This is a genomic window from Paenibacillus sp. y28 (genome assembly GCF_037137075.1).
Lineage (GTDB): Bacteria > Bacillota > Bacilli > Paenibacillales > NBRC-103111 > JBBBNV01.
Genome location: NZ_JBBBNV010000030.1, coordinates 1 through 50240 on the forward strand (window position 1 = coordinate 1; position 50240 = coordinate 50240).

Sequence of the window (50240 nt, forward strand, 5' to 3'; positions counted from 1 at the left end):
AGATAGGTTCGGGGTGGAAGCGCGGTAACGTGTGGAGCTGACGAATACTAATCGGTCGAGGGCTTATCCAAGATACATCAGCTAACCAAACATGGATGGATGGAACGTTTCGTATCTAGTTTTCAGGGAGGAATCCCTTGAAACTTCATTAATATCCGCAATTGTGACACATGGAGAGATACCCAAGTGGCTCAAGGGGACCCTCTGCTAAGGGGTTAGACTGCGTAAGTGGTGCGAGGGTTCGAATCCCTCTCTCTCCGCCACAAGCACAATTGCAATTACCATGGCGGCATAGCTCAGCTGGCTAGAGCGTACGGTTCATACCCGTGAGGTCGGGGGTTCGATCCCCTCTGCCGCTACCATGATGGAGGCTTAGCTCAGCCGGGAGAGCATCTGCCTTACAAGCAGAGGGTCGGGGGTTCGATCCCCTCAGCCTCCACCATTTAATAAAAGAAAGAACTCATTCAATATGGAACTGTGGTGTAGAGGCCTAACATGCCTGCCTGTCACGCAGGAGACCGCGGGTTCGAATCCCGTCAGTTCCGCCATCTTTCTTTTTTTTTTGTTCTTTTCCTGGCTCGGTAGCTCAGTCGGTAGAGCAGAGGACTGAAAATCCTCGTGTCGGCGGTTCGATTCCGTCCCGAGCCATGTTATATGGAGGCTTAGCGAAGTGGCCAAACGCAGCAGACTGTAAATCTGTTCTCTGACGAGTTCGGTGGTTCGAATCCATCAGCCTCCACCATTGTTTATGAGCCATTAGCTCAGTTGGTAGAGCACCTGACTTTTAATCAGGGTGTCGTAGGTTCGAGTCCTACATGGCTCATCAACGAAAAGCAGCACCAGCGGAATATTCCGCTGGTGCTGCTTTTTTTTGGTACGCCCGGCAATTGGGTACGCCCAGCATGGGCGTCATCTCTAGGGTGAAAGTCCCGAACGGGGGCTGGCGAACGCCTACCGTTAGCCAAGAGGAAGGGTGTCCATCGCGAGATGGAATCTGAAGGAAGCTGGAGGCAAATGCACGAGCCAAGGTACACGAACGGAGAGTTGAGGCAAGACTCACTGGAGGAGTCGCCACAACCTGACGAAATCCGTGTTCGTCGAGAGGGAGCTTTGTAGACTCCAGTGGCTGCGTGCAGAAAGATGACGTTCATCTGAGGCTGGCAGAATGTGCGTATCGAATTTTTTTAGAAGAGGATTTACTGCTTTTAGAATGGCTGCCCCGTGAAGAGGGAATCCTATTCCATGACAATCAGGGATTCAATTCCCTTGAGAATGTAAGAAAGGGGGAAGAGCTTTGCTGTATGCTGCGGCACTGGTGTCGGCGTTCGGATTTGTCTATGTTTTGGTTCCCATTATTACGAGGCTGGCGGTTTCCTTGAGCTTTGTGGATCAGCCTAATGCCCGGAAAATTCATTCGCGTCCGATTCCGCTCATGGGGGGACTAGCTATTTTTATCGGCTGCGCGGTGACGGTTTTACTCTTTCATGGAACTTCGCGGGTTGGTATGGTGTTAGTACTGGGTGGCTCGCTGTTAGTCATGACGGGACTTTTGGATGATTGGTTTAAAACGAAAAAAAGGGAGTTTCCTGTTTGGCCGCGGATATTGATATATACACTCGCTTCCATGATTCCCGCGGCTTTTGGAATTCGAGTTGAGGGGATTACGGATTGGTCCGGTGGGGGGATGCTGTTGTTTCCCGTCTGGTTCAGCTGGCTCGCTACAATGCTCTGGGTGTTCGCATTAACGAATATGGTTAATTTTATTGATGGCCTGGACGGTTTGGCTACCGGAATTGCAACGATATCTTCTTTTACTTTGCTGGCTACTGCTCTAATTAAAGGCCAACCGGACAGTGCCGTGCTGGCTGCGATTTTGGCCGGGGCTTGTGCGGCTTTTCTGTTGTATAATTTTTATCCGGCCAAAGTGTTTATGGGGGATGCCGGAGCGATTTTTATCGGATACAGCCTTGCGGTTCTTGCGGTGGACGGGGCGTTTAAAAGCGCGACGCTCGTTTCATTATTTGTACCGGTGCTTGCCTTGGGCGTACCGATTATGGATACAGTTGTTGTATTTACACGGCGGGCTCTTAAAAGACAGGGGCTTCATCGGGCGGATAAGCTTCATACGCATCATAGCCTGATGCAGTGGGGGCTGACGCAAACACAAACGGTGTCGTTTTTATATTTGATTGGCGCCTTCTTCTCCTTGTTGTCTCTTGTTATTTTGTTAGCATTTACCTAAAAGGGAGGGCTAGGAGATTTGGCTGTGCTGCCATCAGAATCCTAGTATAGGAATGTTTTTTGCAATGATTGTGGCCTCCTGCCATGGTAAGCTTAAGCTTGTCGAGCAAACTTTTGCTAACTCTGACAACTTAGACTATCTCAGGAGGGAACAAGAGTGAAACGAATGATTGGACGCACATTTCTCATGTCGGCAGTACTTGCCGCTGCATTGACTGGTACTATTGCAGGCTCGGCCTATGCCGCTAATGATGATATGGATGCGGCATCACTGGCCCGTAAACTGGTAGGACAAGAATACACCGGATATGGGACATCGCCAAGCAACGGTTTCGATGCAGCCGGGCTGACATACTACATATTTGATCAGCTGGGGTATACGATTCCCAAAAGCCTGGATGATCAATACGGAGTAAACAAACCGCTGGTCAGCACAATTTCGGATATCAAAGCAGGAGATGTGCTGTTCTTCGGAAGCAAGAGCAACCCGACCTACTCCGGCATCGCGGCAGGAAACGGTGAGATGGTTCTCGCCTCCAAATCCAGCAATGAGGTAATTAAGACCAAAATTAACGATTACAAGGATAGCTTTATTGGCGGCCGACGTATTTTGTCCAGCAACGATCAGCTCCGCGTTCAGCTTGTGCTTGAGGCCCGCAAATATTTGGGAACCCCTTACGATTTCGGCGCTAAATATGGACAAACGAAGACATTTGACTGTTCTTCTTTTATGAAGACGATTTTTGCAGCCTATGACATTAAGCTCCCCCGTGTGTCCAGAGATCAGGCGAAGGAAGGAAGCTATGTCAGCAAAAGCAATCTTAAGGTTGGCGACCTGGTGTTCTTTACAACGCCGGATTCGGGGAGCAGGATTGGACATGTAGGGCTGTATGTTGGCGATGGCCAAATGATTCATACGTATGGCGAGGGCGGCGTTAAATATACAAGCATCAGCAAGGAATGGTGGAAGGATCATTATGTGACCGCCCGCCGTGTCATTAAGTAGGTGTCATTAAGTAGCATGATTAAGTAGGTCAACGGTTTAAGGTCGCTCGGAAGGAATGCGGCTGGGCCGCGGGAAAGCATTGTTGGTGCAGCGGCGGTATCCGCTGCTTCAGAACGTATCGTGCTGCGATCGGCTCTGGATCAGGAATATTTACTCGGGAAGAGCCAAAACGTCCCTCCGCATGGAAGACAGTGATAGAGTGAACCGGAAGCCAGGTTGACAGAAAGCTGGGATTCACGTTATTATTCCCAGCCTAGAAATTGTCCTACAGCAATAACTAACAGCATGTATTATTAATGATGTGTATGAGATACCAAGACCCGGTCACCCATCGACCGGGTTTTTACTTTTGTCGAAAATAAAGTATCATGGAAGGATACCAATGGGTAGAGCGGAGGCGGACAGAATGAACTGGGACAGGATGAAATCTCAATTGGAAAACGCGCTGCACAAACAGGTGAGACCGCTTACTATGCCGCAATCCGATTGGAAACGGCTTAGCGAAGCGGAGGGAACGGAGCAGGAAACGGCATTTACAGTGCTTCGTGAGGATGAAAGATTGTTCTTGTTGAATATAGAAGGAATCTATATCCATTGCTTAGCCTCTGCCGCGGCCGGATGGACGGAGAGCGAGATTGGCTTAATGAAGCTGCTTCTTCAATCGTGGCGGGGAGAGGAGCCCAAGGTTGGCCTACCCGCCTCCGAGGATGAGCGCAAGGCGGTTTATATTCGCAATTGGATTGAGCAGCAGCTTGCGCAGGGAATGACAAGCGGAGAGATGCCGGAAACACTTTCTAATCAGATGTCCTTATACATTTCCAAAATCCCGCTTCTATTATATGGGGATTTCTCGGATCAGCGAAAGGTCTCGTATCAGGAGCTGAAGAAGCTGCTGGCCTCTTTTTTCGATTCGGATATCGTTCTCATCCCGTTAAAGGAAAAGGAATGGCTCTTATTATGCTCTGAGCAGATGATCCGCGACAGCTTCAGCAGCGATCGTACGACCGAGGAAGAGACGATGGAGGAAGTGCTGGAATCGATCGCTTCCGGATTGTATGAGATGATGGGCAGCGAAGGGATTGGAGAATGCCACCTTGCGGTCGGATATCCGATTGTGCCGGCACAATCTTTGTTGTCTATGGTAATTCAGCTGAGAGAGACGGTTCTACTGGGCCGTAAATTTCATTTGGGAAGCCACGTGCACCTGCCATGGATGCTGCATTTGGAACGTATATTAATTCCGCTTGCCGAAGCGGACAAGACCCGGTTTGTAGAAAGTGTGTTTAAAGGCGTGGATCACGTGCTCGATACGGAAACAATTACAACGCTTGAATATTTCTTCGAGCTGGATTGTAATGTGAGTGAAACGGCAAAGCGCCTATATATTCACCGCAACACGCTGTTGTACAGGCTTGACAAGTTCAAGCAGGAGACGGGACTGGATGTCCGCACGTTTCGTCATGCGGTTTTAGTGAATATTGCCCTGCTATTGTACAAAGTCACGAAAAGGCAGTAATTTTTTTGTACGGATTGTGCATAGTCACCAAACCCGGTATTGGGTTAATATAAGACTATAAATTAAAGCTCTTTGAGGGGGAACTACTCATGGCAAGTGTACGTTTGAACCACGTAGTCAAGAAATATCCGGGCGCATCTGAAGCGACTGTTAAAGATTTTCATCTGGACATCAAGGATAAAGAATTTCTTGTTCTGGTCGGCGCATCCGGCTGTGGTAAATCAACTACACTGCGGATGATTGCAGGTCTTGAAGAAATCACGGAAGGTGAACTGTACATCGGCGACCGTCTTGTGAACGATGTAGCACCGAAAGATCGCGATATTGCCATGGTATTCCAATCCTACGCATTGTACCCGCACATGAACGTATATCAAAACATGGCGTTTGGTTTGAAACTGCGTAAATTTAAAAAAGCTGACATCGAAAAACGTGTTCGCGAAGCTGCGAAAATTCTTGATATTGAGCATTTGCTCGACCGTAAACCGAAAGCACTGTCCGGTGGTCAGCGTCAACGTGTTGCCTTGGGCCGCGCTATCGTCCGTGAACCGCAAGTGTTCCTGATGGACGAACCGCTCTCCAACTTGGATGCTAAATTGCGTGTACACATGCGTGCTGAAATCAGCAAGCTGCACAAACGTTTGGGTACAACAATTATTTACGTAACGCATGACCAAACCGAAGCTATTACCATGGGCGACCGTATCGTCGTTATGGAAAAAGGAATCATTCAACAAGCCGCAACGCCAGAGGAAATCTATAACTTCCCGAAAAATATGTTCGTCGCAGGCTTTATCGGTTCCCCGGCTATGAACTTCATTCATGGTCAACTGTCGGAGCAAAACGGTAACGTTCGTTTCAAAGCAAGCGGCGTAGATGTTGCTGTTGCTGCAGGTAAAGCGACTTTGCTTCGCGAAAAGGGCTATATTGGCAAAGAAATCGTACTCGGTATTCGTCCGGAAGATATTCATGATGAGCCGGTATTCCTGGAAGGCTCCCCGGATACTATCGTATCGGCAAACATTGAGGTTGCTGAAAACCTTGGCCATGAAATGTTCCTCTACATCAACGGTCTTGGCACGGGTACAGTGATTGCTCGTGTTGACAGCCGTGCAGGCTTCAAGGAAGGCCAAACTGCGAAACTTGCATTTGACTTGAACAAGGTTCAATTCTTCGATAAAACAACGGAAGAAAACATTTTGTTAAGCTAGTATTTTCTTGAATACCCCAAGGCCAGCTGATAAAGCTGGCCTTTTTTTCTGACCGCATGCATGTGCCCGCTGCAATCGAATGTGTCGTATTGCGCGGTATTTTCGGATACTGGAACAGGTTACTTTTGTTGGGGCCGTCCGGTTATGAAGTATAGGAAGGATAGACGATAGGATTGACGGTTGATTTGTGAAAGTAATTGCTTTAGGATGAGTAAAGAACAGTCATTTATTGGACTACATAAGAACTGGGTAGCGCTGCAATCATGAGAGGTTCTTATTTAGCTGCCAGACAGTTTGTTTTCCTTTAAGGGTGACGAAGAAGAGTCTCCTGGCGAGGCATATGGGGAATATGAGGGCAAAGGAGCAGGAAAATGCCGAGAAAACCAAGAGTCGCGGATTTGGTAGCATATTTTAAACTGGAAGTGGTATGTGGAGAAGAAGGGTTAAATCGCAACATTACGGTTGCCGATTTGTACCGCCCTGGACTGGAGATGGCCGGTTACTTCGCTTATCACCCGCGTGAGCGGATACATATTTTGGGCCGAACGGAGCTTACGTTCTTTGAAACCTTGTCGGCTGAGGATAAGCGGGCCCGAATGAGCGTATTATGTGATCCTGCTACGCCTTGCATTGTCGTGTCTCGCGGGCTGACGGTACCAAATGAGTTAATTGAAGAAGCTAACCGGGATGGAGTGCCGGTATTGCGTACTCAACTGGCTACCACGATTCTGCAAAGCCGCTTGACTGGTTTTCTCGAAGACAAGCTAGCGCCTACGACGACCATTCACGGTGTTCTGGTTGAGATTTACGGTGTCGGCATTCTGATTACCGGCGGCAGCGGCATCGGGAAAAGCGAGACCGCTCTGGAGCTTGTGAAGCGGGGGCACCGTCTGATTGCCGATGATGCTGTGGAAATTCGGCAGACGGCGGATAATCAGCTGTATGGAAATGCGCCGGAGCTGATTAAGCATTTGCTCGAAATTCGCGGCGTGGGCATTATTAATGTCATGACGCTGTTCGGTGCGGGAGCTGTGCGGAGCTCGAAACGAATTACGGTTGTTGTGAAGCTGGAAACCTGGCAGCAGGATCGGGAGTACGATCGGCTTGGCTTGGATGAAGAGCTGACCCGGATTATCGACACTGATTTGCCGCTTGTCACGATACCTGTTCGACCGGGGCGAAATCTCGCAGTCATTATTGAAGTCGCGGCGATGAACTACCGCTTGAAGCGGATGGGCTATAATGCGGCGCTTCAATTTACGAACAAGCTGACGGAGTCGCTCTCAGGAGATTTGGACGATTACGAATAAATATGCGGCGCATTCGCTGTGAATAACGATCTGAAAGGAGTCTGCTAGGCATGCAAACTGCGCTCGATCCGATTGCGTTTACGCTCGGACCGCTTACAGTACATTGGTATGGAATTATATTGGGGACAGCGGCGCTGGTGGGCCTGTTCCTGGCTGTACGTGAGGGAGGCCGTTTTGGAATTAGCCCCGACTTTTTTATGGATTTGGTTCTGATTGGTGTTCCTTCCGCGATTATAGGCGCGCGGCTTTATTATGTTGCTTTCAAATGGGAAGATTACCAGGATAACTTGCTGGAGATTTTTAAAATATGGCACGGTGGTATCGCGATATATGGCGCTTTGATTGGCGCGATTATCGCCGCGGTCATTTATACCCGTATTAAAGGGTACAGCTTCTGGCGTATTGCGGATATTTGCGCACCGGGCCTTATCGTAGGCCAGATGATTGGCCGCTGGGGCAACTTTATGAATCAGGAAGCGTATGGCGGACCGGTGGAAGAGTCTTTTTTGCGTAATTCATTGCATCTGCCTGATTTTATTGTGAATCAAATGTTTATTCAAGGAGAGTACCATCATCCTGCTTTCCTGTATGAGTCGGTATGGAATTTAGCCGGACTGCTGCTGTTGTTTTGGCTGCGCCGCCGTCCGTTCTTGCGGGCAGGAGAGCTGTTCTTCAGCTATTTCATCTGGTATTCAATCGGGCGCTTCTTTATTGAAGGGCTTCGCACCGACAGTCTTGCTTTTATCGCGCCGGAGTGGCTTTCTACACTGATGCATGGGCTGTGGTCGCCGATGCTGCTGGTGTTCGAGGCGGGAGAGCTTGACCCTGGGTATGGAAACGTCCGTATCTCGCAGCTGCTGGCGCTGCTGATTGTCATCGGTGTATTGTGCTGGCTGGTGTATCGCAGGGAGAAGGGCTGGGCCGATGCTCGCTACAGCGATCCTGTCCTCTCCTCGAAGAAGCCCGCTCAAGAACAATCCGGTTCCGACGATCACAACAGCAAGCCGAATGCGATGAATTTGTCCGAGAAAACAGAATAAACGAATCCAAAAGGCTTGCCTGTCAAGCTGCAGCCGGTGTAAGGGAAATCTCCCTCAAGCCGGCTGCCGCTGTTCAGACAAGCCTGTTCTAAACTGAATTTGATAAAGGGGCTTGCAGCATGATAAAGACAGTATTGTTTGATTTGGACGGTACGATTGTCGATACGAATGAGCTTATTATCGAAACCTTCCTTTATACGCTGGAGGGTTTAACGGATAAGCCGTTAACCCGTGATTTTATCGCGGTGAATATGGGGAAGCCGCTTCGGGAGCAGCTGCATTTTTTTACCGGGCTGGAGGATGTGGATCACTTAATTGATAAATACCGGGGGTATAACGTCAATCGGCATGATGAACTGGTCAGAGAGTTTCCTGGCGTGAGCGAGGTCATCGGAAGGCTTCATGCCAATGGGATTCGACTGGGCGTAGTAACCAGCAAGGTTCGACGCACGACAGATATGGGTTTGAAGCTGTGCGGACTTGAGAAGTATATGGATGTCATTGTGACGGTAGAGGATGTGGAGCGTCCGAAGCCGGCTGCAGAACCGGTGCTGAAGGCGATTCAGGCTTTAGGCGCGGATAAGGAGAGCACTTTAATGGTGGGGGATAGTCATTATGATATTTTGTCCGCCCAGGGAGCGGGTGTGCTGTCTGCAGGCGTAGCCTGGTCCCTAAAGGGCGAGGAGTTCCTGAACAGCTTCGCTCCGAATTATATGCTTCAGGAGATGCAGGATTTGTTGTCTATCGCAGGCATAAAGGACAGAGTATAATGTAGCGGATTTCCAGGGAAAAGAAGGTCATGTATCCTTGGGGATGGGAAGAGTCAGGACAGGGGGGGATCCGGCCTGGCTCCAATATACAAAGAGGATGCAATTAAAATGAAACGGGCTTGTATCATGTGATAGCGGGGGGATGGAACTTGCGGCAAACGAAGCGGTACCCGGTGGAAGGACCAAATGCGCTGTGGCAAATATACCGTACAGTAAGCAAGTGGCGGTCAGTGAGCAATTTCATATGTATACAAATCGCCCGCTATTGCCCTTCGCTTCCCATGAAAAATTGGATCTACCGCCGTCTGCTCGGGATGAAGATTGGGGAGAACACGGCTTTTGCCCTGATGGTCATGGTAGATGTCTTCTTCCCTGAGAAAATTTCTGTGGGCAGCAACACGATTATCGGCTACAACACGACGATTCTAGCGCATGAATATTTGATAAAAGAGTACCGCCTAGGTGATGTGCGCATCGGATCAAATGTTATGATTGGGGCCAATACGACCATTTTGCCTGGAGTAACTATCGGTGATGGAGCAATTGTCGGTGCAGGATCCGTGGTGCATCGTGATGTGGAAGCGGGCAGCTTTGTTGCAGGAAATCCGCTTCAGGTCATTCGACAATCGGAAGGCTAACGCTTCTTGTTGTTCCGGCGGTGGCGCCATTCCAGGCAGCAGGCAGCGATAAATACAATCATAGCAGCTGCATAAACATAAGGATTATTGTGCAGGGAAAGCAGCATGGCTCCTCCGGGATTCGAAAATGATAAATATAAGGCAGTAACAGGCGATGACAATAATGTAACACAGGGATTACGAAATGTAAATCGGGAATTACGAATGTGAAGGCGATTATTATCGTTTAATGAAAAGTGGTGACGTTAGTTGTCGGAATTAGGAAAGCTGCTTCGTGCGCTGCGCGGTAAAGAATCGCTGCGGGATGTCAGCAGCCGGGCAGGCATTAGCCATACATATTTGGGGATTGTTGAAAAAGGCGTCGATCCGCGCTCCGGCAACGCTGTTAAGCCAACTCCTGAAACTTTGCGGATTTTGGCGCAGGCCTATGATTATTCCTACGAAAAGCTGATGAACGCCGCGGGTTATTGGAAGTCCCCGGAGATCGGCGAGAGCGGGGTGTCGTATGGTTCCGAGCACGGCCTGGGGGATGCGGTAGAGCTGACGCGTGTATTCCAATCGTCTTCCGTTACACTGAAGGGCAGACCGCTTACAGAAGCAGAGCGCAAAAAGGCGCTGGACATGCTGCTTCTGCTGCTTGAACCGGCTGATGAGCCGGCAAAGAAACCGAAGGCTTGAGCGGATAACGGATTATCGGGGGAAGCTGCGGGATTCGCACCGACCGCTGTCATACAAGCGGAACACGGTGCCGGGAGCTGCACGCGGATCTGATCGGGAGTTATATGCGGTGCCTGTTTTTCCAAAAGCGGTTGCAGCAAACGTAAGGATGATAAGTATACACTGGCGGCGGGCTGGACTCCGGTCTCAGCTGCGGTTAACAAGCGTCATTCAGTCCATGGAAATGTAGAGCTGGCAAGACATTCTGGATCATAAAGGGCACGAAAACCGAGGGTTGAAAACCGTGTAAAAACGGGCTGAAATGATTGACGCAGAGCCGGTTCCGTGATACACTTACGACTAAATTCTTTATTTTGTTAATATGGTAGCACGGTAGCACACTAAAGTGAAATTAAGGGTATAAATCGTTCCGTTTGACGGACAGATGTGAAGATAGAGGTGGATCGGATGTCGAAACCAAGAGTATTTGAAAAGCCGACCGGAGTCAAGGATTACTTGCCTGAGGCGGTAGCCAAGTTGAGAAGCATTGAATTTCAAGTGCTGGACTGTATGCAGCGCTGGGGATACCGGCAAATCGTCACGCCTACGCTTGAATATTACGATACGGTAGGTGTGGCTAGCGCAACCTCCGATAAGAAGCTGTTCAAGCTTCTTGATCGTAAAGGCACGACCATTGTGCTGCGCTCTGACATGACTGCTCCTATCGCGAGGGTAGTCGCTTCTTTATTGAAGGAAGAGCAGTTCCCGATCCGTCTTTCCTACCATTCCAATGTATTTCGTGCCATCGAGGAAGAAGCCGGCCGGGAAGCCGAGTTTTATCAAACCGGAGTGGAGCTGGTCGGAGAAGCCAGCGCGGAGGCGGATGCTGAGGTTATCGCCTTGGCGATCGCCAGCCTCCAGGCGGCCGGTGTGAAGCAGTTTAAAATTGCGCTCGGCCATGTCGGTTTCCTGAACGGCTTATTCGAGGAAACACTTCTCGGGCAAGAAGAAGCGCAGAAGGCTCTCAAGGATTGCTTGCTGCGGCGCGATCATGTCGGTTACCGCGAGCTGTTGAACGGACTCGGTCTTTCTGCCGAGGTTCGCCAGGAGCTGGAGGGCGTTCTGCGCCTGCGCGGGGGTCAGGAAATATGCCGCCAAGCGCAGGAGATGACCGATAATCGGACAGCCCGGGCATCCGTAGTGCACCTGTGCGAGGTATGGGATGTTCTGGTGGAATATGGCGTAAGCGAGCATGTTGTGATTGATTTGACGAATATTGGAGACTTTTCTTATTATACTGGCATGACCTTTGAGGGCTATGCGGCTGATTTGGGCTTTCCGGTGTGCAGCGGCGGCCGGTACGATAACCTGCTTGGCCAATTCGGTCGCCCGGCGCCGGCTACAGGCTTCTCGCTCAAGACGAACCGGATTCTGGAGGCCGTGGGCCGGACGGAAGGGAACGAGCCGCGCCGTGTGCTGATTGTATACACCCCTGAGCGGCGGGCCGAAGCGCTGTGTAAAGCGGCGGAGCTGCGCCAAGAGCCGGGAGTTATGGTGGAGACGCACCGCGCAGCCGGCATGGAGACGGAAGCAGCCGGACTTGCCGGACGGGAGCTTATTTCATATTTATAACAGCAAGCGGGACAGGAGGGAAACTATGCAGGACATTTTAAAAGTAGCTATGCCAAAAGGACGCATTAACAAGCAGGCGGTTCAATTGCTGCGGGAGATCGGCATTCCGATTCCGGAGGACTTTGATGAATCCCGCAAGCTCATTATATCGCTCCCGGAAGCACGGATGGAGTTTATTATGGCGAAGCCTGTCGACGTGCCGACGCTAGTGGAGTATGGAGCCGCAGATATCGGGGTTGTCGGCAAGGACGTTCTGATGGAGGAAAACCGGAACGTATACGAGCTGCTTGATTTGAACATTGCGCGCTGCCGGATGTCGGTAATCGGATTGTCCGACTGGCAGCCGTCACTGAACCCCCGCGTGGCGACAAAGTATCCGAACGTGGCGTCGCAATATTTCCGTGAGCGCGGGCAGCAGGTAGAGGTCATTAAGCTGAACGGATCGATCGAGCTGGCGCCTCTGATTGGCCTGGCGGACCGGATTGTGGACATGGTGGAAACGGGTCAAACGCTTCGGGAAAACGGTCTGGTCGAGATGGAGAAAATCTTTGATATTACGAGCCGGCTTATTGCAAACCGGGTCAGCTATCGGATGAAGCATGAGCAGATTCAGACGATTTGCGATAAGCTGCAGGCGCATATTGCAGCCGGAAGGCTATAAGGAAGAGTCCGGGTTAAGCCCGAATTACGGGCGGTCAGTGTGAGAGGAGGCGTAACGAGATGAGTGTTATTCGAATGATTCCTGCGGCGGAGTTTTCTCTGACGAGGGAAGTGGATTATGGGACGGCGGAGCAAAATCAGGCTGTGAAAAGCATTGTCGCCGCGGTCAAAAGTGAAGGGGATGCGGCGCTGCTCCGGTACACTGCGGCCTTTGACCGCGTGGAGCTTGAGGCTGGCTCGCTTCGGGTAACGCCGGAGGAGCTGCAGGCAGCATACGCGCAGGTGGAGGAAGGCTTTCTAGAGTCTATCCGCAGGGCGGCGGATCGTATCCGCCGCTTTCATGAGAAGCAGAAGCGGGTATCGTGGATGGAGCCGGAAGCGGACGGCAGCCTGCTTGGACAAGTCATCCGGCCGCTGAAGCGGGTCGGCGTGTACGTCCCTGGAGGCAAGGCGGCATACCCCTCCTCTGTGCTGATGAACGTCATCCCGGCACAGGTTGCCGGTGTACCTGAAATTGTTATGGTGACGCCGCCATCTACAGCAGGAGCCGAAGGCATTAATCCGTATATTTTGGTGACCGCCGCAGAAGTCGGGGTTAGCGAAATATACCGCATCGGTGGCGCACAAGCGGTTGCGGCCCTGGCATACGGCACGGCGACAATTGCTCCGGTGGATAAAATCGTCGGGCCGGGCAACATTTATGTCGCGCTCGCCAAACGCGAGGTGTTCGGAGCTGTCGACATCGACAGCATTGCCGGCCCGAGTGAAATTGTTGTGCTGGCTGACGATAAGGCAGATCCGGCATATATTGCGGCCGACCTGCTATCGCAGGCGGAGCATGATGAGATGGCTTCCGCCATTCTGGTTACGCCTTCCGGGCAGCTTGGAGAAGCGGTCCGAAGCGAGCTGGCCAGCCAGCTCGCCACACTGCCGAAGCAGGCGATTGCAGCGCGGTCTCTCGCGGATTACAGCGCTATACTGCTGACGGATTCACTGGATGAAGGGATTCGGGTTGTTAACCGGTTGGCTCCCGAGCATTTGGAACTGCTTATCGAGGAGCCGATTCGTTATATGGGCGCTATTGAGAACGCCGGTGCGATTTTCCTTGGTCCGTACAGCTCGGAGCCGGTCGGGGATTACTATGCCGGCCCGAATCATATTTTGCCGACAAATGGCACGGCACGGTTCTCTTCGGCACTTAGTGTGGATGCTTTCGTTAAGAAGCAAAGCATTATTTACTACAGCAAAGAAGCGCTGCTTGCCGGTGCTGACGATATTATGACGCTTGCCCGTCATGAAGGGCTTGAGGGCCATGCCCGGGCGATTGAGCTGCGGGTCAATAAAGAAGGACGCGGCTAAACGGATCGGCTTACTAACCATACCGGATGCCGACAGGCGCCGTCAGGAGGAATAAACGATGGAACAGCGAAGCGCAAGCGTTGCACGCAAAACGAATGAAACCGATATTCAATTGTCGCTCAATCTGGATGGCAGCGGTCAGACGGACATTGAGACGGACGTGCCGTTTTTGAATCATATGCTCGATTTGTTCACCAAGCACGGACAATTCGATTTAAAGGTACATGCGACAGGCGATGTTGATATTGATGATCATCACACCGTAGAGGACATTGGAATCTGCCTCGGCCAAACCGTACGGGAGGCGCTGGGGGACAAGAAGGGCATCAAGCGGTATGCCAGCGTATTCGTGCCGATGGATGAAGCGCTCGCGCAGGTGATTATCGATATTAGCAACCGACCGCATTTTGAGCATCGCGCGGTATATCCGGCTGCTACAGTGGGCAGCTTCACTACGGAGCTGGTGCATGAGTTCTTATGGAAGTTTGCGCTGGAGGCCCGTATTACTCTGCACGTTATCGTGCACTACGGCCAAAATACGCATCACATGATTGAAGCGGTATTCAAGGCGCTGGCCCGTGCGCTGGATGAAGCGACAAGCATCGATCCGCGTGTACAGGGTGTGCCTTCCACGAAAGGAGTGCTCTAGGACGTGATCGCGATTATCGACTACGGCATGGGCAATCTGCATAGTGTCAGCAAAGCGGTCGAACGTCTCGGTTATGAAGTGGTTGTGACTGCTGACAAAGAGATCATCGGCAGCGCGGACGGGGCGATTCTTCCCGGCGTTGGCGCATTCGGGGATGCGATGGCGAATTTGAACGAGACCGGCCTGAAGGATACGGTGCTGGAGGTCGCCGCTTCCGGCAAACCGCTGCTCGGGATTTGTCTCGGCATGCAGCTGTTGTTCAGCGAAAGCGAAGAGCACGGTCGTCACCAAGGCTTAAATCTGCTTCCGGGCCGGGTCGTCCGGTTCAAGGAAGGCAGTTATAAAATCCCGCATATGGGGTGGAACCAGTTGTCGTTCCTGCAGCCTCAAAGCCCGCTTTTGAAGGGGCTGGAGGAAGGCTATGTTTATTTCGTGCACTCGTATCACGCGCTGCCGGACGAGAGCGGGCATCTGATCGCCACAACGGATTATTTTCAGCAGGTAACGGCTATTGTCGGCAGCGGCAACGTGTTCGGCATGCAGTTCCATCCGGAAAAAAGCGGTCCGCTTGGCCTGAAGCTGCTTCGCAACTTCCTGGCGCTGTGCGGCACGGCTTCGGCGCAGTAACGTCCTGTACGGTCTTGTGCCGTCCTGGAACGAATCGGGACGGATGAAGTATATATTTATTTTACATGGATAAGGAAAAGAGGCTGAATTAGTTATGGCATTTACAATTTATCCTGCGATCGATATCCGCGGCGGCCAGTGTGTACGCCTTATTCAAGGAGACTACAGCCAGGAGACGGTCTTTAACCCGAACCCGCTGGAGGTAGCCAAATCATGGGAAGCTCAAGGAGCATCGTGGATTCATCTGGTAGATCTGGATGGCGCCAAGGCCGGCCAACCGGTGAATGATGGTGTGATCGGCGAAATTGCCCGTTCCGTGCAGGTGCCGGTTCAGGTAGGCGGCGGGCTGCGGACAGAAGCTGATGTAGAGCGTCTTCTTGGTCTCGGGGTTTCCCGGGTCATTCTGGGTACGGCGGCTATCGAGGACCGTGCGTTCACTGAAGCTGTGCTTGCCAAGTATGGCGATAAGGTTGCTATCGGAATTGATGCGCGCAACGGTCAAGTAGCCACACGCGGCTGGCTGGAGACCTCGGAGGTCAGGGCGGAGGATCTTGCGGTAGAGCTTGGCCGTAAAGGGGCGGAAACGTTTATTTTTACCGATATCTCACGAGACGGCATGATGAAAGGGCCGAATGTGGAGGCGATTGTGCGGCTGGCTGAGGTTTCCGGCAAGCAGGTCATCGCATCTGGCGGCGTCAGCAACGTGGATGATTTGGTTCGGTTAAGCGAGCATTCCGGCAAAGGTGTCAGCGGGGCGATTGTCGGCAAGGCTTTGTACATCGGCAGCATTGACTTGACCAAGGCGATCGAGCAGATCCAGGGATAGCGGCAAGGCCGGGAGCTTATCAAGTCAAAGGAGGACGACACATGTTAGCCAAACGGATTATTCCGTGCCTGGATGTGAAGGATGGCCGCGTTGTGAAGGGCGTCAACTTCGTGAACTTGCGCGATGCGGGGGACCCGGTGGAGCTGGCGGCGCTGTATGATCAGGAGGGCGCAGACGAGCTGGTGTTCCTGGACATCTCCGCTTCCCATGAGGGGCGGGCCACGATGGTCGAGGTTGTGCGTCAAACGGCCGGCAATATCTCGATTCCGTTTACAGTCGGCGGGGGGATCGCCAGTACGGACGATATGAAGCGGCTCTTGCGTGCCGGTGCGGACAAAATCGGAATCAACACTGCGGCGCTTCGCAACCCCAAGCTGATTTCCGAGGGGGCTTCCATTTTTGGCTGCCAATGTATTGTGGTCGCTATGGATGCCAAATATAATGAGGCATGGGGCGAATGGGAAGTGTACACCCACGGCGGCCGCAACGCGACAGGCATTAAGGCGCTCGAATGGGCGAGACGGGCTGAGGAGCTCGGCGCGGGCGAGCTGCTTTTGACCAGCATGGATGCTGACGGCACGAAGGACGGCTTCGATTTGAAGCTTACGCGGGCGGTGTCGGAGCTGGTCGGCATTCCGGTAATCGCTTCAGGCGGAGCGGGACGGACCGAGCATTTCCACGATGTATTTACCGAAGGCAAAGCGGATGCGGGACTGGCCGCAACGATTTTTCACTATAAAGAATTGAGCATTGAAGAGGTCAAAGCTGACCTCCGGCAAAAAGGGGTGGAGATCCGATGACAGCAAAGCAGAGCATGGAAGAAACAGTAGGGAAAATCAAGTGGGATAGCCAGGGGCTTGTGCCTGCTATCGTACAGGATGCCGTCAGCCATGAGGTGCTGATGATGGCCTATATGAATGCAGAGTCGCTGCGCAAAACAGCGGAAAGCGGCCAAACCTGGTTCTGGAGCCGTTCCCGCGAAGAGCTGTGGAATAAAGGCGCTACCAGCGGCCATGTCCAGCAGGTTGTTTCGCTGGCATATGACTGTGATGGGGATACGCTTCTGGTGAAGGTGCTTCAAACCGGACCGGCCTGCCACACCGGAAAATACAGCTGCTTCTTCAATGAGGTTGCCGTAGGCAGCGAGAACGAGCCTACGGCGGCTGGCAGCGGCGAGGAACGCTTCGCGATGCTGAGCAAGCTGGAGGCGGTCATCGCCCAGCGCGATGCTGAACGTCCGGAAGGCGCCTATACGACCTATTTGTTTGAAAAAGGGGTCGACAAAATTCTGAAAAAGGTCGGCGAAGAAACGGCGGAAGTCATTATCGCCGCCAAAAACAAGGATAACGATGAGCTTCGTTATGAAGCGAGCGACCTGATTTTCCACCTGCTGGTGCTGCTGCGCGAGCGCAAGCTGCCGCTGGACGAGCTGATGCGGGAGCTGGAGCGCCGCCATCTCAATAAGCCGGAGAAGAAGTAGAAAGGCGGCGAAACGGCATGTTTATTGATTATCATACGCATCATGCCAGATGCGGACATGCTTCGGGGAGCCTGGAGGAATACGTGCTGCGCGGGATCGAAATCGGTCTGGCGCAGCTTGGTTTGTCCGATCATATGCCGCTGCTGCATGTTGATCCGGCGACATATTTGCCGGGGATGGCGATGCCGATGCAGGAGCTTCCGCAGTATGTTGATGAGGCGTTCCGCCTGAAGGAACAATATAAAGAGCACATCGACATCCGTGTCGGTCTTGAAGGAGACTATATTGAAGGCTGGGAAGCGGAAATCGAACGTATTGTGAGGGCGTACCCATGGGATTATGTCATCGGGTCCGTCCATTTTCTCGGGGAGTGGGACATCTCTGATTCCCGCCAGCTTGCAGGCTGGGAGGGCAAGGATGTGCTTGAGGTTTACAAGCAGTATTATGATGCCGTCCAGAAGGCCGCGCGTACAGGCTATTATGATTACATCGGGCATGTGGATGTCATTAAACGCTTCGGCTACCGCCCGCCGCAAGCGCAGTGGGATAACGAGGTGCTGGCCCTGGAGCGGGAAACGCTCGATGTAATTCAGGCAAGCGGCCTGGCGATGGAGCTGAACGCTTCCGGACTCCGGATGCCGGTGGAGGAAATGTTCCCGAGCCGCCGCATCCTGGAATACGCTCACCGAATCGGGCTTCCGCTTACGATCGGCTCGGATGCGCATCAGCCGGAACGGCTGGCGCAATATTTGGATCAGGCGGCTGCGCTGCTGAGGGAGGTCGGCTTTACGGAGCTGGCTACTTTTCGGAACCGCCGGCGGGAAATGGTGCAACTTTAGGCCGGCTCGGACGTAAAAACGAGTATCCGGATGAAGGCGAACTGTCACCAAGTTGTCTATTAATTTTAGCGTGCTAAAGAGTTATAATAATAACGATAAGTAAAGCGAGTCTTTTTGGGAGGTTTATCATGTTCGATAGGGAAAAGCTTAAAATTTTTTCGGGTTCTTCAAATCCGCGCTTGGCCGAACGTATCTGTCAGGAGCTGGGCCAGCCGATGGGGAAAATTAAATTGTCCCGGTTTAAAAGCGGTGAAGTTTATTGTCACTATGAGGAAACGATCCGTAACTGCGACGTGTTTCTGGTTCAAACCTTTTCAGACCCGATCAATGAGCACTTTGTCGAACTGCTGGTCATGATCGATGCGGCCAAACGGGCTTCCGCCCGCACTATAAACCTGATTATCCCTTACTATGGCTATTCCCGCCAAGAGCGCAAGGCAGCGCCTCGCGAGCCGATTTCGGCCAAGCTGGTTGCCGATGTATTGACGACCGCCGGCGCAACCCGCGTGCTGTCGATGGATCTTCATGCCCCTGCGATTCAAGGCTTCTTCAATATTCCGGTGGACCATTTGACGGCGCTGGATTTAATCAGTGACTACATTATCAAGAAAAACATTTCCAATCCGGTTGTCGTATCGCCGGATGCCGGCCGGGCAACAACGGCTGAGAACCTGGCGAACATCCTCAACGCTCCGTTTGCCATGATGATCAAGAAGCGTCCGGCTCATAATGAATCGGTCATCACTCACGTCATCGGTGAGGTGAAAGGACAAACCCCGATTATTATCGAGGACCTTATCGATACCGGCACCACCATTGTCAATGTTGTAGAAAGCCTCAAGGAACGCGGGGCGAATGACGTGCTCGTCTGTGCCACCCACCCGGTATTCTCCGGACCGGCGCTGCAGCGTCTGGATCATCCGAGCATCAGCGAGGTTGTCATTACCGATTCCATCGCGCTGCCGGATAACCATTCTTCACGTTTTAAGGTGCTCAGTGTGGCACATCTGTTCTCCGACGCAATCCGTATTATTATGCAGGGCGGGTCGCTTAGCACCTTGTTTAAATACGGCGGGGTCTAGTACTTACATACTAGTCTTCCTTCCAAAAGCGGCTCGAATTGCTTAGGCAATTCGGGCCGACTATGTTATACTGTGAAATGAGCATTCTGCAGCTGGGAGGTGCCTTGCATATGGCAGAGAAGAAGCGGTTGGCGGGTTCGCCAAAACCGAAAGTTATTCCAATCACGATGGACGCCACGTTCTTTTTTGAAAGAGCGGTTCAGTCCCTGGACCGTCATCATTATGATAAGGCATTGAAGTATTTCCGCAGGGCTGCGGAATATGAGCCGAACAATCCGGTGAACCACTGCAATCTGGCCGGCATTTTATCAGAGATGGGCAACTATCAGGAATCTAACCGGATTCTCCAGAAGATTGTGGACGACATTGATCCGGCGATGACGGAATGTCATTTCTATATGGCGAACAACTACGCCAACATGGACGATTTCGAACAGGCGGAACGGTCGATTGTCACTTATTTGGAGAATGATCCGGATGGTCATTATTTGGATGAGGCCGAAGAGATGATGGAGCTGCTTGCCTATGAGCTGGACCGTCCCGCCCGCCTGACCTCTATCAAGAGCCGGGAAGGGCTGTTTGAGCATGACAAAGCCCGCAGCTTGCTGGAGGAAGGCAAGTTCTCGGAAGCTGTCCGGCTGCTTGAGGAAATTATCCATAAGCAGCCTGATTTTACAGCAGCGCGTAATAATCTGGCTTTGGCCTACTATTATATGGGCCAGTTCGAGAAGTCGATGGCGACCATCAGAAGGGTGCTGGAGCTGGAACCTGGCAATTTGCACGCGCTGTGCAATCTGGCCATTTTTTATCAGCACTTTGGGGATGAGGCGCTTCTCGGGGAACTCACGGCTTTGTTGTGCAAGATGGTGCCGTATCATCAGGACCATGTGTTCAAGCTGGCAACCACAATGGGTATTCTGAGCCAGCATGAAGCGGCTTACCGGCTGTTTAAGCGGCTGCTTAAAGCGGGCGAAGGCGTATCGGAGCCCTGCTTGTTTCACTATACGGCGGTGGCCGCCTACAATATCGGCCGCAAAGAGGAAGCATACCGGCTGTGGAAGCAGACCGAAAAGCTGGACCCGGCTTCGGAAATTCCGCGCTTCTATATGAATCAGATAAAGCAGACTTCGTTAAGCGGAGAGCCTGTGCGGCTGAGCTACCATTATCATCTGCCTTTCGAAGAGCAGTTCAAGCTGATTGAGCGCTCGACGGAAGGAATACCGGATCATATGAAACGCGATCCGCTGGTCCGATCTTCGTTTTTCTGGGCGCTGCGCCATGGAGACAAGGAGACGAAGCTTCAGGTGATTCAGGCGCTGGGCCTTATTGCTGATGCCGAAGTGGAAGATGCGCTGCGGGCATTCCTGCTGCTGCCGGACGAGGACGATTATTTGAAGAAGGTGGCCTTGTTTGTGCTGAGAAGCATGGATGCGGGCGAGCCGGTCCATGCCGTGATGAACGGCAAAAGCACCGTGATTGAATCCGCTCCGTGGTCGCCTAACTTGCCGGTCTGGAAGCCGAACTGGCAAAGTGTTCTGGAAACAGCGCTCCGAGCAATGGAAAAGCGCTATGATATTGTCGAGCAGCACGATTTGGAAACGTTGTGGGTCGAGTTCCTGTCCAGAATGTATCCGCATGAGCCCAAAATCGGCAATATTGACGGCTGGGCGGCGGCTCTGGAATATTTGACCGCCAAGATGCACCGCCGTGAAATCTCGTATCCCGAGGTGGCGGAGCGGTACAGCATCTCCGTGTCCACTGCACGCAAATATGTGAAGCAAATCGATGAGGCTTGCGGCTTGAAGCAGAAGATGCAAGCCATTTTTCCCAAGCTGTCTTCGATAGAAACGATATAATCATCACAATGGAAGCAACACAAGCTAGCCCATTACAGGAGGGAGATTCGATATGTACAAAACGATTGTAATTGGAACAGGACCAGCCGGACTGACTGCCGCTATTTATTTGGCCCGTGCCAATCTGAACCCGCTGGTTATTGAAGGTCCCGAGCCGGGCGGCCAGCTGACAACAACGACGGAAGTTGAGAATTTCCCGGGCTTTGTGAACGGCATTATGGGTCCCGAGCTGATGGACAATATGCGCAAGCAGGCCGAGCGCTTCGGTGCGGAATTCCGTACCGGCTGGGTCAACAAGGTAGATATGTCCAAACGCCCGTTTACATTAACCGTTGAGGGCCAAGGCGAGCTTCAGGCGGAGACGCTGATTATCTCTACCGGGGCATCGGCCAAATATCTCGGCATTCCGGGTGAAAAGGATAACGTCGGCCGCGGGGTAAGCACCTGCGCCACGTGTGACGGCTTCTTCTTCCGCGGTAAAAAAATTATCGTCATCGGCGGGGGAGACTCGGCGATGGAAGAAGCGAATTTCTTGACCCGCTTTGCAAGTGAAGTGCGTGTTGTGAACCGCCGCAGTGAGCTTCGTGCCTCCAAAATTATGCAGGATCGCGCGCGTGAGAACGCGAAGGTGACATGGTCGCTGGATGTGACTCCGCTTGAGGTGCTTGCCGGAGATAGAGGGGTCACCGGCTTGAAGGTCAAAAATAACGCTACCGGTGCAGAGGAAGTGCTGGAAACTGACGGCGTGTTTGTCGCCATTGGTCATACTCCGAATACGAAGTTTCTGGACGGGCAGCTGGCCACCGATGAGCTGGGCTACCTTCTCGTGAAGCCGGGCACTTCGGAGACGGATGTTCCGGGCGTGTTTGCGTGCGGCGACGTGCAGGATCACCGGTACCGCCAAGCTATTACAGCGGCAGGCAGCGGCTGTATGGCGGCTCTGGATTGTGAGAAATTCCTGGAAGGAAATTCCGTGCATGATTGGAGCCAATCCATCTCGAAGTAATTATATAGGCGTCTAATATAGGAGGAAAAGGCCCTGTTTACCGCTGCAATTGCTGAAGCCGGAGACAGGGCTGTTCCTTTGTTTGTGGCGGTTTACCCAATCCTGGCAGGCGGCCGTTTCGTCTTGACCTCCAAGATGGGTTGCCTTATAGTTGGGAAAGAAGCAATTACTATTTGTACTTGAGGTGACTCGCGTGTCAGAGAAGATTTATATCGGCGTGGATTTGGGCGGGACGACGGTCAAGCTGGGTATTTGTACAGAAGAAGGAGAACTGCTCCACAAGTTTGAAGGACCGACTGATGCGGAACAAGGACCGGAAACCGTTTTGAACCGTATTAATGAATACAGCCGGGCACTGGTGGGGAATTCCTCTTTTTCCTGGGATCAGGTTGCCGGTGTTGGCGCTGGAATTCCCGGCTTCATGGACATCGCAGAGGGTTTTGTCAAATTGTCTCCGAACTTTCCGGGCTTTGTGAACGTTCCGGTGAAGAAAGGGCTGGAAGAACGGTTCGGCAAGCCAGTCAAAATAAATAACGATGCCAATGTAGCTGTGCTGGGCGAGGCTTGGGCAGGTGCAGGCAAGGGCGTTTCTACGCTGGTATGCTATACCCTGGGCACAGGCGTTGGCGGCGGTGTCATTGTTGATGGCCGGTTGTGCACCGGCTTTGCAGGAATGGCGGGGGAGCTCGGCCATATGCAAATTGTTCCTGATCTTGAAGCGATTCAGTGCGGTTGCGGTCAATACGGCTGCCTCGAAACCGTGTCTTCGGCAACAGGCATTATCCGTATGGCGACCGATGCGGTTGAGCGCGGAGACAGCACTACATTAACAGAGCTGGGGTCCATCACAGCCAAGGATGTATTTGATGCGGCTAAGGCCGGGGATGAAGTGGCCTGCCGGATAGTTAACCGGGCGGCGTATTATTTGGGCCGGGCCATGGCGGCTGTCGCCGTGGTCATTAACCCGCAGCGCTTTATTGTTGGCGGCGGCGTGTCAGCAGCGGGCGATGTGCTGCTGGACCCCGTACGTGAAGTATTCAAGAAATATACGACCAATAAAGCAAATGAAGGCGTAGAAATTGTTCGGGCGCAGCTTGGGAATAGTGCGGGGGTTGTTGGCGCCGCCGGACTTATGCTCAGAGGCTAGCATATCTTGAAGCAAGGATATCGGGCTGGATGCCGCCGCTTCGGGCTGGTTTCTACAGAGGGGAGGGGACCGGAATGGAGGAGGAATGGCCGCTGGGTAAGCTGGTCATCATTACAGGAATGTCCGGGGCAGGCAAAACCATTGCTGTTCAAAGCCTGGAGGATTTAGGCTTTTTCTGTGTGGATAATTTGCCCCCCGTGCTGATCCCCAAGTTTGCTGAGCTGATCGAGCAATCGCAGGGGAATATTGCAAAAGTGGCGCTGGTCATCGACCTGCGCGGACGGGAGTTTTTTGATGCGCTGACCGAGTCTCTCCGGTACTTGAAAGAAAATTCCGCGCTGACGTACGAAATTTTGTTTCTGGATGCAGTGGATACGGTACTCGTTCAGCGCTACAAGGAAAGCCGGAGAAGGCATCCACTGGCGCAGGAGGGCTCTCCGCTTAGCGGGATTCAGGCGGAACGCCGCCTTCTGGAGGAGCTGAAGGGCATGGCGACGCAGGTGATTGACACCAGCAGCCTGAAGCCGGTTCAGCTGAAGGAGAAAATCGCCGCCCGCTTTACGAACGCCGGTCAGAATCGTATCGCAGTCAACGTCATGTCCTTCGGATTCAAATATGGCATGCCGATCGACGCCGATCTGATTTTTGACGTTCGTTTTTTGCCTAACCCTCACTATATCGATGAACTGCGGCCGAATACGGGACTGGATAAGGACGTGTACGACTATGTGATGAAATGGGAGGAAACGCAGGAGTTTCTGACCAAGCTCGTCGACATGTTGAAATTCCTGATTCCGCGGTTTGAGAAGGAAGGCAAGAGCCAGGCTGTCATCGGAATCGGCTGTACCGGCGGGAAGCACCGTTCCGTTGCGATTGCGGAATACCTGAGTAAAACGCTGGTACAGCATGAAGCGGAGGTCGTCCGGGTAAGCCACCGGGATGCGGACAAAGACAGACGATAAGAGGTGAGCGAAGTGGATCGGGAGTTGAACAGCGAGCTTCCACGCATTGTCGTCATTGGAGGCGGCACGGGGTTGTCGGTCATGCTTCGCGGACTGAAGGAAAAACCGATCGATATTACTGCCATTGTCACTGTCGCTGATGACGGCGGGAGCTCCGGGATTCTGCGATCCGAGCTTCAAATGCCGCCGCCCGGCGATATCCGTAACGTGATTAGCGCGCTGGCTGAGGCGGAGCCGATGCTCTCCCGCATGCTTCAGCACCGCTTCAGTACAGGCGCGGGTTTAGCTGGTCATAGTTTGGGGAATCTTATACTTGCTGCAATGAAGGAGATTACCGGAGATTTCGTAACGGGCATCAAGCAGTTGAGCCGCGTGCTCGCTGTGCGGGGCCGTGTGCTTCCGGCGGCCAATCAATCGATTGTGCTCAAGGCCTGCATGAAGGACGGGCGCCTGATTGAAGGAGAATCGCAAATCCCCAAAGCTGGCGGAGCCATTCACCGGGTATTTATCGAGCCTTCGGATGTATCCCCTCTTGATGAAGCGCTGGACGCCCTTCGGGAGGCGGATGCGATTCTGATCGGGCCGGGAAGCTTGTACACCAGCATCATGCCAAATCTGCTTGTCCCGGGGCTTTCGGAAATGATAGAGAAGTCGCAAGCGGTCAAGATTTTTGTATGCAATGTTATGACGCAGCCCGGGGAGACGGACGGCTTCACGGTCAGTGATCACCTGCAGGCAATCGAGGACCACGTCGGCTGTCTGCATCTGGACTATGTGATTGTCAATGATGGTCCGATTCCGCCCGAGGTTGAAAACAAATATGCCGAAAAAGGCGCGAAGGCGGTCAAGCTGGATCTGGAACGCGTTCTGGAAAAAGGCTGTGCGGTCATCGCGGATAAGCTTGTGCTGCACCGGACGTATTTGCGTCATGATGCAAACCGGCTCAGTGAACAGATCTATAAGCTGGTAGCGGGCCGGGAGGAAGAAAAGAGGTGAGGGCTTGTGTCTTCCTTTGCGGCACAAACCAAAAAAGAATTGACGCTGCTGGATATCGAAGAGCCATGCTGTCAAGCGGCGGAGCTTTCGGCTTTAATTCGAATGAATGGTTCGGTGGGGTTGTCCGGCGGCCGGATGGTGCTTGACGTCTCGACGGAAAATGCGGCGATTGCCCGCCGGATTTATACCTTAATTAAGAAAATGTTTCAGGCTCATGCCGAGCTGCTTGTGCGCAAGAAGATGCGGCTCAAGAAGAATAACGTCTACATTGTCCGTCTGCCTGCCCGGGTTCAGGAGGTTCTGTCCGCGCTGCACATTGTTTCCGAAGGATTCCAGTTCACGCCGGGGATCGATAAACGGCTTATCAGGAACACCTGCTGCCGCCGTTCGTATTTGCGCGGGGCATTTATGGCGGGAGGGTCTGTCAACAATCCGGAGGGCGCTTCCTACCATCTCGAAATCTCATCCATGTATGAAGAGCACTGCCAGCACCTGTGCCGGCTTGCAAACCGGTTTGACTTGAATGCCAGATGCATTGAGCGCAAGAAAGGCTTCGTGTTCTATATAAAAGAGGGCGAGAAAATAATTGAGTTTCTCAGCCTGATTGGGGCTCATCAAGCACTGCTCCGGTTCGAGGATGTACGTATTATGAAGGATATGCGCAATTCCGTTAACCGCTTGGTTAACTGCGAAACGGCCAATCTGAATAAAACCATCGGCGCCGCCGTCCGGCAAATTGACAACATTCGTCTGCTTCAAAAGGAGATCGGGTTGGAAAATCTGCCCGACAAGCTCCGGGAGGTTGCCGAGATTCGTCTGCAGCATCCGGATATGAATCTGAAGGAAGTGGGCGAGCTGCTCAAAGGCAGCGTCAGCAAGTCCGGCGTGAATCACCGGCTGCGCAAAATCGATGAGCTGGCGGAGAAGGTTCGGAACTCCTGATGACGAAATTCAAAATTTTCCTGAGAATAGTAGTGTCCTTGGGTGAAAAATGTTATAATAGAATGTATCGGATTGGATTTGTAGGTTAATCATTTATGCTATATATAGAGTTGGTTATCGCATTTTCGTATTGGGGGTATTTATGAAATGACCAAAAGACCTGTAGTGGTGCGGTTGAAAACCGGGCTTCACGCCAGACCGGCAGCATTATTTGTACAGGAAGCCAACAAGTTTTCCTCTGAAATCTTTGTGGAAAAAGACGAGAAAAAAGTAAATGCCAAAAGTATCATGGGGATCATGAGCTTGGCAATTAGCTCGGGCACCGAGGTATACATCAGCGCAGAAGGTTCAGACTCGGAACAGGCTGTAACCGCTTTAGTCGCTCTGGTCAGCAAAGAAGAACTGGAAAACCAATAACACACCGAACGGGAAATGGTTAATTTATTCCAAATCGGTACCCAAACGCAACCTTTTGTTCCGCCTTACGTCTATAAGACGGGTTGGCGTAATCAAAAGGTTTTTTTACGGTAGAACGAGAAAGAGTGGAGTGAGCTTTGTGAGAAAGCGGATGGTAATTCTGGGACTGCTGCTGGTCTTGTTTGCAGTGGCGATTGTGCCTCAGGCAGGAGCGGTATCCTCGACAACGATGACCCTTATCATGACGGTCGACGGTACGGAAGCAACATTGAACGACAAGCCACTAACTCTTGAGGCGGCTCCGATACTGGTGGACGGCAAGGTGTACGTGCCGGCCAAGTTTATTGGGGATTCGCTGGATTTTAAAGTAGCGTGGAACGAAAAAACGAAACGTGTCGATATGGAGACGCCGGCTGCCAAGCTGGAGGTGGATATTCAACATAAATCCGTCCACATCAATACCGTAACCGTTCCGTTTGACAGTGTGGCCCAAATGGTGGAGGACCGGCTATATGTCAAGCTGGCCTGGATTGCCGATTACCTGGGCGCCAAGCAGTACTATAATGAAGCGACTAAACGGATTGATGTCATTTACGTCAAGCAGCCGGAGGGGCTGGGGGACGCTGACAATTCAACGCCGGTGGCCAAGTTCACCTTCGGCAAAACCAGCTACCGGATTGGCGAGCCGGTCAAGTATATTGACCTTAGCTACGACCCGGATGCGGAAGGGATCGCCAAATACGAATGGACCGGAAAACAGGAGGCCTTCTTCGTTCCCGGAACATATCCGGTTTCCCTGAAGGTGACGGATGGGAAGGGCCATGTAAGTAAAGAATACACCCGCAATATCGTCATTACGAATACAACGTATGCTACGGAGCTGGAATACAAGCTGTATCATTATCCGCTGAACTCTTTTATTGAAACGGACTGGAGTATGCTCTGGGGCAACTTCTGGGACCTGCCGCTGCTGACCAAGAAAGTGACGGAGGACAAGTCCCGCATATTGGTCCTGAGTGACAGCCCGGAGACCTTCAAGGAAAAAGGTATTTTGTATCAGGATAAAATTAAGGGAAAAGGCCGGCTGTATGCCGACCATGTGAACGGGATGGAGGACAATGTCCAATTTGTCATTCTGGCCTCTAACCTGACGAATAAAGAAGTCACCATTCATACGACCCGTAAGGGAGAGGTTTATCCGTCCATCTATGCGAATCTCATCGGTCATGAGGCCTCGGTCGACTTCTTGTTGAACGACCAGCAGGATGAGGTGCTGACCATTCCGCCGGGCCAGTCCCGTGTATATGTGCAGATGCCGCAATTTTTGCCGGGCCAAGGGGTCAATGTGTTTTATGACGTTGACACGGGCGATGGCGAAGTCATGTTCTCCTTCATGGCCATGGATAGGATTGCTACACCAACATCAACGTATTTCTACAAGCCGCTGCCGTTTGACGGCCATGTGCGCGGGACGTTCCTGGTATCTGAAGTGCGCTGGGATGTCGATGCTTCGAGCTTCGACAAGCCTTCCCGGCTGACGATCGGGGACGGTAAGGACGATCCGTTCACAGACGGCTACGACGTGTTCCGCAAAGAGAACGTCAAGAATGAGGGCAACTACGGCATGATTTACAAAATTCATGCGGAAAAACCTCGCAAAATGGCGATTCTGCTGCTGGCAAAGGGCGGCGTATTTAAGGGGCCGTTCAAGATTAACGGCGAGTTCGTGCTGGCTCCGCCATCCGGCGTCATTCAGCCGTTCACACAAATTCAAATTTTGTACCGCACGACGGGGAAAGAGCCGTCACTGGATATTGAATTTACGCCGCCGGCAGGCTCGGCCTTCCCGATTGACGTCATCTTGTATCCACTGGATGACCGGGAATAGAGGCTTCATAAGACAGCGTCAAAAATAAACCGCCCTTCGGCTGCCGAATCAGTGCAGCGGAGGGCGGTTTTGTTATACGAAAACGCTGTGTTACAGGGGGAGCAGGCGATGTAAGCCCAAGCAGAGTAACAGCGTCAAGCCGGCTCCCAGCCGTCAAAAATGCGGGCTAGCGTAAATCGCTGCAGATCAGCTTCGTTAAGCTGTCTGCGGTTTTCATGCCGGTGAGCGCCGGGGCCGTAGCTTCCAAATTCAAAAAAGCGGGAGTCCTGCGGCTGAAACCAGACCGTCTCGCCGTGCTTATCCCGTCCGGCCATGGAATGCCAGCCCTCGCGGGCGATGTGGGCGTCCATATAGCAGCGTATATAAACGGCTGCCCCGACAGCTTCCGGATCGGCTGCGCGGGTTCCGTCCGGGAGGTCTGTGGTCGGATGCCAGGGACGTCCGAGCGAATAGCATTCATCCGGCAGAGCTGGCGAATCCTTGACGAGACGGCAGTCTATCAATACAAGTCCGTACTCTTCGGACAGCTTGGTGCTGGGGGCTGTGATGTAGCCCTCGATTTCTTCCCCGTTCCGGGCTCTGCAAATCATCTCGCAGCTCTGGAAGACAGCTTGGCCCGCGCCGAAAATAAAGTCGATGTGCCCGGAAATGATGCAGTGGTCAAAGTATTGGCGGCCCGCGCCGGTATATAATGTATCCTGGTAGCCTTCTAAGCGGCAGTTTCTAAAGACGGCTTGATCGCTGCCGCTCTCTGTTTTGAGCGCCACCGCCTGCGGATGGGCTATCCGGTCCGGGTCCTGCTCGGATTTGGCCAGATTGGCCGGATAGTCAAAGCCGTTGGCAATGGTCAAATTGGCCGCAGTAAACTGCGGAGCCTTCACGGTCAGGCTTGCGCTTCCTGTTGTGCCGTAGGCTGTTCCGTCAGGGCGAAGCGTTCCTGATGCGGCATCGTAGGTAAGCACGGTATAATCGCGTTCCTGCCCCAATAGCATGATATTCGGCTTTGTGATGGTCAGCTTTTCGTAATAGGCGCCGCTGCGGATATAAATGATATGCGGCCGGTCCGCGGCTTCGGGAGCGGCGTTCAGAGCAGCTTGTACCGTGCGATAGGCCGGTTTGCCTGCAATACCGCCGGCTTCGCCGGTATAGCTTGCATCAACGACGGCATGAACGTGTGAGGGAATGGAGTTGCTGGTCATGAGCTTGTCGCCTCCAGTTAGGGAATGCCAAAAAAAGCGCCGAAGGCAAAAGCCCGGCGCTTTCTGGTACACGGAATCAGATGGCTTGAAAACAGGCAGAGCTTTAAAGCTTCTCGATGACGCTGTCAATCAGACCGTACTCTTTCGCTTCTGCAGCGGTCATGAAATAGTCGCGATCCGTATCCTTCTCCACACGTGACAGCGGCTGTCCGCTCCGCTCGGCAAGGATGCCATTGAGCTTGTCGCGCATCTTCAGAATACGACGGGCGCGAATCTCGATATCAGAGGCTTGGCCTTCCGCGCCGCCCAGAGGCTGGTGAATCATCACTTCACTGTTCGGAAGCGCATAACGTTTTCCTTTGGCGCCTGCAGTAAGCAGGAAAGCGCCCATGGATGCAGCCATACCGACACAAATGGTGGAAACATCCGGTTTAATGAATTGCATCGTATCGTAAATGGCCATGCCGGCTGTAATCGAGCCGCCAGGACTGTTAATGTAGAGCGAAATGTCCTTATCCGGGTCCTGTGCCGCTAGGAACAGCATCTGTGCGATAATCGAGTTAGCCACCACATCATTGACCTGGGTACCTAGGAAAATAATCCGGTCCTTGAGAAGCCGCGAGTAAATATCATAGGCGCGTTCGCCGCGGGCATCAGGTTCCACAACCATCGGAATAAAATTCATGGCAGATACTCCTCCTGACAAAAGGGTTATAGGAAAGCTATGTGCTAACAATATCACAAAGGTCAACAAAGGTCAAACATGAGTCAAAAAAAATCAGTTCACGCAGAGGAACTGTTTTTTCGTTATGCATGCGGTAAAGTTAATGGCGCGCCCGAAGGGAATCGAACCCCTATCTCAGGCTCCGGAGGCCTACGTCATATCCATTGGACCACGGGCGCAAAGAAGCAAGCAAGAGTTATTATATGACATATAATCCGAAAATGCAAGCGGGCTGTACAAATTATTTTTGGGATGAACCAGCGCAGCGAAAGCGGGATGATTTATATTTGCGAGTGGGTGAGCCAAGACAGGTCGGCCCCCTACGGTTTACTAGCGTTCACTACGACGCATTCGTGTGTTGGCAGCGGCCCGTTGCGCGGCATGAAGTATAAGGGCAAGCACAAATACGAAATGACATGTCTGTAGGAATGTGGCTTGTATACCGGCCTGAATCTGTGTTTGGGGCGCTTCACGGTATGTTATTTGCATAAAACAGCAATACTGGGGGATGGCAGTCGATGCGACTTTCCTTTTCTTTTGTCCAAATTGTTAACTTGGGAATATAGAATGCTTGCAATTCGACAAATTTGGCGCTAAAATAGGAAGTGTAAGCGGGACGTTTTATGTCGCACTGGGACACGAAGTGTCCAACGCCCAAGCCTTCAAGAAAGAACGGGAGATTTCATGAGGCATTTACTCGACATGCAAAAGCAGCTTGTTCCGGACCTGCTCGAAACGCTGAAGAAGAGATATACGGTTCTGCAGCATTTATCCACTTCGGGTATGATTGGCCGGCGAACGCTGGCAAGCGCGCTGGGGCAGACAGAGCGGGTGCTTCGGGCCGAGGTTGACTTTCTGAAGCAGCAGGGCTTGGTAGAAGTGCAGACGGCGGGCATATCGGTCAGCGAGGCCGGAATGACCCTGCTGGAACAAATGCAGCCGCTCGTGCAAGAGCTGTTCGGCTTAGCCGATATCGAGGAGCGCATCCGCAGTTATTACGGCCTGAAGCAGGTGATAGTCGTGCCGGGTGATTCGGATGATACGAGAACGGCCAAAAGCGAGCTGGGACGCTCTGCAGCCTCCGTGCTGCGCAGTCTCGTCTCCGCGAGCGATGTGATTGCCGTGACCGGCGGTTCAACGATGGCGGCCATTGCCCAGCATTTAACCGAATCGCCGCAGTTCAAATCAAGCGTGTTTGTGCCTGCGCGTGGCGGACTCGGTGAAAGCCTGGATTACCAGGCCAACACGATTGTGTCTTCCATGGCTAAGAAAACAGGGGCGCGCTACCGGATGCTGCATGTACCGGATCATCTGAGTGAGGAAGCTTACCAGTCGCTGATTCAAGAGCCGAATATTCGTGAGATTGTAGAGGTTATCCGCAGTGTTCGCATCGTCGTACACGGCATCGGAGACGCGATGACCATGGCGCGGCGCCGCAAGCTCGATGAAACCACCATCGAGGCACTAAAGCATGACGGGGCGCTTGCAGAGGCATTCGGGTATTATTTTGACAAGCAGGGAAAAGTGGTCCACAAGATGGGAACGGTCGGTCTCAGGCTGGAGGATATCCAGCAAGCGGAGATCGTGATTGCCGTAGCCGGCGGAAACAGCAAAGGTGAAGCGATTGCGTCCATTCTCCAATATGGGCATGAGGATGTGCTCATTACGGATGAGGGCGCCGCAAAAGCGATGCTTCCGTTTATGTAAGAGAAGCATACAACAATTCAGGATTCGATATCATGACGCAGCAACCTTGCTCGTCCTGACATAAAAAATTAAACGTAACGTTTGGGAGGAAATCATCATGGTGAAAATTGGTATTAACGGATTTGGCCGTATCGGCCGCAACGTGTTCCGCGCAGCGCTTAACAACCCGGAAGTTCAAGTGGTTGCAGTCAACGACCTGACTGACGTTAACACACTGGCTCACCTGCTTAAGTACGACACTACGCACGGCAAGCTGGACGCAACTGTTGAAGCTGGCGAAGGCAAGCTGATCGTAAACGGCCGCGAAATCAAAGTATTCGCTGAGCGCGATCCAGGCGCATTGCCTTGGGCTGAAGTGGGCGCAGAAATCGTTGTTGAATCCACCGGTATTTTCACTGCCAAAGAAAAAGCTTCCCTTCACTTGAAAGGCGGCGCGAAAAAAGTTATTATCTCCGCTCCTGCAACCGACGAAGATATCACCATCGTTCTGGGTGTAAACGAAGATAAATACGATCCGGCTGCTCATACAATCATCTCCAACGCATCCTGCACAACCAACTGCTTGGCGCCTTTTGCTAAAGTGTTGAACGACAAGTTCGGTATCGTTAAAGGGATGATGACAACAGTTCACTCCTACACCAACGACCAATCCGTACTGGACCTGCCGCATAAAGACCTGCGCCGTGCCCGCGCTGCTGCTGAGAACATCATTCCGTCCTCCACTGGCGCTGCAAAAGCGGTTGCGCTCGTGCTGCCTGAACTGAAAGGCAAGCTGAACGGTATGGCGATGCGCGTTCCGACTCCAAACGTTTCCGTAACCGACCTGGTTGCTGTTCTGGAGCGCGACGTAACGGTTGACGAAGTAAACGGCGCGTTGAAAGATGCTGCAAGCACTACGCTGAAAGGCATCTTGAACTACTCCGACGAGCCGCTTGTTTCCAGCGACTACAACGGCGACCCTGCTTCCTCCACAATCGACGCTTTGTCCACTATGGTGGTTGAAGGCAACATGGTGAAAGTTGTTTCCTGGTACGATAACGAGTGGGGCTATTCCAACCGTGTTGTTGACCTGGCTGCATTCATCGCAAAAAAAGGCCTGTAATTTCATAAGCTCGAGCATTGCCCGCAAGGAAACGGCAGGGTTGTCTGCTTGATGGAAATCCTGTTGACCCAGTGTGTTTCGAGCTGGAAGAATGAGCGCTTATTAAAGAAAGAGGAGAAGAGATTCTCCTCTTTCCACATGATGTGATCAAGACACTCGGGAGGGAAACCCTTTGAATAAAAAAAGCATTCGTGACGTCGCTGGCCTGAGCGGTAAAAAAGTATTCGTGCGCGTTGACTTCAACGTGCCGCTTGAAAACGGCCGCATTACTGACGATACCCGCATCCGTGAAACCCTGCCAACCATCAAGTACCTGGTAGAGCAAGGGGCGAAAGTCATCTTGGCGAGCCACCTGGGCCGTCCGAAGGGTCAGGTTGTAGAGGAGCTCCGCTTGACGCCTGCTGCTGCACGTCTGTCCGAGCTGCTCGGCAAGCCGGTAGTCAAAGCCGACGAGGCAATTGGCGAGGCGGTAAAAGCGCAAGTAGCTGCATTGAACGACGGCGACGTGCTGCTGCTGGAAAACGTACGCTTCTACGCAGGCGAAGAGAAAAATGATCCGGAGCTGGCAAAAGCGTTTGCAGAGCTTGCGGATCTGTTTGTCAACGACGCGTTCGGGGCTGCGCACCGCGCACACGCTTCGACAGAAGGGATCGCTCACCACATTCCGGCGGTTTCCGGTCTGCTGATGGAGAAAGAGCTGGAAGTGCTGGGCAAAGCGTTGAATAACCCGGATCGTCCTTTTACTGCTATTGTCGGCGGTGCGAAAGTAAAAGACAAAATCGACGTGATCAACAACCTGCTGAACATTGCCGATAACATCATTATCGGGGGCGGTCTGTCCTACACCTTCCTGAAGGCGCAAGGCTACGAAATCGGCAAATCCCTTGTGGATAACGAGAAGCTGGATCTGGCGCTGGAATTCCTGAAAAAAGCGAAAGAAAAAGGCGTCAACTTCCTGCTGCCGGTGGACATCGTCATCGGCGACGACTTCAGCAACAATGCGAACACCCGCATCGTGCCGATTAATGAAATCCCAGCCGATTGGGAAGGCTTCGATATCGGACCGAAAACACGCGCAATCTATGCGGACGTGATTAAAAACTCCAAGCTCGTCGTTTGGAACGGACCGATGGGCGTATTCGAGCTGACACCGTACATGGAGGGCACTAAGGCAGTAGGCGAAGCATGCGCGGCAACAAGCGGCTACACCGTTATCGGTGGCGGCGACTCCGCAGCGGCGGCTGAGAAATTCAAGCTGGCTGACAAAATGGACCACATCTCCACTGGCGGCGGCGCATCTCTTGAATTCATGGAAGGCAAAGCGCTCCCGGGCGTTGTTGCTCTGAACGATAAATAAGAAGGGCGGTAGCAAACGTGAGAAAACCGATTATTGCAGGAAACTGGAAAATGTTTAAAACAGCGGGCGAAGCGGTAAGCTTCGTCCAAGAAGTCAAAGGGAAGGCAGAGGTTGACGGTGTGGATAGCGTCATCTGCGCGCCTTTCACAGCTCTGCCGGCTCTGGTTGAAGCTGTAAAAGGCACCACGCTCCAAGTCGGCGCGCAAAACCTGCACTTCGAAGACAGCGGTGCGTTTACCGGAGAAATCAGCGGAGGCATGCTGAAGGATCTGGGCGTACAATACGTCATTATCGGCCACTCGGAGCGCCGCGCGTACTTTGCGGAAACCGATGAAGCGGTCAACAAAAAAACACACGCGGCCTTCAAGCACGGCTTGACGCCAATCGTGTGCGTCGGTGAGAAGCTGGAAGAGCGTGAAGCCGGCCAAACCGACGAAGTGAACAAGGTGCAAACGGTTGCCGCGTTCCAAGGCCTCAGCAAAGAGCAAGCGGGGCAAGTCGTTGTAGCCTATGAGCCAATCTGGGCTATCGGTACAGGCAAATCTTCAACCGCTGATGATGCGAACCAGGTTATCGGCCGCATTCGTGCAGTTATTGCAGAGCTGTTCGATGCTGAGACTGCTGCGAAAGTCCGGATTCAATACGGCGGCAGCGTAAAGCCGAACAATGTAAAAGAATTTATGTCCATGCCGGAAATTGACGGCGCACTGGTTGGCGGCGCAAGCCTCGAACCGGCATCTTACATCGGTCTCGTTGAGGGGGCCAAGTAAGATGGCTAGACCAAAACCTGTAGCGCTCATTATTTTGGACGGCTTCGGCCTTCGCGGGGAGCTGCACGGCAATGCCGTCGCGCAAGCCAAAAAGCCGAATTACGACCGTTATTGGGCAGAATATCCGAATACGACACTGACCGCTTGCGGGGAAGCCGTAGGCTTGCCTGAAGGACAGATGGGCAACTCCGAGGTAGGTCATCTGAATATCGGCGCAGGACGTATCGTGTATCAGGATTTGACCCGGATTACAAAATCCATTCGCGATGGAGACTTCTTCGATAACGAGACGCTGCTGGCAGCAGTGCGCCATGCGAAGCAGAACGGCAAGAAGCTGCATCTGTACGGCCTGCTGTCGGACGGCGGCGTTCACAGTCACATCGACCATCTGTTTGCTTTGCTCGATTTGGCTAAGCGTGAAGGCTTGGAGGATGTTTACATTCATTCCTTCCTGGACGGGCGCGACGTTGCCCCGGACAGCGCCAAAGGCTATATGCAGCGCCTTGTTGATTATATCGCCGAGGTTGGCGTAGGCAAGCTAGCCACAGTGCAAGGCCGCTATTATGCGATGGACCGCGACAAACGATGGGACCGCGTAGAGAAGTCGTACCGGGCTATGGTATACGGCGAAGGTCCAACTGCAACGGATCCGGTTCAAGCGATTGAAGCTTCCTATGCGCAATCGGTGTATGATGAATTCGTGCTTCCGACAGTAATGGTCGATGGGGAAGGCAAACCGGTCGGTCTTGTTGAATCCGAGGATTCGGTCATTTTCTTCAACTTCCGCCCGGACCGTGCCATTCAGTTGTCTCTGGTGTTCACCAACAGCGACTTCCGGGAGTTCGACCGCGGACCGAAACAGCCGCACAACCTGCATTATGTGTGCCTGACGCTGTTCAGCGAGACGGTAGGCGGCTTCGTTGCTTACTCGCCGAAAAACCTCGATAACACACTAGGCGAGGTTCTGGTTCAGAACAACCTGAAGCAGCTGCGTATCGCGGAAACCGAGAAGTATCCGCATGTGACCTTCTTCTTCAGCGGAGGACGCGATACGGAGCTTCCGGGGGAAACACGCATTTTGATTAACTCGCCGAAGGTGGCTACCTATGATCTCCAGCCGGAGATGAGCGCGCGCGAGGTAGCGGCCGCGGCTGTGGCCGAGATCGAAGCCGAGCGCCAGGATGTAATTATCCTGAACTTCGCCAATCCGGACATGGTCGGACATTCCGGCATGCTGGAGCCGACGATTAAAGCGGTGGAAGTAACCGACGAATGCCTTGGCAAAGTCGTTGATGCTGTGCTGGCCAAAGGCGGCGTGGCTTTGATTACAGCAGACCATGGCAATGCGGATATCGTTACAACCGATGATGAGCGCCCGCATACGGCCCATACAACCAACCCGGTACCTTTCATTGTGACCCGCAAAGGTGTTACACTAAGGAATGACGGCATTTTAGCGGATATTGCTCCGACGGTGCTTGATTTGCTGGGTGTGGCGAAACCGGCCGAGATGACCGGCAGCACCATGATGAACAACTAACTTGCCTAATCATTTATCCAAATAAAGAGGAGTGTTACTGAACAATGACCATTATTGCTGATGTGTATGCCCGCGAAGTGCTTGACTCCCGCGGCAACCCGACTGTGGAAGTGGAAGTTTATCTTGAAGGCGGCGCAGTAGGCCGTGCAATCGTACCTTCCGGTGCTTCCACTGGCGCGCATGAAGCTGTAGAGCTTCGCGACGGCGACAAATCCCGTTACCTGGGCAAAGGCGTTCTGAAAGCTGTTGAGAACGTCAACGAAATCATCGCTCCTGAAATTATCGGCCTGGACGCTCTGGACCAAGTCGGTATCGATAACAAAATGATCGAGCTGGACGGCACGCCAAACAAAGCCAAATTGGGCGCTAACGCTATTCTGGCTGTTTCCATGGCTGTAGCACGCGCAGCTGCAGAAGCGGTTGAAGTGCCATTGTACGCATACCTTGGCGGCTTCAACGCCAAAACATTGCCTGTACCGATGATGAACATCATCAACGGCGGCGCGCATGCGGATAACAACGTAGACGTGCAAGAGTTCATGGTTCTGCCTGTTGGCGCACCTAGCTTCAAAGAAGCACTCCGTTGGGGCGCAGAAATTTTCCACAGCTTGAAAGCAGTATTGAAAGATAAAGGCCTGAACACTGCAGTTGGCGACGAGGGCGGCTTTGCGCCAAACCTGAGCTCCAATGAGGATGCAATCAAAACCATCATTACTGCTATCGAGCGCGCAGGCTACAAGCCGGGCGAAGAAGTATTCCTGGGTATGGACGTTGCTTCCACCGAGTTCTTCAAGGACGGCAAATACCACCTGGAAGGCGAAGGCAAATCCTTCACATCTGCTGAGTGGGTTGACTTCCTGGCTGCATGGGTGGACAAATACCCAATCATCTCCATCGAAGACGGCTGCTCTGAAGACGACTGGGAAGGCTGGAAGCTGCTTACTGACAAGCTTGGCAGCAAAGTTCAACTCGTTGGCGACGACTTGTTCGTAACGAACACCACTCGTCTGGGCCAAGGTATCGAGCAAGGCATCGGAAACTCCATCCTTGTTAAAGTAAACCAAATCGGTACACTGACTGAAACCTTCGACGCAATCGAAATGGCCAAACGCGCAGGCTACACGGCTGTAATCTCCCACCGTTCCGGTGAGAGCGAAGACAGCACGATTGCTGACATCGCGGTTGCAACCAACGCAGGTCAAATTAAAACCGGTGCGCCGTCCCGTACGGACCGCGTAGCGAAATACAACCAATTGCTCCGCATCGAAGATGAGCTGGCTTATGTAGCTCAATACGGCGGCCGCAAAGCGTTCTACAACCTGAAAAGCCTGTAATTTTGTTTGTGCCGCAGTGTGGTCTCTGTTCTGATTAACGACAGCGGCAGGAGAAGTCATAATGACATTTTCCTGCCGCTGCCGGAACAGAAAAGAACCGCTTGCAGACAAAATCGGCCGTTGCTAACCAGCTTCCAAGGATACCTGTGCTCAGGAACTCCTCGGAAGCTTTTTTGTTATGAGCGCACCTTGTAGATGTTGTGGTGTTTCACAGTTTGTAGATACACCCGATTGGGAAGCTGGTCTGGAGTCCAGTTGACATGAGGACTGCATCAAGGCATAGTAGAGGCAAGATGACATTTGCAGGAAACGTCCCGGGCAGTGTAACTGCGGTGCGGGGGTTGTAACGATAAGGAGGGCGACTGGTGGGAAAATGGCTGCTGACGATCTTGTTTTTGTTCGCCTCATCCGTGCTGACACGCTGGCTTCCGTTTTCATCCTTTTTCCGTAATGTGGATACACTCATTCATGAGTTTGGCCATGCGGTTGTCACGCTGCTGTTCTCCGGGGAGGTCCAGTATATTGAACTGTTTGCCGACCATAGCGGGGTAACGATGTCGATGATCCGGCGCGGCTGGGCACAGCTTGGAGTAGGCCTCGCGGGCTATACAACCGCGGCTCTGTTTACTGTGCTCTGGTTTTATTTGTATGCCAAGGGCAGACAGCGGCAAGGGCTAATGCTGCTGCTGGTCATCAGCGTCGTGTCGCTTGCGCTATTTGTCCGCAACGGCTTCGGCATGCTGTGGCTTGGCGGCTTTATCGGCTTGACGCTGCTGGTGCTCATCATTCCGTGGCGTCCGGTGACGAATGTGTTTTATTTGTTCATTGCGTTCCTGTCGCTGGAGGAATCTGTGTTCGGACCGGTCACGCTGGTGATGGCATCCTTGCAGCGGCCGGGTTCCGCAGGGGATGCCTCGATGCTCGCTGAGGCGACGGGGGTGCCGCCGCTTATATGGTCCGGCGTCTTTGCAGTATTCTCGCTTTGGTGCGCGACCAAGTCGCTGTCGTACTTCTTCCGCCGCAAGCCGGCGCGCCGTACGGGCGCTGAGGGGATGAATGCAGCACCATCAGGCTATTCAACGCGGCTGCATGAGTAAGAATGGAATCCGGTTCATCATGCATTGTAATTAGAAGCAGAGTTGTTCCGATGTGCGATTCGGAATAGGCTCTGCTTTTTGATTGAGTTCAAGGACCCAAATGTATTATTTACGAAAAATTAAACCTGCCGCTGGGCTTCGATAGTGTCGTCATTTCCAATGCCAGCGGTTAGGATACGATATCGCTGGATGCCATCGATATTGACAGCACCGGATACCTGCTTTCCATTGCAGCACCGGCCAACCTGATTGCAGTACCGGGGGGGTGCCAAGGTCGATCTGCAATGGACTTCAGTGACAGGAATTGACCGGCTACAATGTGAAGCGCTCCATCATTGCCAGCAGTCCGTATGAAGTCATTGCGACGGTTACGGACGCTGTCTCCACCGACACAAACGTAGTGAACGGGACAACGTACTATTATGTGGTCCGAGACCAGGACGGCCTTCTCAAAATCTTACGTGCAGTGCAGGTAAGCCATGCCCAGATCCAGGAGGTATTTGATGAATTGCTGGCCAGCATTATTGCACAAGAATTTGCGAATAAGATGGGTACAAATACCACCGATCACTCAACAAGTCCGTTTAATATTCCAACGGGGATAACCAAATATTGGTAATACAATGGAAACTACACCGTAGACTCTAGTAATGATTACATTTGGAACTCGAGTTTTTTCCCAACGTTTGATTCGGAAATTCAGAGCCATCATCCAACAATCCTTCATCTAAAAGAAGATGATAAATATGAAAATCATGTAGTAACTGCTGTTGGTTATAGTGTTAAAAGTAATGGGGATAGATATGTTATAATTAGAGATGGATGGGACACGACACCGGCTGATTATAACGTAAAATGGAGTCTATTAAGTGTAAGCGGTTTAACTAAAGTCGTATCTTCAGGTTACTAAAAATTTCTTCAGCCACAGTCCGGGTTCGATGTCCTGTGGCTATTTTACATTTTGTAGAGTAAAATTTCCGCATGAAGGAGCATTAAAAATGAAAAACAGGAAAAAGATAATTATCCTACTTATTGTGTGTTTAATGCTCTTGTTTTCATATACTTCCTACGCTTCGGATACAATAAGCGTGGCCTTCGGATGAGCGGTTACCTGTAAGTAGTCGTTCCCCTTGACATGATTGTCCCGCATGTTGTTGCCGGAGCTCATCGTGTTCAAATCAACTGTACCTTCTCCGGTCATCTGGGTTGGGTTGGATAAATTGACAAGCCAGGAGCCCTGCACATCGTTCATCGAGTAATTCACTGTTTCCTTGGAGGTCGTGATGGAGAAATAAACATTGGACGGCTGGGCGATGGTCCAGGAACCGTTTAGCTGGTCTGATTTTATTTCTGCGCTGCTCGCGGATACTTGGCTGTTGGCGGCAATGACTTGCTCGATTTGCACGTGGTTGCCGGTGTAATAATTAAATGCGCTGTAGCCCCCCGCAACAATAATAATGGCTGCTGCAGCGGCGATCATGCCTTTTTTCTTGTTCATACTTCGTATGGCCTCCTCTATTTTGGCTATGTCTCGTCCGGTGCCAATCCTACTGATTGTACCTATGGACTTTAGCTGTCTATTATTTCCAAAGCCTGACCTTGTACTAGTCTAGCAAAGCCATAAGTCAGGAACGTGTCAGACGAAAAACTTTTGTGCTTGTATGGAAAAATGATTGTTATGTACAATGAAAGGAATAGCGCTTGACCGGAAAGGACGAAGTCACATGACGAAGACAATTCTCGTAGTGGAGGATGAGGAGGCCATCTCCCGGGTGCTCGCCGCGTATTTAAAAAAGGCCGGATTTGTGGTCGAACGGGCGATCAGCGGCAGCGAGGCGCTGGAGAGATTCGGTCGGCAGGCGCCGGATCTGGTGCTGCTGGATGTGATGATTCCGGCTCCGGACGGCTGGGAGGTGCTGAGGCGCATCCGGGCGATGAGCAGCTGCCCTGTCATTATGCTGACCGCCCGCGGACAGCTGCATGAACGGCTATCCGGCTTGAACGAAGGGGCCGATGACTATATGACCAAGCCATTCGTGCCGGAGGAGGTGGTTGCGCGGGTGCAGGCGGTACTGAGACGGCCGGGGCGTCTTCTGGAAGGAGACGGGAAACGGCGGTTTGGCAGCCTGCAGGTTGATTTTGCCGCCTACCGGGTTTGCTTGAACGGGGTGGAGCTGGAGTTGACGCCGCGGGATTTGCAGGTGCTGCTGTTTCTGGCGAACAACCCGAACCGGACGTTTACGCGGGAGCAGCTGATTGAACAGGTATGGGGGATGGACTATGAGGGCAGCGATCGCGCAGTGGATTTGTCCATCAAGCGGCTTCGTCAGGTACTGTCGCAATGGCCGGCCGGCGAAGGCGAAATTAAAACGCTGCGGGGAACGGGGTATCAGCTGTGGATCGCAGAATAAAACAAACCTCGATTTTATCCTATTGGACGCTCCGGTATTTGCTGATATTGTGCCTTGGCCTGCTGGTGGTCACGTCGATTTCCGTGTATTGGATTAACCGCAGTACGAAGGAGAATAAGCTGCAGATGACCGGTCTGCTGGGCCTGGAAATCGCGGACCGGATTGTAGATGAGAACGGCAGGCTGATGATCTCCCCGGCGATTGGGCAAATTGTCGATGACCGGAAGCATTATCTGAACCTGCCGATTGATTTTTGTCTGCTGATTATGGATGCGCAGGAAAATGTGCTGTATACAAGGCCGCGGCTGGGACCGGAGCAAATTGAGAAGAAGCTGGCCGATATCGCTTCAGGCCGGGAGACGACCGCGGTCACAACCCCGGTGATGGGCGGCGGCGGTGTAATTGGGTCGGTGATCTTAACTCAGCCGCAAAATTCGCTCACCTATTTCCTCCAGCCGAACGAACGGATTCTGCTTGTGACGATGCTGGCGGGGCTGACCGCCATGGGATGGCTGACGATTTACCTGCTGTCCCGCAAGCTGTCCCGGCCGATACGGGAGGTGGCGGCGGCAGCCCATTCCGTCAGTATGGGGCAGTATGACATCCACCTGGAGGATACAGCCAAGGAGCGGGAAATCTCAGAGCTCATCGTTTCCTTCAAAGGGATGGCGTCCCGGCTGAAGCAGCTGGAGGAATGGAGGACGATGATGCTGGCCGGCGTTACGCATGAGCTGAAAACCCCGGTTACCTCCATTAAAGGGCTGCTCCATGCGGTACGGGAAGGGGTTGTTGAGAAGGAAGAATCCGACGAATTTCTGGATATCGCCCTTAAGGAATCCCAGCGGCTGCAGGTGATGGTCGAGGATCTGATTGATTATAATGCGTTTACGACCGGATTCGTGGAGGTTCGGCACGATTTGCTGGACATTACGCGGCTGGTGGCCGAAATTTGCTACCAATGGCAGCTTGTCCATGAGGGGCAGGCTGCCATTACAAAAGATATACCGCCGGGGCCTATTATGGTGCTTGGCGATGCCTCCCGTATTCAGCAAATCGTGATGAACCTGCTGAATAACAGCTTGCAGGCAAGGAGAGATGAGCTGCCTGTCCGAATTGCCGTTCGTGTGTACCTGGACGGAGCGGACCGGGTAGCGGTTGAATTCGCGGACAATGGCGGCGGAATTCCCGCAGAGGAGCAGCCGCACATCTTCGAGCAATTTTACCGCGGGGAGAATAAGAAGCTTGCCACGCGGGGCTTGGGTCTGGGGCTTACCTTCAGCCGGATGCTGGCGGAGGCACAGGGAAGCACGCTTTGTTTAAAGGAAAGCTCGCCTGAGGGGACTGTGTTTGTGCTGCGTATCCCGCTTTCGAGGGAGGAGCAGCCCCGTATTTTTACATGATGCAGCCTAAAACCGTCATGACGTTCTGTCGCATCCCGGGTAGGAAAGCAGCTCTTTCACAGAAAAAAGTCTGCCCCGTTGATGAGGGGACGGACATGCCGCATTATCGAGGAAAATGACGGGTCCGATAAGCCGGTCTTATTTATGCGGTGACGAGGCAAAACCATGGCCCAATGACGAGGAGCGCTATGGAACGGCGGATATTCAGACGGAAGGCCCTTTGACGCCGGATGCCAAGGATACGCTGGAAACCTGCACGCAAGGGGTACGCGATGCCGACAGGAGTCTGCAGCTGTTAATCGATCATTTTGAGCAATCGGGCGATCCGACGGTTATTGTTTTCTTCGGGGATCACCTGCCGATGCTCGGACTCAATTCGGACGCGCTGCCGGGCTACAATGCTGATTTGAAAAGCGAAGGCAGCGGCGCTGACGAAGCACAAAGTTAAATGATGGAAGACAAATTGCTTTCCTGTGTATTGTGTGGTAAAATACTACTGCTTGTCATTGTATCGGATGCTTTCTGGCAGGAGGCGCCGACCATTCATGCAGGGGGTGGAAACATGGTCTTATTGTTCAAAATTTTGCTCATCATCGCGGCGGTTGGTTTGATTGTCGCAGTGTTGTTGCAGCAGGGCAAAAGCGCAGGCTTGTCTGGTGCCATCTCCGGTGGTGCGGAGCATCTGTTCGGAAAGCAGCGCGCCCGCGGACTGGAGCTAGTGCTTGAGCGGGTAACAATTGTTTGCGCGGCGGCGTTTTTCATTTTGACGTTTGTTGTTGCATATGTATTAAAAGCCTAGTGCATCGTAAGAACGAATGCAGGCAGCAGGTGGAGTCGGTTCCCCCTGCTGCTTTTTTTGCTATATGGAGCGCATGACGAACCATTGCCGTTACAGTTTTTATCCGGCTGCAAGACGGGGATTAGCCAGTTTTTCCTGAACGTCGCCCCGCGGGGCGGAACATCAAGCAGGGCAAGCGGGTGGACGGTTTGATATGGCGATGCCGTTCAGCGGCGGAGCCATGTTTTTGATACGGATAGGGTATACTTCACTTGACGGGGAACCGGTTCCGGTTTGAATTGCCGAAGCCGGTTTTACATAAGGGGTAACGCGAACACCGTGGCCGGATTGAAGGAGGTGTGCCAGAGATGGAACGAGTATACCGGAGTACGGAGCCGTTTGAACTGCCCGGATCGGGCGTAAACGGGGAAACCGCCGTGCTGCTGATTCACGGCTTTACGGGATCGCCGTCCGAGTTTCGTCGGTTGGGTTATTATTTGAACGATCTTGGCTACAGTATTCATGCGATCCGGCTGCCGGGCCACGGAACATCGCCGGAGGATATGCTGAAGACGCGCTGGCAGCACTGGTGGGGGCATGTGCGGGAAAGCTATGACCAGCTGCGAAGCTGCGGCTACCGTCATATTGTAGTGATCGGCCACTCCATGGGCGGCCTGCTGGCGATGAAGCTGGCGGCCGAGCAGCAGTTGGACGGGGTGGTCTCGCTGGCTGCGCCGATTTATTTAACGACGCGTAAATCGGTGCTGGCCTTCTGGCTTCAGCACTTCGTTAAATATAGTAAGAAAAAACCGTCCGTTTCTGACGATATATTATTTGAGGCGTATGCTTATACCAAAACGCCGGTGCCGTGTGTAGTCAGCCTGCGTAAGCTGATGCGTCACGTGAAGCGGCTGCTGAGCCGGGTTGAGGCGCCGCTGCTTATTGGGCAGGGAGAACATGACAGGACCGTGCAGCCCCGCAGCGCGCGGTACATTTATGAACGTGTGACGGCTTCCCTGCGCCGAATCCATTATTACCCGGAAACCTCCCACGCCATTTTGCTGGATCGGAGTCGGGAGCAAGTTTATCAGGACATTCATCAGTTTATACTGGAAGTAACGGGAATTGACGGCAAGGAAAAAGGAGAAGCGATATGATAACAAGCCAAGAGCTGCTTGAATTTATGAGGGAAACGGCCTATAAGCCGATGACCTACCAAGAATTGGAAAAGCATTTTCAGATAGAAGACGCCGAGGCGTTCAGAGACTTCCTTCGGCTGCTTAATGAGTTGGAGGAAAAAGGCGAAATTTTGCGGACGCGCACGGAGCGGTACGGGGTGCCGGAACGGATGAATCTGCTGCGCGGACGGCTGCAGGCCCACCCGAAGGGCTTCGGCTTTTTTATCCCGGAGGATAAGGAGCATCCGGATGTATACATTCACGCCAATGATCTGAACGGGGCGATGAACCGGGATACGATTCTGATTCGGATTACGAGCAAAAGCGCCGCCGGCGGCAAGCTGGAAGGGGAAGTTGTCCGTATCGTGCAGCGCGCGGTGACACAGATTGTGGGTGTTTTCCAAAGCTTCGATACGTACGCGTTCGTCATTCCGGACGATAAGCGGATTGTGCGGGATATTTTTGTGCCGCAGCCTGCATTCAACGGTGCTGTTACGGGGCAAAAGGTCGTCGTCAACATTGTTAATTACCCGGAAGGACGCGCGGCCGCAGAAGGGGAAGTGATTGAGATTCTCGGACACAAGGACGATCCGGGGGTCGATATTATTTCCATCATCCGCAAGCATCAGCTGCCGGAAGCATTCCCCGATGAGGTCACGGCCGAAGCCGATTCGGTGGCCGATCAGGTTCGGGAAGAGGATCTGGCGGGACGGCGCGACCTGCGGGGCAAACGTATCGTTACCATCGACGGTGAGGATGCCAAGGATCTCGACGATGCGGTTCAGGTGGAGCGCCTGCCGAACGGGAACTACCTGCTGGGCGTTCACATCGCGGATGTCAGTTATTATGTCCGGGAAGGCTCGGAGCTGGATAAAGAGGCGTACAATCGCGGCTGCAGCGTGTATTTGGTGGACCGCGTCATTCCGATGCTTCCGCACCGGCTCTCTAACGGCATCTGCAGCTTGAATCCGCAGGTGGATCGGCTGACCATGTCCTGTGAGATGGAGTTCGATGCGTCCACGCTGCAGATTGTCCGGCATGATGTATTCACCAGTGTTATTAAGACCGTCGAACGGATGACCTATACGAACGTGCGCAAAATTCTCGTGGATGAAGATCCGGAGCTGCTGGAGCGTTATGCCGGTTTGGTCGATGACTTCAAGCTTATGGAAGAGCTGGCGATGAAGCTCCGCGACCGCCGGATGCAGCGTGGAGCGATTGATTTTGATTTTACCGAATCGAAGGTTATTGTCGATGAGAACGGCAAGCCGATCGATATCGTGAAACGGGAGCGCTCGGTAGCCGAGCAAATTATTGAGGAGTTCATGCTGGCGGCTAACGAAACCGTCGCCGAGCATTTCCACTGGATGAAGGTTCCGTTCCTGTACCGGATTCACGAAGACCCGGACGGCGAGAAGCTGATGCATTTTATTGAATTTGTTGCCAATTTCGGCTATATGGTGCGCGGGAAGGGCAACCGGGTGCATCCGCGGGCGCTGCAAACCCTGCTGGAGGAAATTAAGGGGGCGAAGGAAGAGACTGTTATTAGCACGGTGCTGCTTCGTTCGATGAAGCAAGCTCGTTATGATGCCAACAGTCTGGGCCACTTCGGTCTGGCGGCGGAGTTCTACTCCCACTTCACGTCCCCGATCCGCCGTTATCCCGATCTCATTATTCACCGCGTCATGCGCGAGGTGATGGAGCAGGGCGACTTAAGCGAGGCGCGTCATGAGTATTTGACGGAGCGTATGGATGATTATGCCCGCCAGTCGTCGGAGCGGGAGCGTGTGGCCGTCGATGCCGAGCGGGATACCGAAGCGCTCAAAAAAGCCGAATTTATGCTGGATAAGGTCGGCGAGGAGTTCGAGGGCATTATTAGCAGTGTTACGAACTTCGGCATGTTCGTGGAGCTGGACAATACGGTCGAGGGGCTTATCCGCCTCAGCGATTTGACCGATGATTATTATCATTACCACGAGATGCAGCATTGTCTTATCGGCGAACGGACCTCACGCATTTACCGTATCGGCGATGAGGTGAAGGTGCGTGTCGCCCGCGTCAGCATGGAGGAGCATACGATCGATTTCGAGATGGTGGACATGAAGCCGCGCGGCGAGAAGATCAACCTGGTCGGCGGCGACCGCGGTGAGCGCGGGGCCGGCAAGCGCGGCGGCAAGGACATGTGGGGCTTCGGCACCCGCAGCGGCGGCAAGCGTGGCGGCGGTGCAGGCGGCCGTGGCGGCGCGCCGGGCAAACGCGGCGGTGACGCTGCAGGCCAGCGCGGCCCATCCGCAGGCTCCGGCGAGGGCCGCGGCAAGCCCGCGCGCAGCGGCAGCTCGTGGACCAGCGAGCCGGGCGGCGGCAAGCGCGGTTCCCGCGCCGGAAGCGGGAGCGGCGCGATCAGTCTCCCCCGCAGCGAAGCCGGGGGAGCGGGCGCAGGCCCCCGTAGCGAAGCCGGGGGCGGCGGCGCAGGCGGCGCTAGCCGCGAGGGCGGCAGCTCCTGGCTCGCAGGAGCGGGCGGCCGCAAAGGCGGCAAAGCCGCCGGAGGCAAGAGCCGCCGCAGCAAGGGCGGCGGCGGGTTTGGGGTTGGCCCCCGCAGCGAAGCCGGGGGCGGCTTCAGCGGCCCGGGCGCAGCAGGGCCGGGCGGCGCCGGCGGCGGACCGAAGAAACGGTCCGGCGGGAAGCGCAAGAAGAAGTAAGGCGTATACGTTATAAGGGATACGATCTGATCTGAACCCTTACCCGTCCCATGGATGAAGCTGCGTGGGGCGGGAATTTTTATTTTATAGCGTCAGGAAGCGCCGAGATATGATTAAAGCTGAATTTTCGGGAGGCCTTGGTCTGAAACGACGGTGTTTTCCCTTGATTTCGCAAATTGAAGTTGATACAATTAGCTCCTAGGGTGCTTGGGTGACAAGGTTGAACGGTTGGAAAGCGAGGTGGCGGATATGGCAGCCAAGAAGAATGATACGAATAAAGCTCTTGCGCAGAATAAGAAGGCGTCCCATGATTATTTTATCGAGGACACTTACGAGGCCGGGATGGTGTTGACGGGAACCGAAATTAAATCGATTCGGGCCGGACGCGCGAATCTCTCCGACGGCTTCTGCACCATTCGGAATGGCGAAGCTTTTGTTCACAACATGCACGTCACACCGTTTGAGCAGGGAAACCGCAACAATCCGTCCGATCCGACTCGTGCACGCAAGCTGCTTCTGAAGAAGCCGGAGATTAACAAGCTGCTCGGCCAAGTGAAGCAGGAAGGGTACACGCTTGTTCCGCTTAAGATTTATATCCGCAACGGCTATGCGAAGCTGCTGATTGGTCTTGCAAAAGGGAAGAAGCAATACGACAAACGGGATACAGCCGCCAAACGGGATGCCCAGCGTGACATTCAACGGGCCCTGCGCGAGAAGCAAAAGGTTGCTCGATGAAGCCAGCGAATTATTTTCAGCCTCAATGATTTATGTAATAAAAGTTGAAACAGGCAGGAGCTTGATCAGCGATTTCCAACGGGTTCTATAGTTCTCGATCGATTTTCAATCCAGTGGCGGTTCGAGATTTGATCGTTTATGATGCTAAATGGAAGAAATCCGAGAACAGAATTCTGGTTCAAGCTGTATTTCCTCCGCTTCCAACAACCAGTTGTAACATTGGCATGCTGAATGTGTTATACTCATTGTAGTCGGCACCGAGTGTGTCGAGACTGCTCAATGCTTGATTGATACGTTGTTTGTGTAAACAGCTCTCTGCCCAGCTTCGTGTGGCAGCCTAATTCGGGGGCGTTTATGGATTCGACGGGGATAGTTCGAGCATGGGTAGCGGGTAGTGGGGACGCGACCGCTTTATCAACGCTAACGCCTATTAAATGGCAAACAACAACAATCCTACGCTTTCGCAGCTTAATAACCTGTGAGCGTGCTTCTACCCTGCATCGCCCATGTGCCGGGATAGGGGCTCAACTCTAGTGGGATACGCTGTCTCATCTCCGCCTGGGGTGAGCTGAAGAAGACAATCAGGCTGACCCGAAGGGAATCCGGTGACGGGGAGTCTCTAGGGTGACATCAAATCTGTCACTACACCCGTAGAAGCTTATGTGGCGTTATCTTCGGACAGGGGTTCAAATCCCCTCGCCTCCACCATGTAAAACCACATCCTCATGAGGATGTGGTTTTTGCTTTTCCTCATCGTTCAGCTTCGGAATATGCTTTACATGCTCCTTATAACTCTACATAGCTACCGATGAACATATTAACTTCTACTTCTTCGCTTGCTTTACGAGAAGCAGAATGGCTTCATCTTTAAAAATCTTCTCTTGTTGCTGCGTCACCGACAATTCTCGATGTACTCGCGTCGAAGCCCGGTGATTTTACAAGTCTTACGGTCACATATTAAAATATGTTACGCATCTTGTTGAAGCTGATATTATATATTGATATAGTTAGTTTTATGGGAAAAGTTTGTGAAATCGGAGGAGTATCTAACATGAGTGTGGCGTTGCATCCATTAGGGTATTTATTATGTGGTCAACAAGACGATATTAATATTGAGATTTATAGTGTCCTCACTAGCGTTGCATAAAAAGTCGGCGGCATAGTTTTCGAATAATTCTGAACAAGGTTTTAGTTTTCATTACCAAAAAGTCGATTGCCCACCAGAAGGTAGCTCTCTGTCCATTTGGTAAATTTATGTAGTTTCCCCTGAGTGACGGAAATACTAGCTCACTGTTTCTTGCGCCTACCCGCTGATTTTCGACTAGGTTTACGGTGAATTCGTTCCATCCATTGATGCATCGGTTCCCATAATAGAATTTTAAGCCAACGATAAAGCTGAAGAATACTGTGATGTGTAGCGGTGTCCAGTTTCATAAGTACGAGCAGACAAAA

Annotated in this window: 45 protein-coding genes, 8 tRNA genes and 1 other RNA gene; 50 read left to right on the plus strand and 4 right to left on the minus strand. The window is 52.7% G+C overall.

Annotation, left to right across the window (positions count from 1 at the left end; genetic code table 11):
* Positions 1–172 precede the first annotated feature (172 nt).
* From WBG83_RS18915 to WBG83_RS19080, 34 genes are all read left to right on the plus strand, one after another.
* A tRNA-Ser gene (locus WBG83_RS18915) sits at positions 173–263 on the plus strand.
* A gap of 22 nt (positions 264–285) precedes the next feature.
* Positions 286–362, plus strand: a tRNA-Met gene (locus WBG83_RS18920).
* A 4-nt stretch (positions 363–366) separates the two neighbouring features.
* Positions 367–442, plus strand: a tRNA-Val gene (locus WBG83_RS18925).
* Between the two features lie 29 nt (positions 443–471).
* Positions 472–548, plus strand: a tRNA-Asp gene (locus WBG83_RS18930).
* A 27-nt stretch (positions 549–575) separates the two neighbouring features.
* Positions 576–648: transfer RNA gene (locus tag WBG83_RS18935), tRNA-Phe, on the plus strand.
* Between the two features lie 8 nt (positions 649–656).
* Positions 657–742: transfer RNA gene (locus tag WBG83_RS18940), tRNA-Tyr, on the plus strand.
* A gap of 8 nt (positions 743–750) precedes the next feature.
* Positions 751–823 (plus strand) — tRNA-Lys (locus WBG83_RS18945).
* A gap of 471 nt (positions 824–1294) precedes the next feature.
* Positions 1295–2242: an MraY family glycosyltransferase gene (locus WBG83_RS18950; protein WP_336746890.1), complete on the plus strand. Its 948-nt coding sequence runs from the start codon at positions 1295–1297 to the stop codon at positions 2240–2242.
* Positions 2243–2407: 165 nt separating this feature from the next.
* Positions 2408–3247 (plus strand): C40 family peptidase, encoded by an 840-nt coding sequence (locus WBG83_RS18955; protein WP_336746936.1) that lies wholly within the window; start codon positions 2408–2410, stop codon positions 3245–3247.
* Positions 3248–3653: 406 nt separating this feature from the next.
* Entirely contained in the window at positions 3654–4763 is a 1110-nt protein-coding gene (locus tag WBG83_RS18960) for a PucR family transcriptional regulator (protein WP_336746892.1), read from the plus strand.
* Positions 4764–4852: 89 nt separating this feature from the next.
* The gene (locus WBG83_RS18965; RefSeq protein ID WP_336746894.1) at positions 4853–5974 is read left to right on the plus strand and encodes an ABC transporter ATP-binding protein; all 1122 of its coding nucleotides are present in this window, start codon (positions 4853–4855) and stop codon (positions 5972–5974) included.
* A gap of 371 nt (positions 5975–6345) precedes the next feature.
* Positions 6346–7284, plus strand: a complete 939-nt coding sequence (hprK, locus tag WBG83_RS18970) for an HPr(Ser) kinase/phosphatase (protein ID WP_336746895.1) — start codon at positions 6346–6348, stop codon at positions 7282–7284.
* A gap of 50 nt (positions 7285–7334) precedes the next feature.
* Positions 7335–8324: a prolipoprotein diacylglyceryl transferase gene (gene lgt / locus WBG83_RS18975; RefSeq protein WP_336746896.1), complete on the plus strand. Its 990-nt coding sequence runs from the start codon at positions 7335–7337 to the stop codon at positions 8322–8324.
* 119 nt (positions 8325–8443) lie between these two features.
* On the plus strand, positions 8444–9094 hold the full coding sequence (gene ppaX, locus WBG83_RS18980) for a pyrophosphatase PpaX (RefSeq protein WP_336746897.1): 651 nt from the start codon (positions 8444–8446) through the stop codon (positions 9092–9094).
* A 149-nt stretch (positions 9095–9243) separates the two neighbouring features.
* On the plus strand, positions 9244–9732 hold the full coding sequence (locus tag WBG83_RS18985) for an acyltransferase (protein WP_336746898.1): 489 nt from the start codon (positions 9244–9246) through the stop codon (positions 9730–9732).
* 249 nt (positions 9733–9981) lie between these two features.
* Complete coding sequence (locus WBG83_RS18990) at positions 9982–10410, plus strand: helix-turn-helix domain-containing protein (protein WP_336746899.1); 429 nt, start codon at positions 9982–9984, stop codon at positions 10408–10410.
* Positions 10411–10857: 447 nt separating this feature from the next.
* A complete protein-coding gene (locus tag WBG83_RS18995; protein ID WP_336746900.1) occupies positions 10858–12021 on the plus strand; it encodes an ATP phosphoribosyltransferase regulatory subunit in 1164 nt (387 codons plus the stop codon).
* 25 nt (positions 12022–12046) lie between these two features.
* Entirely contained in the window at positions 12047–12682 is a 636-nt protein-coding gene (gene hisG / locus WBG83_RS19000; RefSeq protein WP_336746901.1) for an ATP phosphoribosyltransferase, read from the plus strand.
* A 68-nt stretch (positions 12683–12750) separates the two neighbouring features.
* Positions 12751–14040: a histidinol dehydrogenase gene (gene hisD / locus WBG83_RS19005; RefSeq protein WP_336746937.1), complete on the plus strand. Its 1290-nt coding sequence runs from the start codon at positions 12751–12753 to the stop codon at positions 14038–14040.
* A gap of 58 nt (positions 14041–14098) precedes the next feature.
* The gene (gene hisB, locus WBG83_RS19010; RefSeq protein ID WP_336746902.1) at positions 14099–14689 is read left to right on the plus strand and encodes an imidazoleglycerol-phosphate dehydratase HisB; all 591 of its coding nucleotides are present in this window, start codon (positions 14099–14101) and stop codon (positions 14687–14689) included.
* A gap of 3 nt (positions 14690–14692) precedes the next feature.
* On the plus strand, positions 14693–15316 hold the full coding sequence (hisH, locus tag WBG83_RS19015) for an imidazole glycerol phosphate synthase subunit HisH (protein ID WP_336746903.1): 624 nt from the start codon (positions 14693–14695) through the stop codon (positions 15314–15316).
* 94 nt (positions 15317–15410) lie between these two features.
* Positions 15411–16142, plus strand: a complete 732-nt coding sequence (gene hisA, locus WBG83_RS19020; RefSeq protein ID WP_336746904.1) for a 1-(5-phosphoribosyl)-5-[(5-phosphoribosylamino)methylideneamino]imidazole-4-carboxamide isomerase — start codon at positions 15411–15413, stop codon at positions 16140–16142.
* A gap of 41 nt (positions 16143–16183) precedes the next feature.
* On the plus strand, positions 16184–16942 hold the full coding sequence (hisF, locus tag WBG83_RS19025) for an imidazole glycerol phosphate synthase subunit HisF (RefSeq protein WP_336746905.1): 759 nt from the start codon (positions 16184–16186) through the stop codon (positions 16940–16942).
* A complete protein-coding gene (gene hisIE / locus WBG83_RS19030; RefSeq protein WP_336746906.1) occupies positions 16939–17622 on the plus strand; it encodes a bifunctional phosphoribosyl-AMP cyclohydrolase/phosphoribosyl-ATP diphosphatase HisIE in 684 nt (227 codons plus the stop codon). The genes hisF and hisIE overlap by 4 nt, the downstream gene beginning before the upstream one ends.
* 17 nt (positions 17623–17639) lie before the next feature.
* Entirely contained in the window at positions 17640–18461 is an 822-nt protein-coding gene (gene hisJ, locus WBG83_RS19035) for a histidinol-phosphatase HisJ (protein ID WP_336746907.1), read from the plus strand.
* Between the two features lie 128 nt (positions 18462–18589).
* Positions 18590–19543, plus strand: coding sequence for a ribose-phosphate diphosphokinase (locus WBG83_RS19040; protein WP_336746908.1), 954 nt, complete (start codon positions 18590–18592; stop codon positions 19541–19543).
* A 110-nt stretch (positions 19544–19653) separates the two neighbouring features.
* Positions 19654–21399 carry a tetratricopeptide repeat protein gene (locus WBG83_RS19045; protein WP_336746909.1) on the plus strand — a complete coding sequence of 582 codons (1746 nt, stop codon included), beginning with the start codon at positions 19654–19656 and terminating at the stop codon, positions 21397–21399.
* Between the two features lie 52 nt (positions 21400–21451).
* Positions 21452–22405: a thioredoxin-disulfide reductase gene (trxB, locus tag WBG83_RS19050; protein ID WP_336746910.1), complete on the plus strand. Its 954-nt coding sequence runs from the start codon at positions 21452–21454 to the stop codon at positions 22403–22405.
* A gap of 193 nt (positions 22406–22598) precedes the next feature.
* Entirely contained in the window at positions 22599–23552 is a 954-nt protein-coding gene (locus WBG83_RS19055; RefSeq protein WP_336746911.1) for an ROK family glucokinase, read from the plus strand.
* A 74-nt stretch (positions 23553–23626) separates the two neighbouring features.
* A complete protein-coding gene (gene rapZ / locus WBG83_RS19060) occupies positions 23627–24514 on the plus strand; it encodes an RNase adapter RapZ (protein WP_336746913.1) in 888 nt (295 codons plus the stop codon).
* Positions 24515–24517: 3 nt separating this feature from the next.
* Complete coding sequence (locus tag WBG83_RS19065; RefSeq protein ID WP_336746914.1) at positions 24518–25510, plus strand: gluconeogenesis factor YvcK family protein; 993 nt, start codon at positions 24518–24520, stop codon at positions 25508–25510.
* 6 nt (positions 25511–25516) lie between these two features.
* Entirely contained in the window at positions 25517–26452 is a 936-nt protein-coding gene (gene whiA / locus WBG83_RS19070; protein WP_336746915.1) for a DNA-binding protein WhiA, read from the plus strand.
* A 147-nt stretch (positions 26453–26599) separates the two neighbouring features.
* Positions 26600–26869, plus strand: coding sequence for an HPr family phosphocarrier protein (locus WBG83_RS19075; RefSeq protein ID WP_336746916.1), 270 nt, complete (start codon positions 26600–26602; stop codon positions 26867–26869).
* A gap of 139 nt (positions 26870–27008) precedes the next feature.
* A complete protein-coding gene (locus WBG83_RS19080) occupies positions 27009–28757 on the plus strand; it encodes a stalk domain-containing protein (protein ID WP_336746917.1) in 1749 nt (582 codons plus the stop codon).
* A gap of 134 nt (positions 28758–28891) precedes the next feature.
* On the opposite strand, the gene WBG83_RS19085 is transcribed toward WBG83_RS19080, so the two are convergent.
* From WBG83_RS19085 to WBG83_RS19095, 3 genes are all read right to left on the minus strand, one after another.
* Positions 28892–29956, minus strand: a complete 1065-nt coding sequence (locus WBG83_RS19085; RefSeq protein WP_336746918.1) for a pectinesterase family protein — start codon at positions 29954–29956, stop codon at positions 28892–28894.
* A gap of 103 nt (positions 29957–30059) precedes the next feature.
* The gene (gene clpP / locus WBG83_RS19090; RefSeq protein ID WP_336746919.1) at positions 30060–30641 is read right to left on the minus strand and encodes an ATP-dependent Clp endopeptidase proteolytic subunit ClpP; all 582 of its coding nucleotides are present in this window, start codon (positions 30639–30641) and stop codon (positions 30060–30062) included.
* A 143-nt stretch (positions 30642–30784) separates the two neighbouring features.
* Positions 30785–30859 (minus strand) — tRNA-Arg (locus WBG83_RS19095).
* Between the two features lie 505 nt (positions 30860–31364).
* Here WBG83_RS19095 and WBG83_RS19100 point away from each other — a divergent pair.
* The 8 genes from WBG83_RS19100 (at position 31365) to WBG83_RS19135 (ending at position 40206) form a co-directional block, all read left to right on the plus strand.
* Positions 31365–32387 (plus strand): sugar-binding transcriptional regulator, encoded by a 1023-nt coding sequence (locus tag WBG83_RS19100; RefSeq protein WP_336746920.1) that lies wholly within the window; start codon positions 31365–31367, stop codon positions 32385–32387.
* A gap of 97 nt (positions 32388–32484) precedes the next feature.
* Positions 32485–33489 carry a type I glyceraldehyde-3-phosphate dehydrogenase gene (gene gap / locus WBG83_RS19105; protein WP_336746921.1) on the plus strand — a complete coding sequence of 335 codons (1005 nt, stop codon included), beginning with the start codon at positions 32485–32487 and terminating at the stop codon, positions 33487–33489.
* Between the two features lie 172 nt (positions 33490–33661).
* Positions 33662–34846 carry a phosphoglycerate kinase gene (locus tag WBG83_RS19110; protein ID WP_336746922.1) on the plus strand — a complete coding sequence of 395 codons (1185 nt, stop codon included), beginning with the start codon at positions 33662–33664 and terminating at the stop codon, positions 34844–34846.
* 17 nt (positions 34847–34863) lie between these two features.
* The gene (tpiA, locus tag WBG83_RS19115) at positions 34864–35616 is read left to right on the plus strand and encodes a triose-phosphate isomerase (RefSeq protein WP_336746923.1); all 753 of its coding nucleotides are present in this window, start codon (positions 34864–34866) and stop codon (positions 35614–35616) included.
* Between the two features lies 1 nt (position 35617).
* The gene (gene gpmI / locus WBG83_RS19120) at positions 35618–37156 is read left to right on the plus strand and encodes a 2,3-bisphosphoglycerate-independent phosphoglycerate mutase (protein ID WP_336746924.1); all 1539 of its coding nucleotides are present in this window, start codon (positions 35618–35620) and stop codon (positions 37154–37156) included.
* Positions 37157–37200: 44 nt separating this feature from the next.
* Complete coding sequence (eno, locus tag WBG83_RS19125; RefSeq protein WP_336746926.1) at positions 37201–38490, plus strand: phosphopyruvate hydratase; 1290 nt, start codon at positions 37201–37203, stop codon at positions 38488–38490.
* Positions 38491–38855: 365 nt separating this feature from the next.
* Positions 38856–39587 (plus strand): M50 family metallopeptidase, encoded by a 732-nt coding sequence (locus WBG83_RS19130; protein ID WP_336746927.1) that lies wholly within the window; start codon positions 38856–38858, stop codon positions 39585–39587.
* Between the two features lie 304 nt (positions 39588–39891).
* Positions 39892–40206: a hypothetical protein gene (locus WBG83_RS19135; RefSeq protein ID WP_336746928.1), complete on the plus strand. Its 315-nt coding sequence runs from the start codon at positions 39892–39894 to the stop codon at positions 40204–40206.
* 447 nt (positions 40207–40653) lie between these two features.
* Here the strand turns inward: WBG83_RS19135 and WBG83_RS19140 are convergent, their stop codons facing one another.
* A complete protein-coding gene (locus tag WBG83_RS19140) occupies positions 40654–41085 on the minus strand; it encodes a YceI family protein (RefSeq protein WP_336746929.1) in 432 nt (143 codons plus the stop codon).
* A 226-nt stretch (positions 41086–41311) separates the two neighbouring features.
* Between WBG83_RS19140 and WBG83_RS19145 the strand changes: the two genes are divergently transcribed.
* From WBG83_RS19145 to ssrA, 8 genes are all read left to right on the plus strand, one after another.
* Positions 41312–41998: a response regulator transcription factor gene (locus WBG83_RS19145; RefSeq protein ID WP_336746930.1), complete on the plus strand. Its 687-nt coding sequence runs from the start codon at positions 41312–41314 to the stop codon at positions 41996–41998.
* A complete protein-coding gene (locus WBG83_RS19150; protein WP_336746931.1) occupies positions 41983–43398 on the plus strand; it encodes a HAMP domain-containing sensor histidine kinase in 1416 nt (471 codons plus the stop codon). Before WBG83_RS19145 ends, WBG83_RS19150 begins: the two co-directional genes overlap by 16 nt.
* A gap of 115 nt (positions 43399–43513) precedes the next feature.
* Positions 43514–43846, plus strand: coding sequence for a sulfatase-like hydrolase/transferase (locus tag WBG83_RS19155; protein WP_336746932.1), 333 nt, complete (start codon positions 43514–43516; stop codon positions 43844–43846).
* A gap of 114 nt (positions 43847–43960) precedes the next feature.
* Positions 43961–44197, plus strand: a complete 237-nt coding sequence (gene secG, locus WBG83_RS19160) for a preprotein translocase subunit SecG (protein ID WP_336746938.1) — start codon at positions 43961–43963, stop codon at positions 44195–44197.
* A gap of 347 nt (positions 44198–44544) precedes the next feature.
* Positions 44545–45333 carry an alpha/beta hydrolase gene (locus WBG83_RS19165; protein ID WP_336746933.1) on the plus strand — a complete coding sequence of 263 codons (789 nt, stop codon included), beginning with the start codon at positions 44545–44547 and terminating at the stop codon, positions 45331–45333.
* A complete protein-coding gene (rnr, locus tag WBG83_RS19170; RefSeq protein WP_336746934.1) occupies positions 45330–48053 on the plus strand; it encodes a ribonuclease R in 2724 nt (907 codons plus the stop codon). Before WBG83_RS19165 ends, rnr begins: the two co-directional genes overlap by 4 nt.
* Before the next feature lie 249 nt (positions 48054–48302).
* Positions 48303–48788, plus strand: a complete 486-nt coding sequence (gene smpB / locus WBG83_RS19175; protein ID WP_336746935.1) for an SsrA-binding protein SmpB — start codon at positions 48303–48305, stop codon at positions 48786–48788.
* Positions 48789–49132: 344 nt separating this feature from the next.
* Positions 49133–49496, plus strand: a transfer-messenger RNA (tmRNA) gene (ssrA, locus tag WBG83_RS19180).
* Positions 49497–50240: the final 744 nt, after the last annotated feature.

Bases quoted from the DNA above. Each gene is read 5' to 3' on its own strand.
- secG (WP_336746938.1), top strand. From the start codon at position 43,961: ATGGTCTTATTGTTCAAAATTTTGCTCATCATCGCGGCGGTTGGTTTG.
- ppaX (WP_336746897.1), top strand. From the start codon at position 8,444: ATGATAAAGACAGTATTGTTTGATTTGGACGGTACGATTGTCGATACG.
- WBG83_RS19145 (WP_336746930.1), top strand. From the start codon at position 41,312: ATGACGAAGACAATTCTCGTAGTGGAGGATGAGGAGGCCATCTCCCGG.
- smpB (WP_336746935.1), top strand. From the start codon at position 48,303: ATGGCAGCCAAGAAGAATGATACGAATAAAGCTCTTGCGCAGAATAAG.
- WBG83_RS19100 (WP_336746920.1), top strand. From the start codon at position 31,365: ATGAGGCATTTACTCGACATGCAAAAGCAGCTTGTTCCGGACCTGCTC.
- WBG83_RS19165 (WP_336746933.1), top strand. From the start codon at position 44,545: ATGGAACGAGTATACCGGAGTACGGAGCCGTTTGAACTGCCCGGATCG.
- hisIE (WP_336746906.1), top strand. From the start codon at position 16,939: ATGACAGCAAAGCAGAGCATGGAAGAAACAGTAGGGAAAATCAAGTGG.
- hisB (WP_336746902.1), top strand. From the start codon at position 14,099: ATGGAACAGCGAAGCGCAAGCGTTGCACGCAAAACGAATGAAACCGAT.
- WBG83_RS19085 (WP_336746918.1), bottom strand. From the start codon at position 29,956: ATGACCAGCAACTCCATTCCCTCACACGTTCATGCCGTCGTTGATGCA.
- WBG83_RS18960 (WP_336746892.1), top strand. From the start codon at position 3,654: ATGAACTGGGACAGGATGAAATCTCAATTGGAAAACGCGCTGCACAAA.
- WBG83_RS18965 (WP_336746894.1), top strand. From the start codon at position 4,853: ATGGCAAGTGTACGTTTGAACCACGTAGTCAAGAAATATCCGGGCGCA.
- rapZ (WP_336746913.1), top strand. From the start codon at position 23,627: ATGGAGGAGGAATGGCCGCTGGGTAAGCTGGTCATCATTACAGGAATG.
- WBG83_RS18955 (WP_336746936.1), top strand. From the start codon at position 2,408: ATGATTGGACGCACATTTCTCATGTCGGCAGTACTTGCCGCTGCATTG.
- hisF (WP_336746905.1), top strand. From the start codon at position 16,184: ATGTTAGCCAAACGGATTATTCCGTGCCTGGATGTGAAGGATGGCCGC.
- hisJ (WP_336746907.1), top strand. From the start codon at position 17,640: ATGTTTATTGATTATCATACGCATCATGCCAGATGCGGACATGCTTCG.
- hisG (WP_336746901.1), top strand. From the start codon at position 12,047: ATGCAGGACATTTTAAAAGTAGCTATGCCAAAAGGACGCATTAACAAG.
- eno (WP_336746926.1), top strand. From the start codon at position 37,201: ATGACCATTATTGCTGATGTGTATGCCCGCGAAGTGCTTGACTCCCGC.
- gap (WP_336746921.1), top strand. From the start codon at position 32,485: ATGGTGAAAATTGGTATTAACGGATTTGGCCGTATCGGCCGCAACGTG.
- rnr (WP_336746934.1), top strand. From the start codon at position 45,330: ATGATAACAAGCCAAGAGCTGCTTGAATTTATGAGGGAAACGGCCTAT.
- WBG83_RS19140 (WP_336746929.1), bottom strand. From the start codon at position 41,085: ATGAACAAGAAAAAAGGCATGATCGCCGCTGCAGCAGCCATTATTATT.
- hisA (WP_336746904.1), top strand. From the start codon at position 15,411: ATGGCATTTACAATTTATCCTGCGATCGATATCCGCGGCGGCCAGTGT.
- gpmI (WP_336746924.1), top strand. From the start codon at position 35,618: ATGGCTAGACCAAAACCTGTAGCGCTCATTATTTTGGACGGCTTCGGC.
- WBG83_RS19040 (WP_336746908.1), top strand. From the start codon at position 18,590: ATGTTCGATAGGGAAAAGCTTAAAATTTTTTCGGGTTCTTCAAATCCG.
- lgt (WP_336746896.1), top strand. From the start codon at position 7,335: ATGCAAACTGCGCTCGATCCGATTGCGTTTACGCTCGGACCGCTTACA.
- trxB (WP_336746910.1), top strand. From the start codon at position 21,452: ATGTACAAAACGATTGTAATTGGAACAGGACCAGCCGGACTGACTGCC.
- WBG83_RS19075 (WP_336746916.1), top strand. From the start codon at position 26,600: ATGACCAAAAGACCTGTAGTGGTGCGGTTGAAAACCGGGCTTCACGCC.
- clpP (WP_336746919.1), bottom strand. From the start codon at position 30,641: ATGAATTTTATTCCGATGGTTGTGGAACCTGATGCCCGCGGCGAACGC.
- WBG83_RS18995 (WP_336746900.1), top strand. From the start codon at position 10,858: ATGTCGAAACCAAGAGTATTTGAAAAGCCGACCGGAGTCAAGGATTAC.
- hprK (WP_336746895.1), top strand. From the start codon at position 6,346: ATGCCGAGAAAACCAAGAGTCGCGGATTTGGTAGCATATTTTAAACTG.
- WBG83_RS19155 (WP_336746932.1), top strand. From the start codon at position 43,514: ATGACGGGTCCGATAAGCCGGTCTTATTTATGCGGTGACGAGGCAAAA.
- WBG83_RS19045 (WP_336746909.1), top strand. From the start codon at position 19,654: ATGGCAGAGAAGAAGCGGTTGGCGGGTTCGCCAAAACCGAAAGTTATT.